The following is a 57362-nucleotide window of genomic DNA, read 5'->3' on the forward strand; positions in this document are numbered from 1 at the left end:
GGCCGGCCGTGACGCACCGCCGGGCACCGCGCTCGCCCTGACCACCGCGGCCAGCCCCCGCCCGGACCTGATCAGCGGCACCTCGACGCTGATCCGGGTGACGCTGCCCGCCGGCACCGGGGACGTACGGATCACCGAGAACGGCCGGGACATCACCGCCGCCTTCGCCGTACAGCCGGACGGCACCCTGCTGGGGACGGCCGACGGACTGCGGGCCGGCGGCAACGACCTGGCTGCCACCGCGGACGGCCGCCGGGCGAGACTGCACGTCGTCACCCACCCGATCACCGGCCCGGTCTTCTCCGGCCCGCAGCAGCACCCGTACTTCTGCGAGACCACCGCCTTCGGCCTCGCCGCCGCCCAGCAGCCCGACTGCTCCGCGCCCACGCAGGTCACGTACGCCTACCGGACCCGCGCCGGCGCCTTCGCCCCCCTCGCGGACCCCGCCACACGGCCCGCCGACCTGGCCACCGCGCAGGTCGACGGCCGCCAGGTGCCGTACGTCGTCCGGCTGGAGACCGGCACCGTCGACCGGGCCGTCTACCAGACCGCGGCGCTCTACGACGGGACCGAGCCCTCGCCCCTGCGGCGCAACACCAGTTGGAACGGCAAGCTCGTCTACACCTTCGGCGGCGGCTGCAACGGCGGCTACCACCAGGGCGACGTGACCGGCGGCGTGCTGAACGACCTGATGCTCTCGCAGGGTTACGCGGTCGCCTCGTCCACCCTCAACGTCCTGGACCAGAACTGCAGCACCATGCTGTCGGCCGAGGCGGCGATGATGGTCAAGGAGCACTTCATCGACGTCAACGGCCCGGTCCGATACACCATCGGCTGGGGCGGCTCCGGCGGAGCCATCCAGCAGTACGACATCGCCGACGCCTACCCCGGCATCCTCGACGGCATCGTGCCCGGCGTCTCCTTCACCGACCCGCTGTCCGTGGCCCGGACCGCGGCCGACTGCCGCCTGCTGGACCGGTATTTCGCCGGTCCCGGCGCCTCGTTCAGCCCGGCGCAGCGGCAGGCGGTCCTGGGCTTTCGCGCCACCGACTCCTGCACCTCCTGGGACGGCTCCTTCGCCGACCGCATCACGCCCACCGACAGCTGCAACGGCCAGATCGTCGCACCGGACTCGGGCATCCCCGCCTCGGCCGTCTGGAACCCCGTCACCAACCCCACCGGCGTGCAGTGCAGCATCCAGCAGCAGCTGGCCAACCAGCTCGGCATCGACCCGAGCACCGGCATGGCGCCCGTGCCGTACGACAACACCGGCATCCAGTACGGCCTGGCGGCCCTGAACGCCGGGACCATCACCCCCGGCCAGTTCATCGACCTCAACCGGTCCATCGGCGGCTACGACCGGCTCGGCTCGCCCACCGGCGCCCGCTCGCAGGCCCCCGTGAGCACGCTGACCACCGCCTACCGGGAGGACATCGTCCCCTCCGGCGGCCTGGGCCTGCGCACCACGCCCGTCATCGACCAGCGCACCGACCTCGACCTGGCCGGCGTCCTGAACGACATCCACACCACCGAGTGGTCCTACGCGATGCGCGCCCGCCTGCTGAAGGCCAACGGCACCGCCGCCAACCAGGTCGTCATCGAGAACCAGCCCACCCCCGACCAGACGGCCGTCGCCGACGCGTACGAACTGTCGGCGATGGACCAGTGGCTGGCGAACATCGCCGCCGACACCGGCGACAGCAGCGCGCGGCAGAAGGTGATCGCCGACCGGCCCGCCGGACTCGGGGACGGCTGCTACCTGTCCGCGGGCCGGCGCATCCTGGCCCCCCTCATCCTGCCGGCGAGTGGCCCCTGCGCCGCGCAGTACCCCGTCGCCTCCGACCCGCGCGGCGTGGCGGGCGCGCCCGTGAGCGCCGATGTCCTCAAGTGCCGGCTGCGCCCGGTCGACGCACGCTCCTATCGGGTGCCCTTCACCCCGGCCCAGTGGAACGCACTGCGCTCGGTCTTCCCGGCCGGTGTGTGCGCCTACGACCGGCCCGGCCAGGGGCAGGTGCCCCCGATGGGTTCCTGGCTCGGTTACGGCGACGGCTCGCAGGGCAGCTTCGGCCACGCCCCGGCTCCCCGTCCCCTGAGCCGGCCCGGGGCGACCGTCATCGGCGCCGTGCTGCACTGACACCGACACCCACTCCGTACGCCCCGGCCGGTCGCCGCGAGGACGTGGCGGCCGGCCGGAGGGAGCCTCCTGACCGGGTTACGCTGACCACCGGCACAGGAGGTTCCCCTTGGCGCACGACGCACTGCCCGCGTTCCAGCGCGCTCGCAGCCCCGAGCAGCGAGACGTCCGGCGCCGTACGATCCTGGACACCACCCGGGGGCTGCTGGACGGCGCCGAGGTCGCGGACATCAGCCTGCGCGAGATCGCCCGCACCGTCGGGTGCGCCAACTCCAATGTGCTGCGCTACTTCGGCACCCGCGAAGGCGTGTTCCTCGCGGTGCTCGACGCCGAATGGGAGAGCTGGATCGAGGCCGCCGCCCGGGACCTGCCCCGGCCGGGCGCACCGGGTACGACCACGGCGGCGGTGGCCGAGGCGATCGCGGACTCCCTGGTGGAGCGGCCGCGGATGTGCAAGCTGATGAGCGCCCTCAGCGGGCTGCTGCGCACCGGCGCGCCCCCCGCCGTGATGGCCGACTTCCGTACCAGCGCCGCCACCTGGAACACGGCCGCCGCCCGCCTGCTGGCCGACCGCGTCCCCGGGCTCGAACTCCCCGCCGCCTCGCAGGTCGTGGCCATGATGACCGCCTACGTGGCCGGCTGGTGGCCGCTGGCCCAGCCCGACCTGATCACCGGGGACGACCCCGTCCCCGCGGCGCCGCACGCCGGCCGGATGAGCCTGCGCGACGGCCTGAGCCTCGGCCTCGAATCGATGATCACCGGGCTGGTGGCGCTGAACCGGCACGAGCCCGCCACCGGCGGCTGAGCAGGGACAAGGCCCTCGGCGTGACCGGATCCGCGATCACGGGCGAGGGGCGCTGTCCCACTTCCACCGGGTGAGCCGCTCCCGTCCCGGCAGCTCGCCCCGGCCGGTCGCCCACAGCAGGGTCTCCCAGGGGGCGGTGTCGGTCGGAGCCGTGGGGAAGAGTCTCTTCAGTACCCGGGCGCAGATCGCCTCGGGAGCCCTCCAGCCGAGCCCGAGGCCGAGCGCCAGGTCGTCGGCGTGCGCGAACAGCTCCACCAGGCCCATGGCCGCGGACCCCTCGGGATCCGTCGTCCCGAACCCATGGAACGCGCGAGCCTCGGGCGACGCCGTCCCCACCATCGCCACGTGCAGCGCTCCGCACGCCTCCAGCACCTGCACCAGGCCCTCCGGCCCGTCCTGCCGCTCGGCGAAGATCACGTTCGCCGGCTTGTCCGGCGCGTCCCGTCGCCAGACGAAAGGCACGTCCTTGGCGGGCGGAGGCGATTGCGGGCCCAACTGGGCCGCGTACGCGAAGAGGTCGTCGGCCAGATGCTCCGCCGTCTCCCAGCAACTCCACTCCAGCGTCCCGGCGGGCCGGTCCCAGTCGGCCGCCAGCGCGGCGGGCTGCCGCAGCAGCGCGACGACCAGCCGGACGCCCTCGGCGAGATCGCCGACCGTCACCGGGCCCACGGCACGCGGCGGTTCTACGTGATCATGATCGGACATGCGCCGAGCCTACGCGGCCGCATCTCGGGCAACCACCGGTTTCCCCAGCACCTCGATCCTGTCCCGGCAGTTGCCCGACGGCCTCGCGCCGCGATTATTCGATGGCGCGTACGAAGCAGCGCTCCCACCCTGGTCCCCGTGGCAGAACCCACATACCGGATTCGAGCCCTGCACACGGACTCCACGGTCACCGTCCACCAGGCGTACGCGCCGGAGATCGGCCCGCCGGCGGCCCGGGACGGAGACCTCGACGCCGCACGGCGACTGCTGATCCCCTACTCCGCCGCGGCGGCCGGCGTACCGGCTTCGGTGGCGATCCAGCTGCTCAGCAGCCGCAGGGCCTCGGCCGTGCTGGAGCCGGGTTCCGGGTTGTAGACGCACAGCGTCTGGTCGGGGTCGCCGGGCGGCTGGAGGGACTCGTAGGCGAAGTAGAGGTCGCCGACGACGGGGTGGTGGTAGTACTTGGTGCCGTGGGTGCGGCGCAGGACGTGGTGGTCGTTCCACCACGTGGTGAACTCCGGTGACTGCAGCGTGAGTTCGCCCACCAGGTCGGCCAGCCGCCGGTCGTGCGGGTGGCGGCCCGCCTCCAGGCGCAGCATCGCGACGGTCTCGGCGGCGATCCGGGCCCAGTCCCCGACGCGTTCCCGGGCCTCCGGGTCCAGCAGCAGATAACGGGCGAGGTTGCGCTGTGTCGCCGGCATCGCCTCGAAGTCGGTCATCACCGCGCGGGCCAGCGCATTCGCGGCCAGTACGTCGGTGCGCCGGCCCATGATGAAGGCCGGGACGTGCTCCAGGGTCTGGAGCATCAGGTACAGCCCCGGGCGGACCCGCTGCGGGGCGGTCGGCGCGCGGCGGGCGGGCGTGGGCCGCGCCAGCAGGTCGATCAGGTGCTCGCGCTCGGCGAGATCGAGCTGGAGCGCGCTCGCCAGGGCCTCGACGACCTCGGGGGAGGGGGTGCCGGCCCGGCCCTGTTCGAGCCGCGTGTAGTACTCCGTGCTCACCCCGGCCAGCCGGGCCACCTCGTCGCGGCGCAACCCGGGCACCCTGCGGGCGCGGTGGTCGTCGGTCAACCCCGCCCGGTCGGGAGTGATCCGGGCGCGGCGGGAGCGCAGGAAGTCGGCGATCTCGCGGCTACGGTCCATGCCTACAGTGTGGTCCGCCGATCGGTGGCGCGATGCCCCCTGGGTGGCCCTGCCAGTACCTGCCTCGCCGGTACCCGCCTTCCCGGAACCTGCCTGTGCAGGGCCTGCTCGGGCCCCGAAAACGCAGGTCAGAGGTGGTGTTCTGGATGCGTGGCCGACAGCGGTCGACCAGCATCCCGCACCGGAACCCGCCATCGAAGGGTGTGCTCCATGTCCACGCAGTTCACGCAGTCCGCGCAGTCCGCGCAAGCCTCCGCCCAGCCGCTCACCGGCCGTGTCGCGGTCGTCACCGGTGCCTCCAGCGGCATCGGCGAGGCCACCGCCGAACACCTCGCCGGACTCGGCGCCCGCGTCGCCGTCCTGGCCCGCCGCGCCGACCGGCTGGACAGCCTGGTCGCCCGGATCACGAAGAACGGCGGCACCGCGCTGGCGATCGCCGTCGACGTCACGGACGCCGCCGCCCTGCGGTCGGCCGCCGACCGCGTCGCCGCCGAACTGGGCACGGCGGACCTGCTGTTCAACAACGCCGGCGTCATGCTCCCGGCGCCCGTCGAGGAGCTGGCCACCGACCAGTGGCAGCGCCAGATCGACCTCAACATCACCGGCCTGATGAACGCCATCGGCGCGTTCATCCCGCAACTGGTCGCCTCGGCCGGTGAACGCGGCGTGGCCGACCTCATCAACACCTCGTCGATCGCGGCACAGAACCTCTTCCCGACCTTCGCCGTGTACTCCGGCACCAAGGCGTACGTCACCCACCTCTCGCGCACGCTGCGCACCGAACTGGGCGCGAAGAACGTACGGGTCTCCGCCCTCGAACCGGGCATCGTCGGCACCGAGCTGCAGGACCACGTCACCGACGACGGCGCCCTGCAGTGGCTGGAGGGCTCGAAGGAGACGATGGACTGGCTCACCCCGCAGGACATCGCCGAAACCGTCGGCTTCATCGCCGCCCTGCCCCCGCGGGTCAACCTCCAGCAGGTCACCGTCATGCCCACCCGGCAGCCCAGCTGATCCTCCCGCGCCGCCCCGTGGCCTCGGACGAGTGGGAGGGGTCCGTCAAGCTCGCTGACGGACCCCTCCCGCTCGTCCAAGGCCGGGAATTGGTCAAACGGACGCTTTCCGGCGCCGCCCGGAAGCGTGCGTAGCGCGGCGCGCCGATCCATCGCCATGCCAGGCCGGCAGGTCCGGGCATGTGCTTCTTCAACCATGCGGCGCTCCCGTCGGGCTGGGCGGCAAGGACGGCGCCGAGTATGTCCACGCCTGCCCCTTCGGGGCCGCGGCCCGGCCGTGCTCGGGACAGGTCCGTCACCGCGCGTCGCGGAGCTGAAGAACGTATGCGGCGGTCAGCGCGACAGCCCGGTCCTCGTCATGCGACAACTCCGCGAGGGCACGTGACGCCGTCGTCCCCGGAATGCCCGCGAGTGCTTGGGTCAGCCGTCCGCGTGCCGGCGCTTCAGTGGTGTCGTGGGCGAGGCGGTCGACGAGCGTGGTCGCGAGCTGGTCGGCCGTCGCGATGTCGCTCGCCAGCACGCTCAGCGCGTCGGCTGCGTCGGTGTCGTTTCTTCCCGCCACGATCATGTCGATGAGCTCCGGGACCGCTTCGGCCACTCCACGTGGCCCGAGCGCCAGAGCCGCGTACCCGCGGACCTCGACGTCGGGGTTCGTGAGAGCGTCCCGCAGGTGCGCGGTTGCCTCACCACCGGGCATCTCGGCCAGGGACTGGACGGCGCGTTTGCGCACGGCGGCCACTGGTGACCGGAGGCCTTCCGCCAGCAGTGCCGGGCCGGCGTCGCCCGATCGCGCCAGCGCCCATCGCAGGGCTCCGGCGACGTTCGGCTCCGTCTCGCTCAGTGCCGCCTCGACCAGGGCCTCCACCGGTACCAGAACTCCGTCGGCCGAGGCGAGGGCAGCGCGCTGGCGGGCATCGGCGCTCTGCGATCCCAGCGCCTGGAGAAGCGCTACGACCTGGAGGACGTCCTCCCAGCCGGCGGGGTCCGCGTTCTCGATCCGGCGAAGCCGCGTGAGCAGCTCGGTCTCGGCCGTGATGCGGTCGCGTGTCTGACGGACGAGGTCGCCGACGAGCACCGAAGGCGTGAAACCGGGATCATCGAGCGCGCGCCCGATCTCACGCAGCGACAGGCCCAGCGATCGCAGGCTCTCGATGTGGAAGATCCGCCGGACGTCCTTCGCCGAGTACTCCCGATAACCCGAGCCGGTGCGGCCCGAAGGCCGCACCAGGCCGAGCGATTCGTAATGCCGGAGCATGCGGGCACTGACCCCGGACCGTCTCGCCACCTCACCGATCAGCACGGTTCCATCGTCCGTCCTGCGGGGCCCCGGTCAGGGCCACGACGCGCTTGGCCTCCTCGATCGCCGACTCGAATCCGGCGTCCGGGTCGCGCAGCAGCCGCTGTGTGGCGAGCGTGTGCGCACGTACGCGCGGGTCGTCAGCCGTCGTCGCGGCAGCCAGAACCGGCACGATCACCTCACCCAGCGCAACCAGCGCCTGGCTGAGACTCACCTGCGTCTCCCGCTCGCCGCGCCCGAGCTGCCTCGCCAGGACTGTGGCCAGGGCGGACTCCTCGCCTTTCGGCACGAGTACGACCGCGGCCTGCCAGGCGCTCCGCGCCACCTCGTCGTCGGCGTCGCACAACAGGGCCGGCGTGATCGCCGGCCACGCCTCCCGGTCCCCGATCTTGGACAGCGTGTGCAGCGCCTGGCTGCGTGCCTGCGCACGCTCCGAGCGGACTTCGCGCAGCAGCCTGGGGAGCGTCAGGGACACCGGGTGGCGGGTGAGCGCCCAGGTCAGCATGTCGCGGACGAAGAACTCGGGTTCGATCGCGCATCGTTCGACGAGCTTGTCGACGAAGCACCGGTCAGGCGCCGTACCGACCGCCAGAGCAGCTCGCAGTCGCACGGACGAACGACTGTCCTCCAGCCCCTGGAGCGCTCGTGCCGTGTCCCCCCTTGTCATGGTCATCGGGACCACCTCCTTGGGAAGCAGCCAAGACCTTGTCACCGTGTCAAGGTCAAACGAGGTCGAAGAGGGTCCCGAAAACCGTTCGCGCCCAAGGGACTTCGAGCCGAGCCTGGTGTGTTGATCACATCGGACAGGAAGAGTGGCCGACGGTGACGTACAACCGTGACACCTTGCCCTTCCCCGAGAACCGGGGCCCCCATCACCGAGGGCATGCGGAACTGGGATGAACGCGACCCGGCCCGCCACCCGTTCACCTGGGACCGGGACGAGGAAGCCCGCCTCCGCTCGCTGGTCCGCGAGTGGGTGCCACCTGTGCTCTCCGGTTTTGCCGGCTGGTGGCAGGGCGAACGCTGGTGCGAAAGGCACAACCCCGGACGAAACCGCGGCACGCGTCGTGGCCGCGCTGCTGGAGTGGCGGGAGTGGTTGGAGCGGACGGCCCAGCGCTTCGCCGAACTGGCGCCGCCGTCGGACGCCTCACCCGAGGATCGCAGCCGGCACCTGGAGCGGGCCTGCGTCCGGCTCGTGACGTACGCGCTGGACTCGGGAGCGGAGGGTGGCTGGTACGGGCAGGCCTCGATCTGGCCCGGGAGGACATCGTCCTTCCCGAGGTCGCCCCTGTCCAGACCACCCGCTACGCGGACGACCCGGCCGGCGCCGCCGACCTTGCCGCTCTCATCGGGGTGCTCAACCGCCGCCGATACTGAAGCCTTCCGGCGAGAGCACCGACACCTTCAGGCATCCTGGTAGCCGAGGGTGGTCGACGACATCAGCCACGAGGGCCTTCGGGTCCTGCTCCGCGAGGAGGGCGTCTCCTTTCAACGCGTGAAGACCGGCACGCCGCCGTTGGGGCCCTGAACCGCTGTCCAGTGGCAGGACGTTGAACGACAAGCTCAGGGCTGGGCAGGCTGTTCGGACACGACCGCGACTTTCCGCCCGGTCAGGCCCGAACGTTGGCCTCGGGCGTCACCGCATCCTGGCTCGGTCGCCTACGACTGTTCAGCAGGAGTACGGTGCCGGACCGCCCCAGTTCGCGCCGTTCGCGTACGCATGCCAGGTCCCCCACGCGGCGGCGGGCGGTGCGTGTGATCACGGTTCCCCCTCAAGCGTGCCCGAGCTTCGAGCATGGACCCCGGATCGCTTCATGCATAGAGCGCCGTCGGCCGGCAAGGAGGTCAGCCCCCCGTGGGGAATTTCGCCGTGCTGATCATGAAGGACATGGGGAATCAACCGGCAACGTTCGCCCCGTCCCGTGAGCGTCGTGGCCAGGGGTGACCGGCTCCGGCGTGGCCCGGTCAGAAGGGCGGAATCTGCTCGGGTACGAGGCCGGCCTGGCGGAGAAGGCCGTACAGGTCGGTCTCGCCCCAGAACTCAACGATCCGTCCTTCTCGGAGCCGGTAGGACTTGACTCCTGTCATGGTGAGATCCCTGCCGCTGCGGTCGTGGGTGTAGGTGAGCGTGAAAGCCGCGGTCACCCGGTCGCCGGCGGAGAAGAGGTCGTCCACCTGCACACGGCAGTTGGACAGTCCCGGAGTCAGCACCGCTCCCTCGGGATAGTGCCGCCCCTGGCCGTGAGTGCCCGCGCCGTGAACGAGGATGTCCTCGGCGAGGAGTTCCTGGAACTCGGCGACCTCTTTCGTCTCGAAGACCCGAAGGTAGCGGCGGACGACCTCGGCATTGCGCTTGCTGACGGCTTCGGCTGAGTCGGACATGGAAGGACCGTATCCATCGGCCGATCGGACTCGCCAGTACACGCCGCCTTGCCGCCTCGTTCGCGCACACCAGGGGAACCGGCCGTTGCTGCGCCCGGAACGACCCCGTGGCTGAGAAAGTGAGGGTCCGAGATGGTGCTGCTGTCGGCACAGGGCATGAGCGTGGCGAAGATCGCCGAGGTGACGTTCAGGGGGTGGTCGACGACATCAGCCATGACGGCCTTCGGGTCCTGCTCCGCGAGGAGGGCGTCTCCTTTCGACGCGTGAAGACCTGGAAGACCTCCCGCGACCCGGACTACGGGGCCAAGAAGGCCCGCGTCGAGCACCTCTACGCAATCGCCGACGGCGAGGTCATGCCCGAGGAGGGCGAGCCCGAAGTCATCGTCTGCATGGACGAGTTCGGGCCCCTCAACCTCCAGCCTCACCCCGGCCGGCAGTGGGTCGCACGCGGCGGGAAGCACAAGGACCCCGACCGCGAGCCCCGGCCCCGCCGCCGGGCGACATGCACCCGCCCGCACGGGGTCCGCCGCCTGTTCGCCGCTCGATAGGTCGGCCGGGTAAGGGGTCGACTGGGGTGGTCGTGCCGTGCGTGGGGTTTACGGGGGAGGATCTGGTCAGCGGGTGGCCGAGCTTGGACCGACCGGATCACTCCGTCACGGGCAGGCACTCGGTGAGCAGGGCGACGATGTCGCGCCAGGCTCGCTGCGCGTGCTGTGGGTGGTAGCCGACGCCGGGGACCGTGGGGTGGTCGACCGGTGGGTGGTGGAAGGCGTGCAAGGCACCGCCGTAGACCACGAGGCGCCAGTCGACGCCCGCGGCCTGCATCTCGGCGGAGAACGCCTCCCGTTGCGCGCGCGGCATGATCGGGTCCTCCGAACCGACCCCGGCCCACACCGGGCAGCGAATGCGCGCCGCCTCGCCCGGCCGGCCCGTGGTCAGTGCGTTGACTGTCCCGATCGCGCGCAGGTCGACGCCGTCGCGCCCGAGTTCCAGCCCGATGGCGCCCCCGGTGCCGTAGCCGACGGCGGCGATCCGATCGGGGTCGGTTCGCGGTTCGGCGCGCAGCACGTCGAGCGCCGCGTGGCCGATGCCCCGCATCCGGTCGGGGTCGGCGAGCAGCGGCATACAACGGGCCAGCATCTCCTCGGGGTCGCCCAAATACCGCCCGCCGTGGAGGTCGAACGCCAGCGCCACGTATCCCAGCTCGGCGAGCGCATCGGCCCGGCGGCGCTCGACGTCGCTCAGCCCCATGCCCTCTGGTCCCAGCAGCACCGCGGGCCGGCGGTCGACACCGGCAGGGAGCGCGAGGTGCCCGATCATCGTCAGGCCGTCGGCCGGGTACTCGACCGTGCGCGTTGTCATCGTCGTCATGAGACTGGACTGTAGAGATCGTCAAGCCCGGTCGGGCCGGGGTTCACCGCTGGCAGAACAGCGCGGGTGTCCCTCTGAAGTGCCGGCGACGCCAACCCGGCCGCCCTCGTCTCCGCCCGCGGCGACTACGGCCCGGGCAGCCCGCAGCACGGCAAGGACTTCCTCGTTCCCGCCCTGGAGATCACCCTCGGCGACGCGCTGGGCCTCGACGTCCGCACCATCACGCGCGAGCTGACGTACGCGCCGGTCATGGAGCCGCTCAAGCACCTGCTTCCGCTCCACGAGACCGCCCTTGCCGAGGCCCACGACCTGGCCCGCCGCAACACCGCGGACCTGTCCCCGGCGGCCTGAGACCACCGGAACCGGCACGCCCCGATCCAGGCTCGCGCGGCACCACGCTGCGCGAGCGGCTGGAGCAGCTGCGCCGGCAGACCGCGGCGCGCACCGGGCCGGCCGGACCCGCGCCGCGGTCCCGCCGACTGCGGGAGCTCGCCGATGACCGCATGACCTGCGAGCTGAGCAGAACCCGTAGGTGCCGTTACGTGGTTTGCGGCACGACGGCCACCGGGCAGGCGGCTTGGTGCAGCAGTGCGTGGTTGACCCGTCCGAGTTGCAGGCCGGGCAGGCCGGTGCGTTGGTGTGCGCCCACCACGAGCAGGTCGCTCGATTTCGAGGCCTCCAGAAGTGGGGTCCTGGCCCGGCCCTCGGGGGTGCTGGTGCGCACGGTGACCTTCGGGTAGTCCTTGCGCACCTGGCCCAGCGCGTCGTCGAGGAGCTGCGCGGCTGCCGCGGCGTCCGGGTCCGTGCCCTGCGGCGTCTCGGGCCGGTCTGCCTGTTCCGCGGTTCGGTGCTGCCAGGCGTGCAGGGCGTGCAGCTCCGCCTCGCGCCCTTGCGCCGCTTCGAAGGCGAATCGCACCACGGCGGAGGATTCACCGTGGCTGCCGACACCGAGGCAGACGCGGCCGAAGTCGCCGTCAATGTTCGGGTCGGCTCCCCGGACGACGACCACCGGACACGGCGCGCGCCCGACCACCGTCAGGCTGGTGGAGCCCAGAAGCATGCTGGCGATTTCGCCCTGCCCGCGGTTGCCGACCACCACTGCGTACGCCTCGGGCGCCAGGCCGACCAGTACGCCGACGGGTTCGTCGGGAACGATGTCCGCCGACGTGGCGACACCCGGGCCGATCCGGGCCGCCCGCTCGGAGGCCGTTGTCACGATTTTCTCGGCCAGGGCCCGGTGGCTTGTGGGGGTGGTGCCCGGTGGAATCGCCATCTGGATGTAGCTGTCGAACGCTGCCGCGTGCACGATGCGCACCGGCGCGTCCTGGCGCGCGGCTTCGGCAACGGCCCAGTCCAGGGCTTGCAGGCTGGGTTCGGACCCGTCGACTCCGACGATGAATGGCTTCTTCATGACCGCACCAGCCTCTCGGCCTGACGTCCGTTTCTCGCGTGCATCTCCACGGTCCCCCCGACCCGACCCACGTGCCAGGCCAGGCGAACCGTGGCCAGGGGGTCAACGGCTGCGGGCCGGGACGGCTACCGGGCAGTGCGTGTGGTGCCGGACCGCGTGCGTGACCAGGCCGCGGCCTGCGCCGAACGGGTGTGCCGGCCGTCCCTGACCGCGGCCACCACCGCGCGGGCCGGCAGATCCGGCACCTCGCGCACCACGATCACGGACCCGCCGCTGTCGGCGGTGACGCATCTCGGCCGGTGTCTGCTCCTGCCATGATCAGTGGTTACCGCCGGTAGCGGGGCGGCCGCCCGCCGGCCAAGCGGTCCGGCGTGCACGTGGCCCGTACGCGGTTCGGGCATCTGCTCGGTGTGCGGATCGCGCACCCGCACATACGGGCCGCACAACACCATCGGCTCCGCCCCGGCGTCCACTCACGTCACGTGGACCAGGGCACTGCTGTCTGCCGACGAGGTGGCCGGCGAGCATCGGCGACGAACGCCGCACGCCAGACGCACTCGATCCTGCGGTTTTGGCGTCCTTACGTGTGGCGCAGAGCACTGCGCCCCCGTGGTCGGCCGGCGGCACACTGTGGGGAAAGACGTGGGATGGGGGAGGACCATGTTGCAGGGGATGTTCCGGAGCGGGGAACTGCCGGCGGGGGAGCGGCTGGCCGCCGCGGATGAGCTCTTCGGCCGCAGTGTTCTGCCGATGAGGCTGGTCAGCCAGGCGGACGGGGTGTTCGAGGCGACGGTGCGGCATGTGGACCTCGCGTCGATGAAGGTGGTGGAACTCGCCGCGACCCCGGCGGCCATGCTGCGTACGCCGCGGCTGATCCGGCGGGCTGATCCGGAGGTGCTCTCGGTGATCCTCTCGCTGAACGGGGGCCTGGTGGTGAGCCAGTCGGGGCGGGAGACCGAGGTCGGCCGGGACCAGCTCGCGCTGTACGACAGCTCGCTTCCGTTCCGGATAGGGGTGGCGACGGGCGACGGTACGACGACGGTGGTGTCGGCGCATGTGCCGCGCGCCCAGATGGAGTTACCGCTCGCAGGGCTCGGCCGGCTGCTGGCGCGGCCGCTGCCGGCGGGGAGGGGCTCGGGCTTCGGCGGGTTGCTCACGCAGCTCCTGACCGACGTGACGGGCGAGCCGGGCGACCACCGTCCGGTCGACCTGGTCCGTATGGGGAGCATCGCCCACGACCTGCTGACCGCGGTGGTCGCCCACCACCTGGACGCCGAGACGGCGGTGCCGGACGACGCACGCCACCGCGCGCTGCTGCTGCGCATCGACTCCTTCGTCCGCAAGCAGCTCCACGACCCCACGCTGTCCCCGGCAACCATCGCCGCCGCTCATCACATCTCGGTCGGCCACCTGCACCGCTTGTTCGGGCCCCGAGGCACCACTGTCGCCGCGTGGATCCGCCGCCAGCGCCTGGAACGGGCCCGCCGCGACCTCGCCGACCCCGCGCTCCGCGAGTTGCCGGTGCACCGCATCGCGACCCGCTGGGGTTTCACCGGCCACTCGACCTTCACCCGCGCCTTCCGCGCCGCCTACGGCACCGCGCCCCAGGACTACCGCCACCAGGCCGCGGCGGCGCCCGGCCACGAATAGACCCTGGGAAGCCGCCCTCGGAAGAAAGCACGCATCGACAAGTACCGGGCACGCATCGTCAAGGCCGGTCGCGGTCACGCCCGCCTAGTCTCCCGGTCAGACGAACGGCGGACCGCGTGTCACCGCGGGGGCGGCAGCCGCATGAAGCCGGGCCGACCCGGCGCCTTGCGACCCCGCCCCTGGCGTGCACGCGGACCATCAACGGAGGGAGCTCGGCAATGCGGACGCACGAACGGATGGGGACGGCCTTCCCGCGGCCCGGTGACGAAAGCACGTCCCGGCGACCTCTCCGCACCGCTCAGGGCATCTGGTTTCCCCTGACCCGCTAATGGCCCAATCATGTGGCCGGTATGCTGCCGCGGAGCCGGGGCCGCAAGGCCCCCGCCCCCCGTCCGTGGAGTGTTGTGACCGGCAGAATATGCGCAGCGCCTTCCCGTCTGCGAGCGCAAGCGGTGTGGTCTCTGCTGTTGGTCGGCATCGGCGCGACGTCCGTGAGCTGCGTTGACCCGACCGACCCGGCTCAGGTCGAGCCTGTTGCTCTCCTGAACGATTCGCGCACCGCGGTCAACGTCTCGTGGTGCGGAGAAGACACGGGCTGCAAGGACCATGAAGTACTGGGCACTGTCGCGCCGCGAAAAAAGTCGACCTACCGGATCTCGTCCTATGAAATTGTGTTCAGGCTGGAATTCGGGGACGGCTCGGTAAAATTTCTCTGCCGAGACGATGCGGAGGGGACCACCATGCGGTCCTCCGCCGCGGTGAGCACGATCGGCCTTGCCTATCGCAACTGCTCGCAGGGCTGAGCCCCCGCGACCAGGCGTCAGCGCCTCGTGCGGGTGCGCAGGGCGAGGGCGCCGGCCAGGGCGAGGCCGCTTGTGGCGAGGACGGTGAGGGAGCCGGGGGAGCGCAGGATGCGCTTGGGGTCGGCGGCCAGGAAGGACCAGCGGGCCTGGACCGACATGACGGAGCCCGTGCTCTGCAGGGAGGCCATCGAGATCATCGACATGGCCGAGCCGATCGAACCGATGGACAGCGAGGAGCCGACCGAGCCGATCGACAGTACCGATCCCACGGAACCGATGGAGAGTACGGATCCCGCGGAACCGATCGACAGGAACGAGCGCGTCGACCACAGGGAGAACGAGGAACCGTCGGCAGCGCTGGGCAGGTAGTCCGTCATGACGATCATTGTGCCGTGCGGGCGCCCGACCGCGCGGCAATACGACTGCGAGCCTCGGATCCGCAGGGCCGCCGACCCCGTTGTCGGCGGCCCCGGTCCGCGGCGGGGCCGTACGGGAGTACGGCCCCAAGAGGGCGCTCCTCATGGGCGGACCTTTTCCGGCGTGGGTACGCCCGTCCGGGGCCCTGGCCCCACGCTCCGGCCGCCGTGCAGCAGGACCTTGACCGCGCGGTCGGGCCGCAGCAGGCTCTGCGGCGGCGCGATCAGGCCCGTGACCCGTACGAACGCCTCGGACAGCGAGGGGTCGGTCTCGGCCGCGGCGTGCAGCCGCGCCAGGTAGGCGTTGATCACCCGCACCCTTGGCGTGCGCTTTCCCGGCACTCCGGGGAAGACCAGGTCGGACGCCGTGGTGATGTCCCACGCGTCGTTGACCGCGGCTGCCGCGGCCTTGAAGTAGGTGCGCCAGTCCGGCTTTCCGCCGTCGGCCAGCACCCGGCCGAGGGCGGCGGCCTGCAACGCGGCCGACGTCATGCCCTGCCCGTAGAGCGGGTTGAACGCGCACACCGCGTCGCCCAGCACCAGCAGGCCGTCGGGGAAGTCGCGCACCTGCTCGTAGTGGTGCCGTACGTTGGCCGGGTAGCGGAAGGCCACCGGGTCGTCCAGCGGCTCGCCCGCGCGCATCGCGTCGATGACGTCGGGGAACTGGAGGGTCTCGGCGAAGTCCGTGAACTCGTCGGGGTCGGTGGGCGGATGGTCGCCCAGAAGGCCCGCCAGCGTCACGAAATGGGTGCCGTCCTCCAGGGCCACCATGCCCGCGGCCCGGGGGTTGTCGGGTGTCCAGCCGAGCAGGACCAGCCGGTCCTCGCCGAGGAAGCCCTCGGGAAAGCGGTACCTGCGGGTGGAGTACCCGACGTCCACGGCCATCCGCTCCACCGGCGCCGGCTCGTACCCCAGGTCCGTCAGCCACCTCGGCATCCGGGACGCCCGCCCGGTCGTATCGACCACCAGGTCCGCCGTCAGTGCCTGATCCTCCGCGCCCTGCGCGCCGACCCGCACTCCGGTCACCCGCCGCCGGTCCGCCGTTGCGGTCAGCTCGATGACGTCCCGGCCGTCGGCGAACTCCACCCCGGGCAGCGCGCGCACCCGGGTCCGTACCAGATCCTCCAGCAGGTGGCGGCCGCAGAACAGCATCGGCTGGCCGATGTCCATGCGGCGCAGCCGGTGGCCGTTGATGATCCAGCGGATGTTGCCGAGCAGGTCGCCCTGATGCGCTCCGGCGGCCACCGCCTCGTCGGCCAGCCCGGGCAGGAACTCCTCCAACTGCCGTACGCCGCTGGCCAGCAGCGCGTGGGTGTGCCGGCTCTGCGGGACGCCGCGCCGGTGCGCGGGGGACGTGGGCAGGACATCCCGTTCCACGAGGGTCACCGAGTCGTAGGTTCTGCTCAGCACGGCGGCCGTCAGCAGGCCCGCCATGCTGGCGCCGAGGACTACCGCACGGTTCTTCCCTTCGGGCATGGCTCATCCTCCGTGTGGGGGACGTCAGGGCACATGAGCGTCACCCCGCGTTCGCCCGCGCGACCACTTCGAGATTGCCGTCGCCCCACTCACCGGCCCGTACCGCGCCCCGGAGCCCCGCCAAATGCCCTGCCCAGCGGGGTACATGGGCGGAATGTGCAGTTCAGCCGTACGAGCGCGCGCACTGCGCCTGCACCTGTTGTCGTACGGCGCCCGGAGCGAAAACGCCCCCCGCCTGGCCGGGCGCCTGCTCCGGGCCCACGACCCTGCTGATCATGGAGTTGCGACGCTCTGTGATCACCGGGGAGACCTGCGCCCGCGCTGCCATCGTGGCTGACCGAACTGCTCTGGGAGCAAATCTCTCGCCGGCTGCAAGACAGCTCACTCAACAGAGTCCAACGCCGGGGCAATTGTGGCGAAGGCCCGGTCGGTCAATGCGGCGGGGTCCTCGGCACCGTCGCTACCGCTCCACCGTTGCAGCACGGCGTCGAAGGCGGTGAGCGCCATCCCGGCGGCCAACTGCGGGTACAGATCGGTGTCAGCGTCGAGCCCCAGGCGCTGCGCCAACTCTGCTGCCAGGTCGTCGCGCCACTGGTCCTGGTGCTCCAGGAAGCGTGCGCGCAGGGCGGTGGTGCGCAGAATCAGCTGAACCACGCGCAATGCTCTGTCGGAATGGTCGGCGCAGGCTGCCATGGAGACCCAGACGGTGTGCCGCAGGGACGCGGAAGGCTGCTCCTCGATGGGGCGAGACGCCAGCGCTGCGCGCATGCCGGTGCCCATGTCGGCCAGGAACTGGACGACCACGTCCTCCTTGGAGGCGAAGTACCGGAAGAACGTTCGCTTGGACACGCCGGCGGTGGCCGCGATCTCGTCGATGGTGACCGCGTCGAACCCCTTCAGTGCCAGTAGCTGCAGCGCCGCTTCGCTCAGCTCGTTGGAGACGAGTTGGCGTTTGCGCTGGGCCATGGTGACTTCGGGGCGGGAGCTCACCGGGCAATCCTACCGCCATGCCATCCATGGCACTTGGTAACTACTTGACACCGAGTGCCATGTACGGCAACGTGTGCCGCATGGGGAAGAATCAGCGCTGGACCACCGATCGGATCCCGGACCAGGCCGAGCGGGTGTTTGTCGTCACCGGAGCCAACAGCGGCCTCGGCCTGGCGACCACCCGGGCACTCGCCCGCAAGGGCGGGCACGTGATCCTCGCCGTACGCGACGAGGCGAAAGGCCACCGGGCCGCCGCAGAGATCACCGCTGAGCAGCCTGGCGCCGACCTTGAGGTGCGCCGCCTCGACCTGGCCGATCTCGATTCGGTCCGAGCGTTCGCCGATCAGTTGCGCGCCGATCATCCGCGGCTGGACGTGCTCGTCAACAACGCCGGCCTGATGGCGCCGCCCCGCTCACTGAGCGCCCAGGGCCACGAGTTGCAGTTCGCCTGCAACCACCTCGGCCACTTCGCGCTCACCGGTCTACTGCTCGACCTGCTGACCGACGGCAAAGACCCCCGCGTAGTCACGGTAAGCTCGACCAACCACCGGCAGGGGCACCTCTACTTCAACGACCTTTCCGGCGAGCGCACGTATTCGCCCATGCGGTTTTACAACCAGTCGAAGTTCGCCAACGCCGTCTTCGGATGGGAACTCCACCGGAGGCTGACCGCGGCCGACAGCCCGGTGCGCAGCCTGCTCGCCCACCCCGGCTACGCCTCCACCAACCTCCAAACAAGCGCGCCGGTCGGCATGGTGAAGGTGCTGTTCGGCCGCGTCCTCGCCCCGCTCGCCCAGCCCCCGGAACAGGGTGCACTGCCCCAGCTGTACGCGGCCACCGCCCCGGACGTGGAGGGCGGTGAGTTCATCGGGCCGGACGGCTTCGCCGAGCTGCGCGGCGGCCCGACGCAAGTGCAGTTGTCCACCGCGGCAGCCGATCCCCGGACCGGCCGCCGTCTGTGGGAACTGTCGGAACAACTCACCGACGTGCGGTTCCCGTTTCCGGCCACTTCCTGACGAAGAGGTTGCGCGGATGGGCGTGGGCGCCCGGCCACCTCGCCGCCTCCGGGGGCCTGGTGATCGAGCCGTGCCACGGATCGGTCCGATTACGTGCGCGCCGACAGGGTGTACCCCTCCCGTAAGAACCGGGCCTGCCTGCGCCGCCGCGAGGCTGTGGCCACCGGTCACGGCAAGCTCGCAGCCCCGCCACAACAGCCGGTCACGTCATCGGACCTTACGGAGAGTTGGCCGGCGGTCCGTCAAGTCGAAGTGTCCCCCGCATCTCATCGCGGGTCGCTGGGCCGGGATCACGAACAGTCCGGCCGAGCTCGGACGGCCAATCTGGACGGAAACGTCGCGCGAAGTCTGTGAAGTCGCTCCGCAGATACCGTGGGTCCGACGGCTTCAGCCGGATCTGCTGACGGCTGTCGGCCCACCAGACCTCGAAGTCGGCAACGGTGCCTTCCGCCGGCCAGTCGTCGCTATGTTCCGGAAGCAACAGGCCGTCAACGAAGCCCCCGACGCTCAGGCCGATATCCACGAAGATCCCGATCGTGCCAGGCCGAGGAACCTTCACGACGATGCCCTCGAAGACCTGCCCGAACCGCAGCCCCCTCCGAATCCGAGTCCACTCGGCATCGGTCACCACGAGTGCATCTTCGCACCTCGTCCGCATCGCGAGTCACCGGACTCGGGCGCCGGAGTTCCGTCACTGAATGTGCCGGGTGACACCCGCGCGGGCAGGCTGCCGGACGGTTCCGCGCAAGACTCGGATCATGAGCAGCAGTCCGTGGTCGTCCTCGACGGAACCCGGCGCGTTCTTGCGCAGTCGGCGTGCCGCCGTCACCCCTGAGGAGGCAGGCCTGTCCAGCTTCGGCCAGCGACTGGTGCCGGGCCTGCGACGAGAGGAGCTTGCCGCGGGCATCAGCGTCACCTACTACACGCGGCTCGAGCAGGGCGAGAGCCACCGGATCTCGGACTCGGTCCTCGACGCCCTCACGTGCGTGCTTGGCCTGGGGCCGGACGAGCGGGGGCGAGCACCGAATATCGCCCGCTTCACCTTCCTGGATTCAGCCGCACGCGACCTCTTTCCCGATTGGGAGGACCAGGCCCGCACCGTCACCGCTTATCTGCGTCTCGTCGCCGCCCAATACCCGGACGACCCCACCCTGCACGCCCTCGTCGGCGAACTCAGCGTGCACAGCGCCGGGCGGCTAGACCCCCGGCTTGTCGTGGGAGTCGTCGTCGATCGGGCCGGGCGAGGTGAAGTCGGGGCTGGAGAAATCCGGGCTGGAGAAGCCGGCCTCGTCCGGGACGAGGTCGTCGGTGTCCTCGGCCTCGTAGTCCGGGCCCTCGAAGGGCGGAACCTCGAAGTCCGGCGGCTGGTAGTCCGGGATCTCGGGTACGTCGTCGGGACCGGTGAAGTCCGGGCTCGAGAAGTCGGGACTCGAAAAGCCCGGGCTGGAGAAGTCGGGCCCGTCGTGCCCCCTCCGCCCGTCCTCCGCATCCCCGTCCGGCCGCGCCGATTCCTCGCTCATGTGGCTCTCCCTGCTGTCGGCGGCCCACGGGACGCGGTGGGCGTACGCCGGAGCACCGTCGTACGCGCGGCTCCCAGAGTACGGCCGAACGGCTCGCGAAACGGCGGCACTTGGCGGACCGACGGCTCACGGGAGAACGGAGGGGCGCGAGGCCACTCGCAGCAAGCGGCCGCGCGGCGCCGGCCGCGAACCGGCCACGGACCCGCACTCCCGGCGTCCACACGGTCGGCGCAGCTCATCGCACTGTTACGGATGACGGCACCAGCGGTTCCCGGCAGGTTCACGGTGCCGCGCCGGGCGGTTCCTAGCGTCGCAACCGATCCGATGATCACCCGGGTACGCGGGCGACGGACGAAGGAGCACACGCACATGGACACCACGAGACACACTCCCGTTCCGGACCAGGAACCGAGAGCGGCAGACCTCACCCGACGGACGCTCGTCGTCGCGGCCGGTGCCGCCGTCGCGGCCGCCGGGGTCGGCGCGGGCCAGGCCGAGGCGGCGACCCCGGCGCCCGGGGCCGGTTCCGGCAGCCACGACGGCGGCCCGGGTCCGTACGGCGACGGGAGCACCACCGCGCGGGGGCAGTGGCTGGCGGGCGACACCCACGTCCACGACGACCACTCCTCGGACGGCAGCCTGCCGCGGCAGACGTCCAAGCAGACGCAGCCGGGCAACCTGCCCGTCGGCGACCAGATCGGCCAGGGCGAGCGCACCGGCCTGGACTTCATGCCGCTGACCGACCACCGCACCTACGACCAGCACTGGGACCCCCAGTGGACGTCGTCGGAACTGCTGCTGATCCCCGGCGAGGAGGCCAACGGCTCCCCGCACGCGATCGTGCTCGGCGCGGTGGACGTGATCGTCGACGGCGCCAACCCGCCCGGCTCCGCGTCCTACCGGCACGTCCAGCAGTCCGTCTGGGACGCGCACGCGCAGAACGCGGTCTGGTCGCAGGCGCACCCCGACGACGGCGAGTACACCCCCGCCGCCGGCGTCAACGACAACGCCAGCGTCCAGGGCGCCGACCTGGTCGAGGTGCTGAACGTGGCCAGCGACCCGGACGCCGAGGTCGACTACGCAGAGAACCGCTGGAACGCCGGATTCCGCTTCGGGGTCTCGGCGGCCAGCGACTGCCACTTCCGCGAGCTGTGGGGCATCGCCGGACCCGGCCAGCCGACCACGCACGTCCTCGCCGCCCGCCGCTCCGTACGGGCCGTGCTCGACGGGTTCCGGGCCGGGCACACCACTGTGTCGCAGAACATCCAGGGTCCGTTCCTGACGATCGAGGCGGACGCCGACGGCGACGGCGTCTTCGAGGCGCTGGGCGGGGACGAGATCGTCCTGCCCCGCCACGGCCTGCCGAAGAAGGCCGCCCTGCGCGTCACCGTACGCGGCGGCCAGGGCATGACCGTGCACGTGTACGCCGCGCCCGGCCGGTCCGCGGGCCCCGTGGCGACGTTCACCGTGCAGCAGGCGGAAGAGGTGCACGAACTCCCGCTCGCCCTCGGCGCGGCGGATCACACCTGGTACCGGGTGGAGGCCCGCTCGCCCGGCGGCATCTCCGGCGCGAATGCGAACCCCGATCTGCCGGACCAGTTGCGCGGCGCCACCTCGCCGGTCTTCCTGTCCGTCGGCGCGCCCGCCGAGCCCCGGCCGGAGATCGCGCTGCCGGCCGCCGACCGTACGGCCGACCCGGCCCGCGCCGTGTTCGGCGAACCCGGCGGCTTCGCCGGCTTCCCGGACGTGGCCGTCGACGGCGACACCACGCACATCGTGGCCGAGGTCCACGAGAACCAGGCCACGAAGGTGGTCTACCGCAGGCTGGACGCCAAGGGCCGGCTCACCCGGACCGTCACGCTCTCCCGCGACTCCGCGACCGCCCGCTCCCCGCGCATCGCGGTGTCCGGCCGCCACGTGTGGGTGGCCTGGCAGGACGAACGCGGCCTGGAGCAGCCGCACCGGCCGGTGATCATGCTGGCCCACAGCACCGACAGCGGCCGCTCCTTCCCGGCGCCCCGTCAGCTCGGCTCCGGCCGGGGCCGTGCCGTCCACCCGGCGCTCGCGCTGGTCGACGGCGGCCACCCGCTGGTCGCCTGGGCCGAGAACAGCGGCGGCGCCTTCGACGTCTACGCACAGGTCGTGGGCGTCGACAGCGCGCCGGTGAACATCTCCGCGGCCGGCAAGACGGTCAGCGCCGGCACCGCCAACGACGCCCGCTCGCCCCGCTACCCGGCCTCCCTCTTCCCCTCGATCGGCACGGACGACCGCGGCCGGGCGGTGATCGCCTGGCAGGACGACCGCTACGACCCGGACCCGCTGTGGACCGGCCACACCCCGCCCGCGGGCCAGTCGGCGAGCGGCGGCACCGACCCGGACAACTGGCAGATCCTGGCCGCCGTACGCACCTCGCCGGGGCGCGGCTGGGGCACCCCGGTCCAGGTCAGCGCGGTCACCGACCGGGCCGACCGGCACCCCGCCCTGGCCTTCGCCGCCGACGGCACGATCGTCGCCGCCTGGGAGAGCGGCGCCCTGCAGAGCTCCGGCGCCAACCTCCAGTTGCGCGCCGCCCGCTCCTCCGACGGGGGCACGACCTGGACCCCGTACGAGCAGGTCGCCCTCGAACCCACCGCCATGAGCCAGCGTGCCGTGCTGAGCCAGAGCCCCGACGGCACGGTCCGCGCGGTCTGGTACGACTCGCGCGCCGCGGACTGGCGCTGGAAGATCTTCACCGCCACCTTCGACAGCGCGACCGGCTGGTCGCCCGCCGCCCAGGTGACCACCCGCGGGAACAACACCTGGCCCGCGCTGGACCGCGGAGTCGTGGTCTTCACCAGCGACCGCGCCGCGACGCGCCTCCAGCGGGACCGGACGCACGAGGTGTACCTGATCACCCTGCGCTGATCCTGCGGCGCCGATTCACGCGAACGCCCCGGGTGCCGCACGCGGTGTCCGTACGGAAGCGGTACTCACCCTTGTGGTCTCACGCGTGCCGATCGGGCCCGACGGTCCGGTGCGGCCGGGGGGCTACCGCCGGGGACGGGGGCCCGGGGCGTTCGGGGGACGGCGGGGGCCGAGCGGTGTCATCGGCAGGCAGGCCAGGGCCAGGGTCAGAGCCGGGGCCAGCCGGTGGGCCGCGGTGCGGCAACCGGTGGCGGGCGGGGCCGTCGGCGGTTCCAGGACGCGGGGGAGGGCGTCGGGGTGGCGTTCGGCCCGTTCGAGGTGGGCCTGTTGGCGCAGGGCCTCTTGTCGCTCCGGCGGCGGGGACGGGGGCGTGCCGAGCCGGTCCGGGGCCGGGGGCTCGTTCGGGGAGCCCGTTCGCCCGACCGGTAGTGCGGCGGCGCGACGCGTACCGGAGGACGGGGCCGGTCTGCCGCCCGCGCACCCGCCTTTCACATCGAGCCCCGCAAAAGCGCCGTGCGACGGCAGTTCCTCTGACCTCTCCGACTTTTCGGCGGCGTCATCCGGTCCAGATCTCCTTGCGTCAGGACAGCGCCCTTGGCGCGGTGTTCCGTCACGAGGTGGTACAGAGATCACGCGTGTGAATCCGTAATACGGCGAGCGGGCACATCCGGCGATACGTCTCGGCATCGCTCCGGTGGGAATCCCGGTACGGAAATGTCCGGCCCCGAATGGTGCCCACCAGCATGCTGCGCCGCTCTCGGCGCGTCAAGACCGGCCCGCCCCCCTCTTCCCGCCGCCCGCCGCCGGATCGTCGCCGTATCGATCAACCCGGCGAAGACCATTATTACGGGGCTGTGAATTCGAGTGCCGCGCGGGCCGCGGCCATGCCCTTCCCGAAGCGGCCGGATCCCGCCACGGGAAAGGCCGCGTAATTCACCAGGGGCCCGAGGCGCCGCCCGGCCGGGAGGAGGAGGCGTGCGGTCGGTCCCAGGTGGCGCACTTGGTGAGGCCCGCGTGGTGCCCGCGGGCACGCCTGGAGCGGGCTCGATCGGGCCGGCGTCCCGGCGGACATCGCGGTGCGAAACGTGGACCCGTAGGTTGTACCCGAACAGGTGATGCCGCGTGCTGTGGAGGTGGGCCATGCCCGACGAAGAACTGATGGGTGACGAGGTCTACCAGCCGGACGGCTCCGAGGTGCAGGACGACGAAGGGCTCCTGGACCCGCAGGACACCCTGCTCGACCGCGGTGTCGAGGATGCCGAGGACGAGGGCTACTCGCCGCCGGAGCGCCCGCTGGCCGTCAACCGGTACGGCGTCACCGCGCGGGAGCAACGCGAGGGCGAGTCACTGGACCAACTGCTCGCCGAGGAGGAGCCCGACGTCGAGCCGTACGCCGGGGACGGGGTCGGCGACAGCCTGGCCGACGGCGAACTCCTCGACCCCGAGGCGGGGGAGTACCGCAGCGGCCGGCTGGTCTCCCACGATCCGGCCGTCCCCCTCGCCCCCGGCGAGGAGGCCGACCTGTGGGCGACCGATGTCGGCATCTCCGGCGGCGCCGCGTCCGCCGAGGAGGCCGCGATGCACGTGGTCGCCGATCCGCAGGCCGCGGAGTACGACCAGGACTTCTGAGCGGGCAGCGGACGGTGGGCCAGCCCCTGCCGGGGAATCCGGCAGGGGCTCGCCCGTGGGGGTGTGCGCCGGCGGCCGTACGCGGAGGGCGTGGGGTGGTACGCGCGGGCGCCGGGCCGCGCCACGGGTTACGGGATGGTCGTCACCGCGCTGTAGGCGGGCGAACTGGTTCCGGACGAGCCGTCGGGGAAGGTGACCGAGGCGATCGCGCCGGTCTGATAGCTCCCGGAGCTGTACTGGTACTCGGTGTCCGCGGCGGCCTGGAGCGTCTGGTAGCTGATCCGCTCGCTGGAGGACAGCGCCGTGGTGCCCTTGAACAGCACGACCAGCATGTCGATCGAGTTCACGATGTTGGAGCAGGTCGTGTGCGCGATGCCCTCCACGCCACTGGGCCACGGGAAGGGACCGCCGTAGAAGCGGAACGGCTCGGAGGCGGTCACCGTGCAGGTGATCGCGACGTTGGGCGACACCTTGGGCGACCGGGTGACCGTGACGCCGGCTGCGCCGGTCGAGGCCTTGTACGTGCTGACGCCGGGCGGGATGACGAACGTCGTGCTCGTCGCGCCGTGCGCCGCGGTGGACGTGGTGGACGCGGCGGCCACCGGTGCGGCCGCCTGCGCGGCGGGAACGGCGACCAGGGTGCCGGCGGCCCCCAGGGCGGCCACGGTCGCGGCCGCCAGGGCGGACCGGCCGGTGAGACGTGCTCGTTTCGGCGTCACGCTGTCTCCTTGAAATGCGCGGAATGCGGAATTCCGCAGAGTGTGGGGGATTGTTGGCGCGAGGCGCGTTTCCTCCCCGGGTGCGGGCGCTCCGGAATACCGGGCCCATCGGGGAAAGCGCGTCGGCCTGTGTGTGCCGTGCGTGTCGGATCGTGCCTGCCGCACGCGGAATAGCCGGTGCTTCACAGGGCAGGGCAACCTCGGGAAAACATGGCGGAGCCGCTTTTCGGCGCATGACTCGTGGGGCGCCGAATACTCCCCCCCGGGGTATTCCGCGATGCCCACGCATGATGTGCCGCGGGCAAGTGCACCGTCAAGGCGGGGAATGGCGCGTGTCCGGAAAACGGTGACCGTAAAGCCGTGTATTCGATCTCGGGGCCCGCCGGTATCGGCCATTCCGTTCATGAAGGGCGCCGCGCCGGCGGCACGGACCGCGCGCCCGGGTGTGGGGCGGCTGTTCCGGAAGGGGAGAAGTGTGGCGCGGGTTGCCCCTGACGACTCCGCGCGGGAAGGCCGTACGGTCATTCCGGCAGAAGCACACTCAGCGGGCTTTCGTGGACACATCTGAAGTAAGCGTCCGAAAGCCGCGTCCAGGGTCGTGGCGGACGACCCTCACCTTTGCGTCACGCGCCGGACAGGGCGGGTGGGAAGGCGAGGAGCGCGGCTCCGTGCGCCGGGTCCGCCTCGACGAGAGGGCGCCGGCGAGCGACTGGGATGATCCCTGTCATGCCCGAACACATCGCACCGGCCGGGATCGACGACCTCCACCAGGTGCTCGCCGACCACCATCGCTACTGGGGGGAGCGCGACCTGCGGCCCCTCCACCTGTCGGCACTGGTCCACGAGTTCGGCGAGACCTTCCTGGCCGCCCGGGCCGAGGACGGCATCCGTGGCTACGTCATCGGTTTCGTCACCCCGACCGGCACCGGCTACGTACACCTGATCGCCACCCGCGACGACACCCGCGGCACCGGCCTCGGCCGCCGCCTGTACGCGGCCTTCGCCGACGCGGCCCACCGCCACGGCGCCGTCCGCCTGAAGGCGATCACATCCCCGGGCAACGCCGGTTCGATCGCCTTCCACCGCAGCCTCGGTTTCGACGCGGCGGTCGTGCCGGACTACAACGGCCCGGGCCGGGACATGGTCGTCTTCCGGCGCGCTCTGCCCTTCGACTGAGCGAACGGCCGGGACCCGCGCAAGGGGCGTGAAACACCACTGAAAATCATGTGATGCGGTGTCAGTGGGACCGCATATCCTGCACGGACGATCACGCGGGACCAGGGGAGGGCGCGGCATGTTCGGCAAGCTGTTGGGCAGGGGTGGTGCGGAGAGACCGGCGGCGGACCCGCACGCCCTTCCCGTCCAGCGCAGGCAGAAGAACGGAATGTACACGCTGCGCGCGCTCGGGGACGCGCGGGTGCTCGCGCTGACGGACGCGGTACGGGCGGACGACTGGGAGGCGTCGAAGCCGGCGAGTTCGGTCCGGCCCGCGAGGCCGCGGTCCAGGCGCTCGCCGCCCACGCCCGAGCCCCCCCGCTACGAGCAGCTCAGCAACTGCCTGCGCGAACTCGCCCGCCTGCAGGCCGAGCAGCAGGGCCCCGACGGTCTCGCCGACGCCCTCGCCGTCCTCGACGACGCCGCCCTGGTCGCCGACGAGGCCCGCGCTGCCGGATACGAGGCCCGCGGCCTGCTCGGCGACCCGGCACCGGAGGACGACCGCGCCGGCGAATGGGCCGAGTGCGTCCGTCTCGCATGCGTCGTGGAGGGCATCTACCTCGAGCGCCCCATCCCCGCCCTTACCCGCCTCGACGCGGCGGTCACCCACCTGATCTCCCAGGGGCACACCGACGAGACCGCGCCGCTCACCTCGTTGGCGTCCCGACTGCGGGACGAGCGGTAGGACGACGCGGTCCGCTGCCCGCGAAGCCGGCGCCCCGGTGCGGGGCGTGCCACCATCCCGGGCAGCGGGCGGGCCACCGGCCGGACGCCGTAACGGCTGGCTTGCGGTGCGGGTCGGTCTGCCGCGGCCACGTGCCGTGGTAGACCGTTCCCCCGCCCACCGCACACCTCAGACGGAAGGGCCCTCGGAGTACTCGCAGGAGCCGCCCATGATGACGATCGAAGCGATGGCCCCGGTCTCTGTCCGCCCCAGCCAGGCGACGTTGGGTCCTTCGGTGGCGGGAAGCGCCACCAGATCCGCTTGGTGGGCCTCGTCGCTCGAGAACTCGAAGTGGCCGCCGCCAAGGGTCGTCGTGGCCCGGGGCCGCCGCTCGCCGTCCCGGTCCTGCTGCCAGAACGCGAGGAAGGGAGCGGCCAGCGCCGGCCAGGCGGAGGCGTCGGCGAAGCTCCCGGTGTTCGTCTCGGTGCTGAACCCGATCCGGTCACCGGGCCGGACCTTCTCGACGTCGTCCCCGACGGCCAGGCCCATCTCCCAGGCCACCACCGGTTCGTCGCTGACGCACAGCCGCGTCGCGCCGACCTCCCGGCCGTCGTACTGCTCGCCGAAGAACTCGTACGGCCCCTCGATCCAGGCCGCCTCCACCCGGTGGACGCCCGGCGGAATGCGCTCCACCAGCTCCCGCCCGGCCGGTATCCGCAGCGGCAACTCGTACTCGTCCGGCCATGGCGTGTCCACGATTAATCGGCCGCTCGGCACCCGGATCGTGGTCACTTCCGTCACCTCGACGACACGGTGGAAGACCGCCTCGTCCTTGCCTGCACATCTGCCGAGCGGCGTCCCCGGGGTGAAAACCACGTCCAGGAACCAGCGTTCAAGGGGCCCGGCCACCAGCCGGGCATCCGTCGTAAAACCCATGAGCCGACCCTAGGAGACCCCACTGACAACGAGGCCCCGGCCCTGCGCCCGGCCGCCCCTGCCCGCTCAGTCCACGGCGCCTCCTGGACGGCCGGCGCCCGTGTGGTGGAAGAGGAGGTTGAGGAGGAAGGCGGCGAGGGTCGCGCTGGTGATGGCGCTGCCGCCGACGACCTGGGCCCAGGTGGGGAAGGCGTGGTAGACGCCCGGGGCGACCACGGGCACCATGCCGACGCCGAGGGCGACGGCCACCGTCATCAGGTCGTCGGAGCTGTGGAGGCCGGTCTTCAGCAGGGTGCGGACGCCCACGGCGGTGACCGTGCCGAACATCACCAGGGCGGCCGCGCCGATCACCGGGCCGGGGAGGGACGCCACCACCTGGCCCATCTTCGGTATCAGGCCGAGCAGGACGAGCAGGGCGCCGGCGACCGCGGTGACGTACCGGGTCCGTACCCGCGTCATGCCGACCAGGCCGACGTTCTGGGCGAAGACCGTGTCGAGGAAACCGTTCATCACGCCTCCGAGCACGCCGGAGACGCCGTCGGCGGCCAGCCCGCGGGCCAGGTCGGCGGGGGTGACGCGGCGGCCGGTCATCTCGCCGACCGCGAGCATGTCGGCGGTGGACTCGGTGAAGGTCACCAGCATCACGACGCACATGGACGTCACCGCGGCGACCGGGAACTTCGGCGCACCGAAGTGGAAGGGCGCGGTGACGCCGAACCAGTCGGCTCCGCCCACCGACGAGAAGTCCGTCAGCCCCATCGGGATCGCGATCAGCGTGCCCACGACCAGCCCGAGCAGCACCCCGATCTGCGCCAGGAAGCCGCTCGTGAAGCGGTGCACGAGCACGATCAGCAGCACCACACCGGCGGCCAGCGCGAGGTGCGAGGGACGGGCGTAGTCCTTCGCGGTGCTGTCCTGACCGGCGATCAGGCCGGTGGCCACGCCGATCAGCGACAGCCCGATGACGGTGATGACCGACCCGGTGACCAGCGGCGGGAAGAAGCGCGCGGCGCGGGCGAACGGCACCGCCGCGATCAGCCCGAACACCCCGGCGGCGATCATCGAGCCGTAGACGGCCTGCAATCCGTACTGGCCCGCGATGAGGATCATCGGGGTGACCGCGGTGAAGGTCGCGCCGGCCACCACCGGCAGCCGCACGCCCAGCAGCCGCGCGATGCCCAGCGACTGGAGCAGGGTGATCAGTCCGGCGACGAGCAGGTCGGCGTTGACGAGCAGGCCGATCGTCGAGCCGCTCAGGTGGGCCGCGGCGCCGAAGACCAGGGGGACGGTGACGCAGCCGGTGTACATGACCAGCACGTGCTGGAGGCCGAGCAGCCCCAGCCGCCCGGCCCGCGGCATCGGTTCGCCGGCGGCCGGGGGCGGGGCCGGCGCGGGCGAGTTCCTGGCGGGCTCCTCGGCGACAGGCTCGGCGGATGGTCCGGACGGTTCCGATACGGCGGTCACGGCGGCGGCCTCCTGAGCGGGGAGGGGCGGCGCCGGACTTGCCCGGCGCACGTCAACTTTTTGTCGCACCACTGTGGGCCGCGGTGATTTCACCGGTATTTCGGTTGTTCTTCCGGCCAGTTGCGCACGGCTACGGGACAACTCCGGTGCGACACCGCGCGCTCAGCGGCCGTGAGGCATTACGCTGGCGGCCGTGGGGGTCAGGCGCGCACTGCTCGACGTGGATCCGCTGCGGTCCTCACCGGCGTTCCGCCGACTGTGGGCAGGGCAGGCACTGTCCTGGTTCGGCAGCCAAATGGCCCTGGTCGCCGTCATGTTCCAGGTCTGGGACAGCACGCACAGCACCCTGTGGACCGGCGCCGTCGGCCTCGCGCAGGCCCTTCCGCTCACGGCGTTCGGGCTGTACGCCGGATCGCTCATCGACCGCGTCGACCGGCGCACCTTCTACCTGATCGCGACCTGCGGCCAGGCGGTGTGCTCGCTGCTGCTCGCCGTGCAGGGCTTCGCCGGACACCTGCCCGCACCGGGAGTGCTCGCGCTCGTCGCGGCGCAGTCCTGCTTCGTGGCCGGCAGCGGACCGGCGGCCCGCGCCTTCATCCCGCGCCTGCTGCCCAAGCAGCAGCTCGCCGCCGGCCTGGCGCTGAACCGTATCTCCTTCCAGGGCACCCTCCTCGCGGGACCGGCCCTCGGCGGTGTCCTGGTGAGCGGAGCCGGCGTCGGCGGCTGCTACCTTGTGGACGCCCTCACCTTCACCGCGGCCATGTACGGCGCGCTCGGCCTGCCCCGGATGGCGCCCGACGGCGACCGGGCCAGGAGCGCTCCGGGCGGCGTACGGGAGGGGCTGGCCTTCCTGCTGCGCACGCCGGTCATCCGCGGCGCTCTGCTCACCGACCTGGCGGCCACCGTGCTCTCGTTTCCGGTGAGCCTGTTTCCGCTGGTCAACGCCGAACGCTTCGGCGGCGGCCCGCGAACCCTCGGGTTGTTCCTGACGGCCATCGCCGTCGGCGGTGTCGCCGCGTCCCTGCTGTCCGGGGCGTTCACCCGGCTGGACCGCCCTGGCCTGGTCATGATCGGCGGATCCGTGACCTGGGGCGCGGCGATCGCCCTCTTCGGCCTGTCCACCGACCCCTGGGCCGCGCTGGCCTGCCTCGTGCTGGCCGGCGCCGCCGACACCGTCTCGGTGGTGTCCCGCGGCACCGTGGTCCAGACGAGCACCCCCGACGACCTGCGCGGCCGGGTCAGTGCCGCCGAACAGATCGTCGGGCAGGCCGGCCCGGACCTGGGCAACATGCTCGCCGGCTCCACCGCGAACGCCACGTCGGGCGGCACGGCCCTGATCGGCGGCGGACTGCTCTGCGTCGGCGCCGTCCTGCTCGTCGCGGTCCTCACTCCGGGACTGCGTGGGGCCGCCGACCTGCCTGTTTCCGCGGCGGCCGTGGGGGAGTCGGCCGGCTCGTGAGCGCTACTGGGCCGCCGCCGCGCCACCGCCGCGCGTGCCAGCCGTACGGGCGGGCGGGGTGTGAGAGGGCAATAAGCGTTGGTGTCAGGTTCGGAGGGTGCGGAGGGTGCGTAGGCCGGTGCGGATTTCGTTGACCAGGGTTTCGGGTTGTTCGAGGGCCGCGAAGTGTCCGCCGTTGTCGGCCTCGGTGTAGTGGATCAGGTTGCTGTAGGTGTCTTCGATCCAGCTTCGTGGCAGGCGTGGGATGTCCTTGGGGAAGACGGTTGCCGCGACCGGGAGTGTCAGTTTCGGGCCGGCGAAAGTGGCGGATCGGTTCTCCCAGTAGATGCGGGCGGACGATGCCGCGCTGTTGGTGAACCAGTAGAGGGATATCGCGTCGAGCATGTCGTCCATGGCGAGGGTGTCCTCGGCGAGTCCGTGGTTGTCGGTCTTGGACTGGAATTTCTCGTAGATCCAGGCTGCCTGGCCGGCGGGGGAGTCCGCCAGGGCGAATCCGATGGTCTCCGGCTTGGTGCCCTGGAGGTGGTTCGACCCGCCGAGTTCGCCGGTGTAGAGGGCGAGGCTCTCCACGGCGTGGCGCTGTTCGGGGGACAAGGTGTCGGGTATCTGTGCGGGGAAGGCGTACTGGGTGTTGAGATGGATTCCGGCAAGCCCCTGGGGTTGCATGGCTCCGAGGGCGGTGGTGACGACGGCACCCCAGTCGCCGCCTTGTGCGGCCCATCTGGTGTAGCCGAGGCGTTTCATCAGTTCCACCCACGCGTTTGCGATGCGCGATACGGTCCACCCGGTCTGCGTGGGCTTCTGGGAGAACCCGAATCCGGGGAGCGACGGGATGACGACGTCGAATGAGTCGGCGGCGTCTCCTCTGAACGCCACCGGATCGGTCAGCGGGCCGATCAGCTTCAGGAACTCGATGATGGAGCCCGGCCATCCGTGGGTGAGTATCAGCGGCAGCGCGTGGGGATTTCTGGACCGGACGTGGATGAAGTGGATGTCCAGCCCGTCGATCCGGGTGAGGAATTGGGGGAAGCCATTGAGCCCGGACTCCAGGCGCCGCCAGTCGTAGCCGCGCTCCCAGTACTCGACCAGGGATCTGGCGTTCTCCACGCGGACCCCTTGCGACCAGTTGTCCACCGTTTCCGGATCCGGCCACCGGGTTGCGGCCAGTCGCCGCTTCAGGTCGTCGATCTGCGAGTCCGGGATCGAGACGGTGAACGGGCGGATGCGGGTCGAGGTCGGTGGTGTCGGTGTGGTCATTGCTCTCTTCTCCTGAGCTTGGAGGCACGGCGCAACCCTTCGTTGCACACCGGTGTGCAATCTACTTCACTGCACACTGGTGTGCAACAATGGTGTCGTGCCCACCGAGTCCCCCCGCGCGCGCTCGACGAACGAGACACGCGATCGCATCCTCGACGTCGCCCTCGACGTGCTCGGAGACAACCCCGACGCCGGTATGGGCGACATCGCCTCCGCCGCCGGCGTCGTCCGCCGCACGGTCTACGGCCACTTCCCCTCGCGCCTGGACCTGGTCCGCACCCTCACGGAACGGGCCGTCACCGAGATGACAGCCGTGCTCACCGAAGCCGACACCCCCGACGCGGAAGCCGGCGCGACGTGGGTCGAATTCGTCGCCCGCCTCTGGCCGGTGGCACACCGGTACCGAGTGCTGCTGGCGCTGCGCCGCGGCGAGTACGGCGAGGCGATCCACAGCCTGCTCGGGCCGCTCGACGAACTCCTCGCCGACCTCGTGCAACGGGGCCAGGACAGCGACGTGTTCGCACAGCACCTGCCGGCGGGCATTCTCAGCCAGCTCGCCTACGGCGTCGTGTTCGCCATCGCGGACAGCGACCTGTCGAACGGGCCCCCCGGCGCCCGAGCAGCGACGATCACGAGCCTGCTGATGCTGGGAGTTCCCGAGACGCGCGCAATCGCCCTGATGGACGACCAGCCCTGACCCGCAGCATTCGAGTATCCCCGCTCATGCCCGTACGTCGACCAGCACCTTCCCCATCGTCTCGCGCGCCGCCATCGCCGCGTGCGCCGCGCCCACCTCGGCCAGCGGCACGACGCGGTCGATCCGGGCGGTCAGCAGGCCGGCGGCGGCCAGGGCGAAGAGCCGGTCCGCGGTGCGGGCGAACAGTGAGGGCGCCTCCAGGACGCGGCGCATCCACAGCCCGTACACGCCCACGGACCGGTCGGTCAGCTCGTCCACCGCCACCGAGTCGGACACCTTGCCGCGTCCGCCCACCGACACCAGGCGCCCGAAGGGTGCCACAGCGGCCAGGCCCGCCGTGAGCCCCGCGCCGCCGACCGAATCGAGGTAGAGGTCGACGCCGCCCGGCACCGCCTCGGCCAGTTCCCTGGGCTCGGCGACCGCCGCCTGCGCGCCCAGCGACCGGACGAACTCCCGCTTCCGGGCCGTCGACGCCACTCCGGTCACCGTGCGGGCGCCCAGCGCGAGGGCGAGTTGGACGGCGAGGTGCCCCACGCCCCCGGCGGCGGCCGCGACTCCCACACTGTCGCCGGGCCGCAGCCGCCCGGCGGTGACCAGGGCGCAGTAGGCGGTGCAGCCCTGTTCCAGCAGGCCCACCGCCTGGGCGTCGTCGATGCCGTCGGGCACCTCGACCGTGTACGCGTCGCGTACCGCCGCGACCTGTGCGTAACCGCCGCCCTGGCGCAGCAGCGCGACGACCCGCCGCCCGTCGCCGCGCCGCCGCCCGACCACGTCGGCGCCGAGGACGGCGGGCAGCGCGGGCGGGGCGTAGACGCCCTCGCGGATCTCCAGGTCGGCGAAGTTGAGCCCCGCGTAGGTGACGTCGACCAGCGACTCCCCTTCGCCCGCGCGGGGTTCCGGCACGGTCTCGGGCCGCAGCTCCTCCGGGCCGCCGAAATGCCGCAGCACCACCGCCCGCATCGTCGCGCCTTCCGCCATCGTCGTCGATCTCCCTTCCGTGCCAACGGCCGTACGGACATGCGGGCGGCGCCGGGCCTCTGCCGGCTCAGTCCTCCAGGTAGTCCTCGGGCGCCGAGCCCTCGCGGACCGTGTCGAGGGTGAAGCAGTGCAGTCCGCCGCCGAACAGCCGGCGGTGCCGGTGGCGCACCGGGACCACGGTGAACCCGCGCTTCTCCAGCGTCTGGATCAGCTCCGGGCAGGCCGCGTTGACCATGACCGTGTCCGGCGACAGGGACAGCACGTTGAGGTCGATGTAGCGGCTGGTGAGGACCAGGTCGTCGTCGTCGTAGTCGGGGAAGTTGTTGTCCTGCGGCTCCGGCGGGAAGATCATGTCCCAGCGCCGCAGTGCCTTCGGCAGCTTCTCGGCGACATCCGTCGAGCGCACCAGAAGCAGCCCGGGCCGCAGCGCGAGGACCGAGCTGTCGATGTGGCTGTCGGCCAGCCGGTGCAGCCGGTGCACGCGGAACCGTCCGGCCAGGTGCCGTTCCAGCCAGTCGAAGCCCAGCGCGTGGTTGGCGTTGGAGACGTTGACGAACACGTCCCGGCCCAGCCGCAGGCACTGCGCGCCGTCGATCATCATCTCGAACCCGGTGTCGTACGGGGACGGCTGCGGGTCGGTGACCTGCTCGATGAGCGATCCGGGCTTGGCGGCGTCGGCCACGTACGACAGGTCGAACGAGGCGTCGGTCATCAGCGGGCGCGGCATCACTGTCCAGCGCGCCCCGCGGCGGAAGTACTCCGCGTAGACCGGTTTGAGGAACTGCGTCTCGAAGTAGCGGGAGCGCACCAGCGGGGGCGTCTCGATGATCTCGTCGCCGAACACGATGCTGTTGTCGCGGACGTTGAGCGGCGGGATCACGGTGGCGTCGAAGACGGGGGTACGGATCTCGCCGGTGGCGGCGTCCAGCGGCAGCGGCCGGTGCACGGTGATGTTCAGCTGGGTGAAGATCTCCGCCATCTGCTCGACGTCCTCGCGCAGTTCCTCGACGTACCGCTGCTTGATCGGGGAGCGCTTCTTCGTGTCGTCGGCGCCGCGGGTGGCGTGCCGGGGGTAGTAGATGCGGCTGTACGGCGTCTCGTCGTGGAAGAACAGGTCGAAGGACAACTCCCGCTCGTGGGAGGTGTAGTTGTCGGCGGATCCGAGGACCACTTCGCGCAGCGGGGACCAACTGTCGTAGCTGTTCAGGAGCATGGTGCGGCCTTCCCTCGGCGTTCGGTTGCGGGTGGAGGGGGAGCGGTGGCGGGGCCTGGAGGGGGAGTGGTGGCGGGGGCCCGGGGCGCGGGCCGGTCAGACGGGGGCGCCGGCGAGCAGCGGCGCCACTTCGCGCTGCCGCTCCCGGGCGCCGGCCACGTCCTCGGCGATGACGCAGTACATGACCGCCGCGGCCGCCGGCCCGAAGTGGTTGACCAGCACCACGCCGGTCCCGGTCGCCGGGTCGAAGCCGAGGCCGGCGGCGGCGAGCGCGGCGGCAGCGGCCGGGAAGGACGGCGCGGGACACTCGCCGCCGAGGAGGACGCGCCCCGGCCGCAGTGCCGGCCCGACCAGCCGGGCGCCCATCACGGTGTGCAGGTGGGTGGAGCCGGTGATACGGCCGTTGGCCTCGCAGAAGCGGATCTCGCCCGCCGCGGTGCGATACGCGTCGGCGCTGATCGTGCCGCGGTAGCCCAGCGCCCGGTACGCCTCGCACAACCGCCGGCCCTCCGCGATCAACTCGGCCACGGCATCAGGCGGTTGGGTGGCCAGGGCCGGCACGATCTCGCCGACCACCACCGGGTCCATCAGCATCTCCCCGGTGCCGACGAGGTCGACGCCGTGGTCGGCGACGTCGAACTCCGCGTACACCGGCGTCGCGGCCGGGTAGTACCGCTCCACCACCAGCCGGTGCCGGCCGCCCTCGGTCAGCCACGGCCAGCGGTCCGCGACGTACGCCTCCACCGCCGGGTCGCCGGACAGCACCACGACGCGGGGCGCGCCCGCGGGTTCGACACCGGGCCCGGGCGCCAGGATCTCGTTGCCGAGCCCGCCGCCGCTGAACTCCTGCTTGAGGATCGCGCAGTGGCCCTCGCCGAGCAGGGCGCCGATGGCCCGGGCCGCCTCGCCCGGGTCGGTGACGACCGTGCCGGGCGCGGCGAGCACGCCCGCCCCGGCGGCCACCGCCCGGAACGCCGCCTTGCTGTTGACCAGGGCGCTGCCGCCCTGGGCGTGGAAGGCGTGGCCGGGCAGGGCCGTCTCGGCACCGATCCGGCGGGCGAGACCGGCCACGGCGGTGTCCGCGTAGACCGGCAGGATGCGCAGCCCGGACGGCGCCGGCCCCAATGCCTTTCCCAGCGCCTTCCGCAGCGCGTCGAGCAGCCGGTCGTCGGCCAGCCGGTCCGGGGTGAGCAGGCCGTCGCCCAGGCGGCCGGGCGGCGGGACGAGGACGGTGAGCGAGTCGCGGGGCGTGCCGGTCAGGCCCGCGACGTAGTCGGCGAAGGAGTCCTCGGGCGCGGTGGGCAGGACCAGGACGTCGCCCTCCCGGGCCCACCACAGCATCCGGTGGGCCCCGTACCCGGCCGCCTCGCGCGCCTGCGGGGACAGGCCCGCGAGGTCGCCGACCATCTCCTCGGTGCGGCTGTTGCCGATCAGCAGCGTCCTCACACCGACTCCCGGGGCGCGGGCGGCACCGTACTCGCGTCCGGGGAACCGGCGTAGAAGCCGCCCTCATCGGCGGCGGACTCCGCGTTCCGGCACGGCACCAGGAAGCTGCGCTCGTAGACCAGCACCACCTCGCCGGTGGACTTGGTGCCGGTCGTCCGGCAGGACACGATCCCCTCGCCGGGGCGGCTGCGGGACAGCCGCTTGGCCAGGACCTCGCTGTGCGCGTAGAGGGTGTCGCCGGCGAACACCGGGGCGGGCAGCCGGATGTGGTCCCAGCCGAGGTTGGCCACGGTCCGGCCGCTGGTGCTGCGCGCGGTCATTCCGCCGACGATGCTGAGCGTCACCAGGCTGGACACGATCGGGCGCCCCCAGGGCAGGGTCGCGGCGTAGGCCGCGTCGATGTGCAGCGGGGCGTCGTTCATGGACAGCATGCTCATCAGCACGTTGTCCATCTCGGTGATCGTCCGGCCGGGCCGGTGCTCGATCACGTCGCCCACGGTGAACTCCTCGTAGTGGAATCCCACCACTTCCCGGTACCGCTGCTCCCCGATCCGCTCGAATCCGGTCGGCGTGGAGCGCCGGGTGTGGTTCGTGCCCGGCTCGTTCGTATCTGCCTGGTCCATGTGCTGCGCGTCCTCTCACGGAAGTCCCGGTACGTGTCCGGCCCGGCGTCCGGCAGGGTGTTCGGCCCGGCGCCCGGCCCGGCCGGCGGGTCAGACGGTGGTCAGCACGTTCTTGACGTGGGCGGCGAATTCGTCGATCTTCTCCGTGGTCAGATCGGCGCGGAGCATGATGCGCAGCCCGGCCTGGCCGCGCGGCACGATGGGGAAGAAGACCGCCGAGCTGTAGAAGCCGCGCTCGAACAGCTCGGCGGACAGTCGTACGGCGTCGTCCGCCTCGCCGACGGTGATCCGGCGCACCGGAAGTCCGTTGCCGGCGAAGGGCGTCGGGAAGACCTCGTCGAAGTGGTCGATGTTCTCCTGCAAGCGCCGCTGGAGTTCGGCCAGTTCGGGCGTGCGGTGGAGCGCGGCGCTGGCCAGCGAGGCGCCCACCAGCGGCAGCGACATGTTCTGCGACCAGCCGACCGGCCCGGCGTGCCGGTGCAGGAACTCGAACATCGCCCGGTTGCCGAGCATCGCGATGCCGCCGCCCGTGCCGAACCCCTTGCCCAGGCTCGCGACGATGACGGTCCGGTCGTTCATCTCGAGCTGCGAGCGGACGAAGCCCTCGCCGTGCTCGCCCATGATGGACAGCGAGTGCGAGTCGTCGATGTAGAGGAACAGCCCGTACCGCTCCTGGAGGTCCTTGAGCCCGGCGAGCGCCGCCGCCCCGCCCATCGAGTACGCGCCGTCGGCCACGTACGCAACCCGCGGGTACTTGCGGCAGATCTCCTCCAGGTACTCCAGGTCGTTGTGGTCGCAGGTCAGGACCAGCGTCTCCTCCGCGCACACGGGCTTCACGTAGGACATGCAGAAGTGGCAGAAGCGGTCGAAGACCATCACGAGCGGCTCACCGTCGGTGAGGTGCCCCGAGGCGATGAGCGGCAGGATCCCGGCGGTCAGTGCGGTGCAGGAGGTGCCCGGCAGGATGTGCGCGCCGAACAGCTCGCCGAGCTCCTCCTCCATCTGCACCAGCAGGTTGTGGCGGATCCGGGTGGTCGACACCACCAGCCAGGTCGCCTGCGCCTCCTGGAGGGCGTCGATCGCGCCCTGGATGATCGCCGGGTGGTGGTTGAGCCCCAGGTATCCGACGGAGCACATGTTGACGAACTCGTGCCCGGTCTCGCGGACGACCAGCCGGTTGTTGGCGTCGGGGGTGTCGACGTGGACGCCGATCAGGCCGGCGTCGGACGCAGCGCGCCAGGCAGGGTCGGCCAGTTCGAGCATCGTGCTGTTGTTGCGGTGCCGGCGCGGGCCGGTGACATCGAGCGGGAGACTCTGGGTCATGGTCGCGTAACTCCCTCGCGGGGGGCGCCCAGGGCGCACCGGTGGGTTGGTGGTGGCAGGTGCGGGCGTGCGGGCCGGGTTGGTGCGGGGTTGGTTTGGGGGCGGGGCTTTTCCGCACAGCGGTGGGCGGATTCGGGCGGCGCGCGAATTTACGGGCGCCGGGATTCGCCGGCCGGCGGCCGTCAGCAGGCCAGGCGGGACTCGAACCCGGCGGGGCGGCGGTGACGTTCGGCGGTACGACCCCACGTGCGGCCGTCCTGCGTCGCTGAGATCCTCCGGAAGCCTGTGCCCTGATCCGGCCGAAGATCTAGCCGAACTCGTCGATCAGTTGCTGCGACGCCTCGAAGAAGGGCGCGCCGACCATGACCCCGTCGACCATCGCGGCCGAATTGCCGCTCTCCCGGCCGGCGGCGACGACCCTGCGGGCGCGGTCCAGGGCGTCGGGCTCGGGGGAGAACGCCTCGTTGATGACAGGCACTTGGCGCGGGTGCACGGCGACCTTGCCGCTGAACCCGAAGTCCCGCGCCGCGGCGGCCTCGCGGCGCAGGCCCTCCGCGTCCAGCGCCTCGAAGTACGGGGCGTCCATGACCTCGATGCCGGCCGCGCGGGCGCTGTTGACCACCGCGGCCCGCGCGTACGCCAGCGCTTCCCAGGTCAGCCGCGCCCCCACGGCGAAGGCGTAGTCGGCGGACCCGAAGACCACGGCCCGCAGCCGTGGCGAGGCGGCGGCGATGGCGGACGCGTTCTCCAGCCCGCGCGGGGTCTCGACGACGGCGAAGAAGTCCGTGTCGGGGCAGGTCGGGGCCAGCGCGTTCTCGACGATCTCGACGTCCCGGGCGGATTCCGCCTTCGGGATGAGGACCAGCGCGGGCTTGACCGGGTAGTTCCGCAGCGCGAGCAGGTCCCGTAATCCGTCCGGTTCGCTGACGGTGTTGATACGTACGGCAAGGCGGGCGGGGCCGTCGGCGGCGTCGGCGAAGAACCCGGCGGCCAGACGGCGGGCCTCCTCCTTGCGCTGCGGAGGCACGGAGTCCTCCAGGTCCACCATGGCGATGTCCGCGCCGGACCGATGGCAGTTCGCATAGCGGCTCACCGCGGTCGCCGGCGTGGACAGCAGCGAGCGGCAGTACCGAGAAAACTTCATGGGGGTCTCCCGACGAAGGCGCGACGCTCTCGGACAGCAGGCGGCGGCCGACGCTCGGGCCCGGCGCTCCGCTGCTCCATGTCTACCGGGGTTCGCGATGTTCGGATTGCCGCGCGGCCCGCTGAACAACAACCTCGAACAACCGCAAAACAACCGGCGCCGCACCGGCGTGGAGCGAGCGATCGGGCCGCCCGCCCCGCCGGAATGGCGGATTCCGCGATTCCGCCCGTCACCGACCCGTGGGTAACGTGTCCGGACGCCCCCCGAGTCCTACCGGGGCCGCACGGACGTCGTCACGGACGTCAGCCGAAATTCCGAACGCCGAAACGCCGAACGCCGAACGCCGCACGCATCCGTATGCCCAAGCATCCGTCGGGGGTCCTCGGTGTCGCCGGCCCACAGGACGGCCGCCGGGAAAGGGGTTCCGGTGCCACGTCAGGAAAGGCCTCTGGAAAGCGGAAACACCCATCTGCTGCGGTTCGCCGCCGATCTGCGCCTGCTGCGGGAGAAGGCGGGCAGCCCCACCTACCGGCAACTCGCCCTGCGCGCCCACGCCTCCGCCGCCAGCCTCTCGGTGGCCGCGAGCGGCCGCAAACTGCCGACGCTCGCCGTGACCATGGCCTACGTCGAAGGCTGCGGCGGTGACACCGGCGCGTGGCGCCAGCGCTGGCACGACGTGGCCGCGGCAGTCGCCGTACGGGGTGAGTTCCCCGGCGGCCCCGGCCCCGGATCCTGGTACGGAGCGGGGGAGCGGCACGCCCTCCCGTACCTCGGCGCCGCGTCCTTCCGGCCCGACGACGCGCAATGGTTCTTCGGGCGGGACGCGCTGGTCACCGACCTGCTGGAGCGACTGCGCCAGCGCCGCGTCGTCACCGTCACCGGCCCCTCGGGCAGCGGCAAGACCTCGCTGCTGAACGCCGGTCTGCTGGCCCGGCTGCGGGCCCGGGGCCACCACGGGCCGATCGTGATGCTCACCCCCGGCCCGCATCCGATGCGGGACGCCGGCCGCGTGCTCGCCCGGCTGAGCGCCGGCCGCCCCTCGGGACCCGGCGAGCCGATCGTCGTGATCGACCAGTTCGAGGAGTTGTTCACGCTGTGCGGCTCCCCGGCCGAACGCACCGACTTCCTCGCCGCGATCGGCTCCGCCGCGGCAGCCTGCGCACCGGACGGCCGCCTGGTGATCTGCACGCGTGCCGACGTCCACGACCGCTTCCTCGATCCGGCACTGCCGTCCGCCGCCTTGTTCGACGACCCCCTGATCGTCGGGCCGATGCCGCCCGAGGCACTCCATCAGGCCGTCACCGCGCCGGGCGCCCGCGCCGGATGCCGGCCCGAGGACGCGCTGACCGCCGTCCTCGTCGCGGCGTCGGCGGGCCAGCCCGGGGCCCTGCCGCTGGTGTCGGCCGCGCTGCGCGAGGCCTGGCCGTACCGCACCGGCGGCACTCTCGCCCTGTCCGCCCTGCGCGCCGCCGGCGGGATCGACGCCGTGATCTCCCGCGGCGCCGAGGCCGCCTGGGCGCAGATGCCCGACGAGCTCAAAGGCCGTGCCCGCACCGTCCTCTTACGCATGGCCGCCCGCGAGTCCGACGCGGCCGGACCGCTCCCGCTCACCGACCTCGACGACGACCCGCCGACCCGGACCGTACTGGAAACCCTGGCCCGCGCCCGCGTGGTGACCCTCGACCGGGACCGCGTGGCCTGGGCCCACGCCTCCGTACCCCGGGCGTGGACCCGGCTGGCCCGGTGGGCGGACGCCGACCCCGAGGGCCTGCGCGTCCACCGCCGCCTGACCGACGCGGCCCGTACCTGGCACACCCACGGCCGCCCGGCGGAGCGCCTCTACCGGGGCGCGGAACTCGCCGAGGCCCGCGCGCTGTGTGCCCGCGACGACCACGAACCCACCGTACGGGAACAGGAGTTCCTGCACGCCGCCGCAGCGGCCGAGGCCGCCCGGGACCACGCGGCCGCCGCCGACCGGGCCCGCCTGCGCGGGCAGCAGCGGCTCACCATGGGCCTGGCGGCTTTCTCCGCGACGCTGGCGGCGGCCCTGGCCGCCGTCGTCACCGCGACCCCGCCGCTGAGCACGCTTCTCAGACTCGGGCCGCGGGCGATCCGGCGTACGTGAGCGCCGTACGCGACCACTCCCTCCATAAAACGTGCCGGAATGGAAACTATGCCGATCCGGCAAGAATTTGCTAACGTGGTCCGCATGGCACCGGCGGACGTCCCGAACCTCGGGCTGCGTGAGCGCAAGAAGCGGCAGACCCGTGTCGCACTGAGTCAGGCCACCATCCGGCTGTGCGTCACGCGCGGCTGGGACAACGTGACGGTGGAGGACATCGCCGCCGCGGCCGACGTGTCGGTCCGCACCTTCCGCAACTACTTCTCCGGCAAGGCCGAGGCCATCGCGGCCAGCCATCTGGAGCGTATGTGGTGCGTCGCCGACGAACTGCGCGCCCGGCCGGCCGGCGAACCGCTGTGGGAGGCGGTCACTCACGCCGTTCACAGCCAGTTCGCGCCGACCGACGCGTCCACCGGTCAGTCGGCGAACGATCAGCGCTGGCGGGACGGGCTGCGGCTGATGCTGGCCGAGCCCGCGCTCCAGGGCGAGATCGTCAAGGCGAGCGCGGCCGCGCAGCACGAACTGGCCAGGGCGGTCGCCGAGCGGACCGGCACCGACGCGGATCACGACGTCTACCCGAAGCTGGTCGCCGCGGTGATCAACGCGGGCAGCTCGGTGGCCGTGGAGCACTGCCTCAAGGCCGAGTCCCCGATCCCGCTGCTGCCGGTGCTGGCGGAGGTGTTCGACCGGCTCGCCGCGGGGCTTCCCGTTCCGTAAGCCCCCGCGGCACTACTTGACTCCACCCGGCCCGCGGCCGGGCGATTTGCCCTGCTTCATTACTTTCTTTCCGGAGGAGTACGTGCACATGACCGCCGATGTCGTCATCGCGGGAGGCGGCCCGAACGGGCTGATGCTCGCCTGCGAACTGAGCCTGGCCGGCGTCCGGCCGCTTGTCCTGGAACGCCTGCCGGAACCGAGCACCGAGCCCAAGGCCAATGGCCTGGTCGGGCAAGTGGTCCGCATGGTCGACCATCGCGGACTGTACGAACGCCTGGCCGGCACCCCGGGGCCGCCGCGCCCGAACTCCGCGTACTTCATGTTCGGCGCGATGCCGCTGGACCTGAGCCTGCTGCCGGACAGCCCGGTCCACAACCTGGCCGTACCGCAGCGCCGCATCGTCCAGGTACTGGAGGAACGCGCGGCCGAACTCGGTGTGGAGATCCGGCGCGGACACCAGGTCACCGGCCTGTCGCAGGACGAGGACGCCGTCACCGTAGAGGTGTCCACGGACGAGGGGGAGTACCGGCTGCGGGCCCGCTACGCCGTCGGCGCCGACGGAGCGCACAGCGTCACCCGCAAGGTGTCCGGAATCGGCTTTCCCGGCGTCAGTTACGACCGGAGGACCATGCGGACGGCGCACGTCACGCTCCCCACGGACGCGGTGGACCCCGCCACCGGAGCGCTGATCGTGCCCGGATACGGCCCCGTCAAGCCGTTCCTGCCGCACCGCACCGAGCGCGGCGGATTCGCGTACGCCCCCCTGCCCGGCCACCCGCCGCTGATCAACACCACCGAATGGGACCAGCCGCCCACCGAAGAGGCCATGAGCCTGGACGAGTTGCGCGCCAGCGTACGCCGTGTCCTCGGCGCCGACCTGCCGCTCCACCCGCCCGCCGGCGAAGGCCCGCACGTGCTGCGCCGGTTGACCGGCGGCAACACACGCGTCGCCGAACGCTTCCGCGACCGCCGGGTGTTCCTGGTGGGCGACGCCGCCCACGTCTACTCCGCGGGCGGCGGCCCCGGCCTCAACCTCGGCCTCCAGGACGCCGTCAACCTCGGCTGGAAGCTCGCCGCCGAGATACGCGGCGGCGCCCCGGCCGGACTGCTCGACACCTACGAGACCGAGCGCCGGCAGGCCGCCCGCCGCATGGTCGTCAACGCCCAGGCCCAGGCCGCGCTGATGGCCCCCGGCACCGATATCACCGCGCTGCGCGAACTGTTCACCGAACTCCTCGCCCAGCAGCCCATCGTTCAGCACCTCGCCGACCTCACCGCGGGCACAGATGTCCGCTACGACATGGGCATCCCCGAACCCCACCCGGCCGTCGGCCGTTTCGCCCCCGAACTCACCCTGGAGACCGCCGAGGGCCGGACCCGCCTGGCCGAACTCGTCCGCAGCGCCCGCCCCCTCCTGCTCGACCTGACCGACGACGCCTCGGCCGCCGAGGCGCTGGCCACGCACCGCGACGACCTGACCGTCGTCACCGCGCGCCCCTCCGCCTCCGGCCCCACGGCCCTCCTGCTCCGCCCGGACTCCTATGTGGCCTGGGCATCCTCCTCCCGCACCCTGAACCCGGCCGAACAGAATGCCCTCCGGGCCGCCGCCGGACGGTGGTTCGGCCCACCGCGACGCGCCGCCGCGCCCGAACCCGCCACGGCCCCGCAATGATCCCGCCGTACGCCCCTGGTCCGGCGGCCGGCTTCCGACCGGTGCTAGCGTGCCCGCGCGGCCAGTGAATCGGAGGCTCATCGGTGGACGAGGTGATGTTCGAGCAGGACCTGGTGCGGGCGCTGCTGCGGGATCAGCATCCGGATCTCGCGGACCTCGAACTGCGGGACGTCGACGGAGGCTGGGACAACCAGCAGTTTCGCCTCGGAGAGGACCTGGCCGTACGCCTGCCCCGCACCGAGCGGGCGCCGGCGCTGCTGCACACGGAACAGACCTGGCTGCCCGTGCTGGCCGAGCACCTTCCGCTGCCGACGCCCACTCCGGTACGCATCGGCAAACCCTCGAACCTGTTCCAGCACACCTGGACCATCGCGCGCTGGGTCGAGGGTTCACCGGCCGACCACGCGCCGATCACCCGCATCGAGGCGGTCGAGACCCTTGCCGGGTTCCTGCGGGCCCTGCACCACCAAGCCCCGCCTGACGCCCCGGCCAACCCTTCCCGCGGTATCCCCCTGGCCGGATTGCCGCAGGCCGACGGCTGGTTCGAGGTCATCGCCGACCACGCGGACGCCGACGCCGCGTGGGAAGTATGGGAAAAGGCCGTCGCGGCGCCCGCCTGGCCCGGCCCGCCGCTCTGGCTGCACGGCGACCTCCATCCGGCCAACGTCGTCGTCCAGGACGGGACGCTCGCCGGAGTGATCGACTTCGGCGAGATGTGCGCGGGCGATCCCGCCACCGACCTCTCCGCCGCCTGGATCCTGCTCCCCACCGGCGCGGCGACCCCCTTCTTCGACGCCTACGGCCACGCCGACGAAGCCACCCTCGCCCGCGCCCGCGGCTGGGCCGTCCTGCGCGCCCTGACCCTGATCGCCATCGGCCGCAACGGCCGACTCGGCCTGCCCGGCGGCAAACCGACCTGGGAACCGGCCGGCTACGCCACACTCGAACGGGCCCTGTCGCCGAACTGACCGCGCGGCGGCAACCGACCGAAGTCAGCGCGGTCCGAAGGACTCCTCAGGCCGCCGTCAGCGCCGCCAGGGCGCGGTCCATCGCGGCGTAGAACTCTTCCGGTGTCAGCGGCAGCCGGGACTTGATGTCCCGGCTCCACTGGTCGGCGAGGACCTCGGCGGAGCCCGCCTCGACACCGTCGAGCGCCGCGGCGGCCAGGTCCGACGGCGCGATCTTGTCCACGGGCCAGCCCGCGGCCATGTCGGTGTCGGCCAGACCGAGGTGCACCGCCGTCACGAGCGTGCCCTGCTCGGCGAGCTCCAGGCGGACGCCGTTGGTCATCGCCCAGGCGGCGGCCTTGGCCAGGTGGTAGGCGCCTGCGCCCTTGGCCCCGAACCACGACATGGCGGAGAGGACGTTGACGATCGCGCCCCCGCCGTTCCTGGCGAGCGCCGGCGCGAACTCCCGGATCATTCCGAGGTGGCCGAACATATTGGTCTCCATCTCGTGCCGCACCGCGTCCAGCGAACCGGTCACCAGGTCGGTTCCCGTCTGGATCCCCGCGTTGTTGACGAGCAGCGAGACGTCCGGGGCTGCCTCGGCGGCAGCCCTCACAGATGCGGGATCGGCGATGTCGAGGGGCAGCGCCACAACCCCGGGCAGGTCCACGGACTCCGGCCGGCGGGCCGTCGCGTACACCTTGCGGGCGCCCCGTTCGAGCAGGCACTGGGCGAAGGCGCGGCCCAGGCCACGGTTGGCTCCGGTGACAAGGGCAACTGAGTTGTTGATATCCATGTCCGGTACGCTAAAACCTGACGTTAACGTCAAAGGCAAGTGCTGGTCGTCAGGACCGGAGTGAGAGGCATCACCATGACCGTCACGGAGACCGCGGCCGACCGGCTCGTCCGCATCGGCGAGGTGGCGCGGGCCGCCGGTGTCTCGGCACGCGCCGTGCGCTACTACGAGCAGCAGGGGCTGCTCATCTCGGAGCGCAGTCCATCCGGCCAGCGCCTCTACCGGCAGGACGCCATCCCCCTGGTGCGCTTCTTCCAGCAGATGTTCGCCGCCGGCCTGACCAGCCGAAGGATCGCGGAACTCCTTCCGTGCTGGGACTCCGGGCACACCGACGCCGAGCAACGAGCCATGCTGCGCGCCGAGCGCGACCGTATCCAGGCCAAGGTCGACGACCTGCAGGCCGCCCTGGACCGCCTCGACGAGGTCATCGCGATCACGGACACGCACCCGTAGGAGAGGCCGGTCGGACGTCGTACCAGCGATCTGCGCACGCACCGGGTTCTCACCCGGTTGCAGTAGAAGATTCGCGTGCCCCGCATTGGGTTGGGCCGATCACGTGTCCGTCCCGATCGCGTAGGGGCGGACAAGGCGTACGCCTCCCACAAGAACCGCGCCTACCTGCGCCGCCGTGGGATCCGCTGCACCATCCCGGACAAGGTCGATCAGGCACGCAACCGCCAGAAGCTCGCCTCCCGTGGCGGCCGGCCACCACGATTGGACGCGGTCGACCACCGCGAGCGCCACGCAGGTCGAGTGCGGGATCAACCGCCTCAAGCGCCACCGGGCCGTGGCCACCCGCTACGACAAGCTCGCGGTCCGCCATGAGGCGACCGTCCTCGTCGCGGCCCTCAACGAGTGGCTGGGATCAGCATGCGTCACTAGAGCTCGTAGTCCTGGGCCAGTTCCTCCCAGTGAATGCCGCGAAGTGCAAGATCGGCGTCCTCGCCCGCTGGTACCACCGGTGTCGGCTGGAACCAGGCGACAGTGAGGGCAGAACCATCCATTGCCGGGTCGAGCGCCGCGGAGTGGAAGACACCGACGCAAGCCACGGAAGGCAGCACCTCAACGGGACCGAAGGCGCCGGCCGTCTCCTCCGGGTACTCACGGGAGGGCGGAACGAGATGGACCGGCCTGGTGGAAAACGCATGCTCGGCCTGCCGCTGGAGCGAACTGACCTTCCAGTCGTTGATGCGCTTGCACGGGTAACCCTCCAGCATCCCCCCGCAGGTCGAGGACATCCGTAGCTCGGTGAGCGCGATGGAACGACCGGACTAGAGGAGTATGCGACTGAGTGGCATGCCCACACCCTATGCACAAGATTCACTTCCGATACACGACCTAGGACTGCTGAGCGACCGGCACGCGAATCGCCGGAAGCGTCAGCACAACGGTGGCCGCGGTGAGTTGCCACAGCGCCCCGAAGCCCAGCACTCCGGAGGCGCCGAGGAGTACGGACAGCGGCCCGGCGGCGGCCAGGCCGAGCGGGCCGAGGGCGAACGCTCCGAAGGCGCCGTAGGCGCTGACCCGGGCGCGTGCGTCGGGTGGGACGTGTGCCTGCGTGGCAGTCGTGTAGAGGGTGCCGCAGATCGCCGATCCGACACCCGCGGCCAGGGCGGCGGCGCAGACCCACGCCAGCGGCCGGCCGGTGGCCAGGGCGGCCGAGGGCAATGACCAGCCGAACGTGGCCGCGGTCGCCACGAACACCGGCCGGCGCGGCCTGCGTCCCAGCATGACGACGCCCCCGGCCACCGCGCCGGCCCCGTACAGAGCCATCACCACGCCCCAGGAGGCCGCACCGCCGAAGCGACGACCGGCGACGACGGGGCCGAGCACCAGGAACGGCGCCCAGACGAAGAGATTGAACAGGCCGACGTGCACGGAGGTGACCCACAGCCAGGTCCGGGACCGGAATTCCGCCCAGCCCTCCCGGAGATCGACGACGAAGGAGGAGGGGGAGCGGCCGCTCGGTGGCTCAGCCGCGGCGGTCAGCGCGAGCAGCGCGAGGACGCTGACCGCATAGCTGAGGGCGTCCAGCGCGAGTACCGGGGACGCGCCGATGGTGGCTGTCAGAAAGCCGGCGAGCACCGGCCCCGCTATGGTCGCCGCCGAACGGGCCACGCCGAGCAGGGCGTTGGCGTCGCCGAGCGAGTCGCCGCGGACGATGCGCGGGACGAGCGCGTCCAGCGCGGGTGTGAACAGGGCCTCCGCCGCGCCCCAGACGGCGACCAGCGCGACAAGTGCCCACAACTGTGGTGCCCCGCCGAGGAGATCGAGGGCAAGCCCGGCCTGGGTGAGGCAGCGTACGGAGTCGGCCGCCAGCATGACCCGACGGCTGCCGAGCCGGTCGCTGACCACTCCGCCGGCGAGCAGCACCAGGACGAGCGGCAGGATCCGGGCCGCGAGGACACAGCCAAGTTCGGTGCCCCCGCCACCGGTGTCCAGAACGGCGAACGTCACGGCGAGCGAGGCCATCGACGATCCGAGCAGCGAGGTGGCGTAGCCGGTGAAGAAGCGGCGGAAGTCGCGTGCACGCAGCAGCGACAGACGCGGGTCCAGTGACATGAGCGCAGCGTGCGGGGCGCGAGCAGCGGCTCGCCAGACCTGCGCGAAATAAAGCTGAGCTGACTAGAGTCAACTTAGACTGGTCACGACCGGACGGTGGGAGTGATTTACTGCGGTTGGATTTTCAGAACGGTGGGAGGGATGACGCAGTGACCCGTCCGGTCGAGTACGCCGTCGCCGTTGACCGATACCTGACCGCCGCCGGCCTGGCCGAAGGCTCGCGCCGGATCTACCGGGTCGCACTCACCACATGGGCCTGGGCGTTGGTCGACCGTCGGCCGCCGCTGGGTCACGAGCGCCGCAACGCCGCCCCACCGGTCGCGCCGCTCGCGCTGCTCGACGCCCCGGACGCCGGGGCCCGCCTGCGGGACGCGTTCGCCGTACGATCCCAAGCCGTCGGTCCGCGTACCGCCAATCGCGAACTGTCCGCCCTGGTCGGCGCGGTGAGGTGGTGGCGGGCGCAAGGCTGGCTGGCGAGCGATCCCACGTACGGGCTGCGGCCCCTGCCGGTGACGAAGCCCGCGGCCTCGGCGTCACCGCTGGGCGCCGAACAGGTCCGTGCCGTCCTGGAGTTGGCGGCCCCGCTGCGCGAGCAGGCGCTCTGGCATCTCCTGCACGAGAGCGGTGCGGCGATCGAGCGCGTTCTCGCCCTCGATGTCGACGACCTCGATCTTCCGCGTCGCCGTACCCGTGCGCGCAGGGACCCGGCACTGCGCTGGGCCCAGGGCTCGGCCCGCCTGCTGCCACTGCTGACCCTCGGCCGTATCGACGGCCCGTTGTTCGCGACGAGTCGCGGCCGGCTGTCGTACCGGCGCGCAGCGGAGACCTTCACCGCCGCCACCCGCCCGCTCGATCCCGCCGGACGCGGTTGGACGCTACGCCAGTTGCACACGGGGGCGGGTCTGCGGTGAAACCTCTCGGTGTGCCGGGGCCGGCCGAGGGCCCCGGCACACCGAGCTTTCAGGGACGGCTCAGCAGGTTGAGCGTGTTCGTCGCGTCGTCCACGAAGTAGACGCCGTCGGGGCGCTCGGCCACCGCGAGCCCGAACAGGGCGCCCGCGCCGGGCGGAGTGCCGCTCGTGTCCAGGGTGCGTACGGCCACCTGGGCGCCCTTGGGCGTGGTCTCCACGATGTTGCCGTCACCGCCATTGACGGTCAGGATGTTGCCGTTCGGGGCGATCGCCAGCCCCAGCGGGCCGTTGAGGTTCTGGTCGCTGGTCACCTCGGTGCCGGTGCCGGCACTGGTGTGCCGGTCGAGCGCGTCCGGGATGGCGGTGATCCGGTTGTCGACGGTGTCCGCCACGTACAGCGTGCTGCCGCGCAGGCCGACGCCCGTCGGACCGACGACGAGGGCGGCCGGGTCGGTTCTCTCCGCGAAGCCCGAACCGATCTCGGTCGTCGCGACCCGGGTGGGCGGGCGTTTGCCGTTGCTCTTCAGGGTGATCCGCAGGACGGTGCCCTGGCGCACGATGTCGCCGCCACCGGCGACCGTGCCGTTGAGCACGTTGGTGACGAACAGGTCGGTGCGGTCGTCGTGGGTCGTCGCCGTCATGTCCCAGGGACCATTGATGCCGTCGCCGCTCAGCGTCTCCCGTACCCTGCCGCGGTTGTCCAGTACGAGCAGGCACCCGGCCTGCGCCGTGGCGGACGTGCCGTCCGCGGTGGGCAGGCTGCCCACGACCACCCAGCCGCCCGGCAGGATGGACAGCGCCGTGGTCAGCCCGACGCCGCCCGGGCACGGCCCCGGCAGCTTCTTCGGGTCGATTTCGGCGAACAGGCTCGTCTTCCCCTTGGGGCTGACCTGGACCAGCGTGGTGCCGGTGCCCTGCTCGTTGGCGGCGTTGTTGAAGTTGCTGACCAGCACGTTGCCCCGGGTCAGACGGCCGGCGCTGTCCTTGACCAGGGCCGTGCCGTACGGGTTCTGGTCGCCGTTGGCGGGGACCGTCGACGCCACCGTCGACACGGTGTGCAGCGGCCCGAGGAAGGGTCTGCCGCTGCCGTCGCCACCGGCCGGCGCGGCGGCCGCGACCTGGCCCGCGGCCATCAGCGCCGTCGCCGCGGTGACCGCCACCGCCGCGAGACGCGAACCGAGATGAAGCCTCATGAGTGTCGTACCTCCTCGGCGCCGCCCGACCGGTTTCGCGGCCTCGTCGACGCCTGTTGACAGAGAGTTGTCACTCATTGCCTAACGTAATGTCCTGCCGGTCGCCTGGCGGGCGGTCCGGATGCGGGATGCGGTTCGCCGCGTTGCCTCAGCGCGCCGGCTTTTCCTGTGTGCGCTCACCCGAATGGGTTGCGGACGGAGGGCCCGGGGCGGGCCGGGCTGGGCCGGCGTGTTCGGCTGGGCGCGGTGCATCTCTGTGGGCCGACCGTGTGCCGACCGGCGGCTGAGACCTTCGTACGCCCTCGTGCGGGTGTCCTGACGGTTGATCAACTCCCTTGACAGTCCAGCCCTTTGCTGGTGGTGACTCTGGTTGTGGGGTGTTTGATGGAACGCGTACACTCCCGAGTGTTCGCAGTGTTCGCTTTGGATTGAACAGTGCGTGTGGTGGAACGGTGTCGGCTGCCTGGGGCGGCCCTGTCGGGAAAGCGGTTGGTGACCATGTCCAGTAATGTGCAGCGAGCCCCGGGGCAGGGTGCCGCCGTGCCCGCGGGTGCTCCCGGGGGTGCGCCTGGTGGTGCGGGTGGTCCCGGTGGTGGGGGTGAGCCGTATGCGCGTCGGTGGGTGATGCTGCCGGTGTTGTTGGCGGCGATGTTCATGGTGCAGTTCGATCTGTTTGTGGTGAATGTGGCGGCTCCGTCGTTGGAGCATGACATTCATGCGGGTCAGGCTGCGTTGGAGTTGATTGTTGCGGGCTACGGGTTCACCTATGCGTCCGGTCTGGTGACCGGTGGGCGGTTGGGGGACATCGTGGGTTCGCGGGTGATGTTCTTGTGGGGGACGTTGTCGTTCACGGCGGCGTCGCTGTTGTGTGGTCTGGCGCAGTCGCCGGGGCAGTTGGTGGCGGCCCGGTTGGTGCAGGGGTTGACGGGTGCGGCGATGGTGCCGCAGGTGCTGGCGTTGATCATGGGTGTGTTCCCGCCGCAGGAGCGGTCGAAGGCGATGGGCTGGTTCGGTGTGGCGCTGGGGACCGGTGGTGTGGCGGGTCAGGTTTTGGGGGGTGCGCTGCTGCAGGGGGATGTGCTGGGCCTGGGGTGGCGGGTGATCTTCCTGGTGAACGTGCCGATCGGTGTGGTCGCGGTCGCTTTGGGGTGGCGTCTTTTGCCGCAGCCGCCGTCGCAGGGCCGTCCGAAGCTGGATCCGGTCGGTGCGATCGGCGTGTCGGGTTCGCTGGCGCTGGCGCTGATTCCTTTGGTGATCGGGCGCACCGAGCACTGGCCGGTGTGGGCGTGGATCATGCTGGGTGCGTCGGTGCCGGCGATGGCTGCTTCGCTTCGGTGGGAGTCGGTGCTGGCTTCGCGTGGTGGTCAGCCGCTGCTGGATCTGACGCTGTTCAGGAACAAGGTCTTCGCGCGTGGTCTGATCGTGTGTGTGGGGGTGTTCGCGGCGTTCTACAGTTTCATGTTCTCCCTGACGCTGGTGCTGCAGGGGGGTCTGGGGCTGTCGCCGTTGCATGCGGGGTACACGTTCGCGCCGCTGGCGGTGGCGTTCGCGGGGGCGTCGCTGTTCGGTCCGCGCAAGGTCGCCGTGTACGGGGCGCGTCTGGTCTCGGCGGGGATCGTCATTGCCGGGGTGGGGATGGCGATCACGCTGGTGGTGCTGCAGGCCTCGGGTGATTCCACGAGTTGGGCGCGGCTGATCGGTCCGATGGTGCTGATCGGTCTGGGCAACGGTCTTGCGGTGCCGGTGCTGGCCGGTGTGGTCCTGGCCGGTGCGCGCACGGCGGCGGCCGGTGCCGCGGCGGGTGTGCTGACGACCTCGCAGCAGTTCTCCTCGGCGGCGGGTGTGGCGGGGATCGGCACGGTCTTCTTCACGGCGCTGGGTTCCCACCACGACGTGGCCGCGTTCGCGCATTCCCTGGAGTGGGTGCTGGGTATCGGCCTGGTCCTGATCGTGATCGCTCTGGTGGCCAGTGCGATGCTGCCCAGCCCGCCCCGCCCGGGCAAGGCGCCCAAGCCCGCGGCCAACTGACCGACCCGCACGAACCGGCCCGGCCGCTCGCCGGCCGGCCCGGTCCGGCCCGCGGTCGGCCTGCCGGTCCGCTGGCAGGCCGGTGGCCCGCCTGATCGCCGGCCCGGTTCGGCCCGCGGTCGGCCTGCCGGTCCGCTGGCAGGCCGGGTGACCTGCCGGCCCGTGGTCCCGCTGCACCGGCCCTGTGACCGGAGGACCCGCCGCAGGCCGGCCGGCCCGCTGATCGGCTGATCGGCTTGCTGGGGTGCCGGCCGGGTGACCGGCCGGTGGCCCGGCGGGCCGTCGGCCAGTTGGTTCGCTGACTGGTCTGCGGCCGGGAGCCGGTCGGCTGGGCCAGCGGTCCTGTCGAGGGATACCCGGCCCCTGGCCGGGTCCCCTGCTGGGGCCTGGGGCCGGTCGGGTCCCGTGCAGAGGGTCTGGGCCCGGGGGCCGGCGGTCGGCGACGCGGACCGGACTCGGCCCGGACTGGGACCGGGCTGCGGTCCGCAAGGAGCCGGAACCGGTCGGGACCTGTGCAGGGCCGGGCTCGTTCGGGGAGTCGGGGGCCTTGCTGGTGGGGAACGCAAGCGGCCCGGGTCTGGGTGTCGGCAGACGGAAGCAGGGCACCCGGGCCCGGGACCTGACTGGGGACCTGACTGGGACACGGCCTGGGACCGGACTGCGGATTTCGGGGTTCGGGCCCCGGCGCCCGGTCCCCGGTTCCTGGCCTCGGTCCTCGGTTCCTGGGCGGGGTCCTGGGCTCTGCTTCCGGGGGCCTGGTGCGGGAGTGGTTGCGGGTCCGAACGGCTGGGGCCCCGGTCGTGGGCCGGGCTCGGAAGACGGGTCCCGGGATCTGGTTTTGGCTCTGGTTCTGGCTGGGTGATGAGCCGGGGCCTGGTGTGGGGCTTGACGGGGTGTGGGCTTGATCCGGCTCCGGCCGGGTCCGGCTCGGGGTCCGGCCGGGTCGGGTTCGGGGTTGGGCAGCGGCTGGGGCCGGCGATGGAGCCGGTTCCTGGAGCCGGGCCTGGGCGTGGTGCCGGTCCCGGCCGGCTCGGGTGCCTGGGGCTGGACTTGCGGCTCCTGGGCCGGGGCACAGGATCCGGGCCCTGCGTACGGGACCAGTACGCGGGTCCGGTGTCCGGGTTCGGTGCAAGGGCTTGACCGGGTGTGGCCTTGACCGGGCCGCGGTCCCGGGACGCAGTTCCCGGGCCGTGGTTCCGGTTCCGGGCCGTGGTTGCGGGCTGTGGTTGCGGGGCGGCGGACTGCGCCCCGCAGCGGGCGGTCCGGGTGCCGGGTCCTGGCGTACCGGCCAGGGCGGCCCGGGTCGGGTTGGGCCGGGTTGGACTGGGCTGGGTTGGCTGGGAGGTGAGTGCGGGGGCGGGTGCTGGACCTGGTGCTGGACCTGGTGCCGTTCGGGTGCCGGGGCTGGCCGTGCCGGGTGCTGGACGGCCGTGCGGCTGTCCGGCGGTCGGGCCGGCTGTCCGTGCTGGTCGTTCGGGCCGTTCGTTCGTGCTGACTGTTTGTTCTGTTTGATGCTGATTGTCTTGTGTGTGGTGCCGGTTGGTGTGGGCCGGTTGTGAGTCTGCCGTTCCTGTCCGCTGTGTCGCGGTTGTCCTCGTCTTCCCCCGGGGTGGCCGTGTGGCGGGCACCCCGTCCGGCAGCCTGTCGTGTCGTCCGTTGTTGTGGCGGTCGGCGTGGTGGGCGGCCGGGCGGGGTGGCAGGCGGGTCCCCGGTGCGCCGGCCGGTTCGGAATGCCTTGTGCAGGAGCCCGGCCTGGCCCGGCCCGCCCTGGCCCGCCCCGGCCTGGCCCGCCCTGGCCTGGGTGGGGTGGGGTGGGGCTTGTCGGGGTTGCGGTCGGGTGGTGGCTGCGGGGGGGGGGGCTTGCCGGTTCTTGGGGCGGGCCTGTTCGGCGGGTTGGGCCCGGGCCCGGGCCCGGGCCCGGGTGTGGGTGTGATCGCGTGATCGCCCGGTGGGGCGGTGCGGCGTGCTGGGTGATGGGCGTGGCGGGGTCCTGGGGCTGCTTTGGGGGTTCTGGTTCCTGGGCCTGGTGCCGGGCCTTGGTGCTGGTGCTGGGGCGGGGGTGGTTGGGGTTGTGCCGGGGTGGTTCCCGGTGGTGTGGCTCGCTGCTCTGTTTCCCCCGGCGGAGTGGCGGTGGTGGGGCCGTGTGTGGTGCGCGGCCCCACCGTTTTTGTGTCGGGCGTGCCGTGGTCCGTGGGTCGGGGGTGGGTTCGGGGGCTGTACAGGGGTGCGGGGGTGCCGGGCTGCTGGCGCCTGGTGGCGGCCTGTGTCGGCGACGGCTGAAAAGTGATCCAGAACCTGAAAGTTGACCCCCCTTCAAGGGGCTGGCTCGTTGAGTCAGGCCGGGAGGAGTGGTGATCAGCGTGGAGGACTGGGCGGAGATCCGCCGGCTTCACCGGGCCGAACAGATGCCGGTGCGGGCGATCGCGAGGTCATCGCCCACCTGGGGACACTGGACTTCGTCGTTGGCAAGGAGAACGTCGTTTTCCTGGGGCCGCCCGGCACCGGCAAGACCCGCCTCGCCATCGGGCTCGGTATCCGGGCCCGCCAGGCCTGGCCACCGGGTGGCCTTCGCCACCGCCGCCCAATGGGTGGCCCGCCTCGCCGAGGCCCACCAAGCAGGCAGGTTCAGCGACGAGCTGACCCGGCTGGGCCGGATCCCGCTGATCATCGTGGACGAGGTCGGATACATCCCCTTCGAACCCGAGGCGGCGAACCTCTTCTTCCAGTTCGTCTCGGGCCGCTACGAACGCGCGTCCGTGATCGTGACCAGCAACAAGCCCTTCGGGCGTTGGGGCGAGGTCTTCGGTGACGACACCGTCGCCGCCGCCGTGATCGACCGCTTTGTCCACCACGCCGAAGTCATCTCACTCAAAGGCGACAGCTACCGCATGCGCGGCCGCGACCTCGGACGGGTTCCTGCCGCCAACGCCGGGGAATGACCAACATCAACTGACGCAGTGGGGATCACTTTTCACCCGTCGGAAGTGGCCGGGGGCTGGGGGTGGTTTCGGAAGGCCCGGGGTGGGTGGCTGGGCCTGGTGCCGGCCGTTGTGGTCCGTTGTCTTGTCGGAGCGTGGACAGCGTGCTCCGTTGGTGCCGGGCAGTGTCGTGTCCGGGGGTTGTGCCGGACGGATACGGGTTCTGCGCTGCCTTTGGTGTGGATTTGCGCCTGCCTGATGTGTTCCGTCTGGTGGTTGTCTCGTGCTGCCGCTGCCGCTGCCGCTGCCGCTGCCGCTGCCGCTGGTGCTGGTGCTGGTGGGTCGGCCGGCCGGGGCCGGGGCCGGGGGATGGGGTCGGGGTGCGGGGGTGGGGGTGGGGGTGGGGGAATGGTTGGTGGGTGTGTGGGGTTGGCTGGTTTGGTGGCTGGTTTGATGCCTGCATCCGCCATGGGGCGGTCCCGTTTACACTGTTCGGGAGCCGACGATCCGGCGGGTGGGCCCGCTGTGCGGGTTCTGGCCGGGGCGGGCACCGTGTGTGCCGGGTCCGGGTGGCCCGGTGGAACCGACTCCGGGAGGGCGGCATGACGACAATTCACACCGGGACGGGCCGTGTCGCACCCAGTCATACGCATCCGCGGGATGTGCCGTTGATCGCGGCGTTGGCGGCTTTGGCGGATCCGGTGCGGCTGGCGATGGTCCGTGAGCTGGGTGGTGTGGAGGACTGGGAGCTGACGTGCGGTTCCTTCGATGTGCCGGTGGGCAAGGCCGCGCGCAGTCATCATTTCACGGTGTTGCGTGAGGCGGGTGTGATCGAGCAGCGTGATGAGGGTCCGTGCCGGGTGAACCGTTTGCGGCGTCCGGAGTTCGACGAGCGTTTCCCCGGGCTCCTCGATCTGGCGCTGCGTCCGGATTTCAGTCCCGCGGCCTTCTCCCGCGCCTGACCCGCTGACCCTCGCACGTCCCGCCCGCCCTTCCTCCGGGCCGGCGCCGGCCCGCCCCTTGCGACTCCTGCCCTTCCTGTGCCTGCCTGTGCCTTCCTGGGTCCCGGCCTGTGGGGAGACCGTGTGGCGGGGGTGTCGCGGGCCGCGGGTGATCGACCGTTTGGCCGGCCGTACCGAGGTGTCCTCCGTTCTGGCCGGCGGCTGGTTGCGCACCGGTGGGTGACGCGGGCTGCTGGGCCGGGGGCATCGGCACCGGATGCCGGTGTGGTCGCGGGGCCCGCCGGCGGTAGAGGCGCTGGCCGCAGGCCCGGGCACGCGGGGCCGGGCCGGGCCGGCGAGTGTGTGCGGAATCCCGGTGGTGGTGTCGATGCCGGTCCCGGTCCGGCGCGGTTCCCCGGTCGTCGGCCACGGTGCGGCGAAGCGCGCGAGGTCGTCTGGTGTCGCCGTGGCGGGGGCTTCGGTGGGGGTGCCGGTCAGGGTGACCGACAACGGCGGGCCGTCCTCCGGTTCGGACAGCACCTGTCCGGATCGTGGGCGCTGGCCGGCCTGCTCGTAGCTGCAGCCGGTCGTGACGGTATCGAGCCGGGCGGTCGCGACGAGCGGGCCGGTGTTCTTGAGGTGGACCGCATCGGGTTCGCCCTGCCCCGGCCCTGCCTCACCCCTGCCCCGGTCCGGGGGCCCTGCCGCGGTCCGGGGGATCGCGGCGGCGGCGTGATCGCCGGTGGCGCGGAC

47 protein-coding genes and 6 pseudogenes are annotated in these 57362 nt (G+C 71.9%); 27 read left to right on the top strand and 26 right to left on the bottom strand.

Annotated elements, in window-relative coordinates; translation table 11 throughout:
• Both ITX44_RS17840 and ITX44_RS17845 read left to right on the top strand, forming a co-directional pair.
• On the top strand, window positions 1–2134 hold a 2134-nt coding region (locus tag ITX44_RS17840; protein ID WP_205358263.1), incomplete at its 5' end, for a DUF6351 family protein.
• Window positions 2135–2243: 109 nt separating this feature from the next.
• Window positions 2244–2939: a TetR/AcrR family transcriptional regulator gene (locus ITX44_RS17845; protein WP_205358264.1), complete on the top strand. Its 696-nt coding sequence runs from the start codon at window positions 2244–2246 to the stop codon at window positions 2937–2939.
• 36 nt (window positions 2940–2975) lie between these two features.
• Here ITX44_RS17845 and ITX44_RS17850 read toward each other — a convergent pair whose 3' ends face one another.
• Window positions 2976–3644, bottom strand: a complete 669-nt coding sequence (locus ITX44_RS17850; protein WP_205358265.1) for a hypothetical protein — start codon at window positions 3642–3644, stop codon at window positions 2976–2978.
• Window positions 3645–3919: 275 nt separating this feature from the next.
• The gene (locus ITX44_RS17855) at window positions 3920–4786 is read right to left on the bottom strand and encodes a helix-turn-helix transcriptional regulator (RefSeq protein WP_205358266.1); all 867 of its coding nucleotides are present in this window, start codon (window positions 4784–4786) and stop codon (window positions 3920–3922) included.
• A gap of 210 nt (window positions 4787–4996) precedes the next feature.
• Between ITX44_RS17855 and ITX44_RS17860 the strand changes: the two genes are divergently transcribed.
• Window positions 4997–5800: an SDR family oxidoreductase gene (locus tag ITX44_RS17860; protein WP_205358267.1), complete on the top strand. Its 804-nt coding sequence runs from the start codon at window positions 4997–4999 to the stop codon at window positions 5798–5800.
• Window positions 5801–6094: 294 nt separating this feature from the next.
• Here the strand turns inward: ITX44_RS17860 and ITX44_RS17865 are convergent, their stop codons facing one another.
• The 3 genes from ITX44_RS17865 to ITX44_RS17875 all read right to left on the bottom strand — a co-directional run bounded on the left by ITX44_RS17865 (window position 6095) and on the right by ITX44_RS17875 (window position 9479).
• Window positions 6095–7099 carry a MerR family transcriptional regulator gene (locus tag ITX44_RS17865; RefSeq protein WP_205358268.1) on the bottom strand — a complete coding sequence of 335 codons (1005 nt, stop codon included), beginning with the start codon at window positions 7097–7099 and terminating at the stop codon, window positions 6095–6097.
• On the bottom strand, window positions 7086–7769 hold the full coding sequence (locus ITX44_RS17870) for a HEAT repeat domain-containing protein (protein ID WP_205358269.1): 684 nt from the start codon (window positions 7767–7769) through the stop codon (window positions 7086–7088). The genes ITX44_RS17865 and ITX44_RS17870 overlap by 14 nt, the downstream gene beginning before the upstream one ends.
• Before the next feature lie 1293 nt (window positions 7770–9062).
• Window positions 9063–9479, bottom strand: a complete 417-nt coding sequence (locus ITX44_RS17875) for an ester cyclase (RefSeq protein ID WP_205358270.1) — start codon at window positions 9477–9479, stop codon at window positions 9063–9065.
• A gap of 194 nt (window positions 9480–9673) precedes the next feature.
• Between ITX44_RS17875 and ITX44_RS41085 the strand changes: the two are divergent.
• Window positions 9674–10021, top strand: a pseudogene (locus ITX44_RS41085) (IS630 family transposase); the annotation flags it as partial.
• 103 nt (window positions 10022–10124) lie between these two features.
• Here ITX44_RS41085 and ITX44_RS17885 read toward each other — a convergent pair.
• Entirely contained in the window at window positions 10125–10850 is a 726-nt protein-coding gene (locus ITX44_RS17885; protein ID WP_205358271.1) for a dienelactone hydrolase family protein, read from the bottom strand.
• A gap of 538 nt (window positions 10851–11388) precedes the next feature.
• Window positions 11389–12261, bottom strand: coding sequence for a universal stress protein (locus ITX44_RS17890; RefSeq protein ID WP_205358272.1), 873 nt, complete (start codon window positions 12259–12261; stop codon window positions 11389–11391).
• 156 nt (window positions 12262–12417) lie between these two features.
• Between ITX44_RS17890 and ITX44_RS17895 the strand changes: the two genes are divergently transcribed.
• The 3 genes from ITX44_RS17895 (at window position 12418) to ITX44_RS17905 (ending at window position 14714) form a co-directional block, all read left to right on the top strand.
• On the top strand, window positions 12418–12579 hold the full coding sequence (locus ITX44_RS17895; RefSeq protein ID WP_205358273.1) for a hypothetical protein: 162 nt from the start codon (window positions 12418–12420) through the stop codon (window positions 12577–12579).
• A gap of 354 nt (window positions 12580–12933) precedes the next feature.
• The gene (locus tag ITX44_RS17900; RefSeq protein ID WP_236060957.1) at window positions 12934–13911 is read left to right on the top strand and encodes a helix-turn-helix domain-containing protein; all 978 of its coding nucleotides are present in this window, start codon (window positions 12934–12936) and stop codon (window positions 13909–13911) included.
• Between the two features lie 404 nt (window positions 13912–14315).
• Entirely contained in the window at window positions 14316–14714 is a 399-nt protein-coding gene (locus ITX44_RS17905) for a hypothetical protein (protein ID WP_205358275.1), read from the top strand.
• A gap of 17 nt (window positions 14715–14731) precedes the next feature.
• On the opposite strand, the gene ITX44_RS17910 is transcribed toward ITX44_RS17905, so the two are convergent.
• The 3 genes from ITX44_RS17910 to ITX44_RS17920 form a co-directional block, all read right to left on the bottom strand.
• The gene (locus tag ITX44_RS17910; RefSeq protein WP_205358276.1) at window positions 14732–15091 is read right to left on the bottom strand and encodes a hypothetical protein; all 360 of its coding nucleotides are present in this window, start codon (window positions 15089–15091) and stop codon (window positions 14732–14734) included.
• Between the two features lie 141 nt (window positions 15092–15232).
• The gene (locus tag ITX44_RS17915; protein WP_205358277.1) at window positions 15233–16606 is read right to left on the bottom strand and encodes an FAD-dependent oxidoreductase; all 1374 of its coding nucleotides are present in this window, start codon (window positions 16604–16606) and stop codon (window positions 15233–15235) included.
• Window positions 16607–16987: 381 nt separating this feature from the next.
• Complete coding sequence (locus tag ITX44_RS17920) at window positions 16988–17572, bottom strand: TetR family transcriptional regulator (protein WP_205358528.1); 585 nt, start codon at window positions 17570–17572, stop codon at window positions 16988–16990.
• 104 nt (window positions 17573–17676) lie between these two features.
• Between ITX44_RS17920 and ITX44_RS17925 the strand changes: the two genes are divergently transcribed.
• Window positions 17677–18612 (top strand): oxidoreductase, encoded by a 936-nt coding sequence (locus tag ITX44_RS17925; protein WP_205358278.1) that lies wholly within the window; start codon window positions 17677–17679, stop codon window positions 18610–18612.
• Between the two features lie 217 nt (window positions 18613–18829).
• Here ITX44_RS17925 and ITX44_RS17930 read toward each other — a convergent pair whose 3' ends face one another.
• Window positions 18830–19243, bottom strand: coding sequence for a hypothetical protein (locus tag ITX44_RS17930; RefSeq protein ID WP_205358279.1), 414 nt, complete (start codon window positions 19241–19243; stop codon window positions 18830–18832).
• Window positions 19244–19370: 127 nt separating this feature from the next.
• Between ITX44_RS17930 and ITX44_RS41090 the strand changes: the two are divergent.
• Window positions 19371–19790, top strand: a pseudogene (locus tag ITX44_RS41090) (helix-turn-helix domain-containing protein); the annotation flags it as partial.
• Between the two features lie 18 nt (window positions 19791–19808).
• On the opposite strand, the gene ITX44_RS41095 reads toward ITX44_RS41090, so the two are convergent.
• Entirely contained in the window at window positions 19809–20132 is a 324-nt protein-coding gene (locus tag ITX44_RS41095) for a hypothetical protein (RefSeq protein WP_236061097.1), read from the bottom strand.
• A 369-nt stretch (window positions 20133–20501) separates the two neighbouring features.
• Here ITX44_RS41095 and ITX44_RS17935 point away from each other — a divergent pair, with 369 nt between their 5' ends.
• Together ITX44_RS17935 and ITX44_RS17940 are read left to right on the top strand one after the other, a co-directional pair.
• Window positions 20502–23036 carry a CehA/McbA family metallohydrolase gene (locus ITX44_RS17935; protein WP_236060994.1) on the top strand — a complete coding sequence of 845 codons (2535 nt, stop codon included), beginning with the start codon at window positions 20502–20504 and terminating at the stop codon, window positions 23034–23036.
• 1140 nt (window positions 23037–24176) lie between these two features.
• Window positions 24177–24665, top strand: coding sequence for a DUF5709 domain-containing protein (locus tag ITX44_RS17940; protein WP_205358281.1), 489 nt, complete (start codon window positions 24177–24179; stop codon window positions 24663–24665).
• 128 nt (window positions 24666–24793) lie between these two features.
• Here ITX44_RS17940 and ITX44_RS17945 read toward each other — a convergent pair whose 3' ends face one another.
• Window positions 24794–25384: a hypothetical protein gene (locus ITX44_RS17945; protein ID WP_205358282.1), complete on the bottom strand. Its 591-nt coding sequence runs from the start codon at window positions 25382–25384 to the stop codon at window positions 24794–24796.
• A 726-nt stretch (window positions 25385–26110) separates the two neighbouring features.
• Between ITX44_RS17945 and ITX44_RS17950 the strand changes: the two genes are divergently transcribed.
• The 3 genes and pseudogenes from ITX44_RS17950 to ITX44_RS17960 all read left to right on the top strand — a co-directional run.
• A complete protein-coding gene (locus ITX44_RS17950; RefSeq protein ID WP_236060961.1) occupies window positions 26111–26560 on the top strand; it encodes a GNAT family N-acetyltransferase in 450 nt (149 codons plus the stop codon).
• Window positions 26561–26678: 118 nt separating this feature from the next.
• Window positions 26679–26858, top strand: a pseudogene (locus tag ITX44_RS17955) (hypothetical protein); the annotation flags it as partial.
• A pseudogene (locus tag ITX44_RS17960) lies at window positions 26849–27284 on the top strand (hypothetical protein); the annotation flags it as partial. The pseudogenes ITX44_RS17955 and ITX44_RS17960, both read left to right, overlap by 10 nt.
• 168 nt (window positions 27285–27452) lie before the next feature.
• Here the strand turns inward: ITX44_RS17960 and ITX44_RS17965 are convergent.
• Both ITX44_RS17965 and ITX44_RS17970 read right to left on the bottom strand, forming a co-directional pair.
• Window positions 27453–28199, bottom strand: a complete 747-nt coding sequence (locus ITX44_RS17965) for a DUF4241 domain-containing protein (protein WP_205358284.1) — start codon at window positions 28197–28199, stop codon at window positions 27453–27455.
• A 66-nt stretch (window positions 28200–28265) separates the two neighbouring features.
• A complete protein-coding gene (locus tag ITX44_RS17970; protein WP_307795336.1) occupies window positions 28266–29663 on the bottom strand; it encodes a nucleobase:cation symporter-2 family protein in 1398 nt (465 codons plus the stop codon).
• 193 nt (window positions 29664–29856) lie between these two features.
• On the opposite strand from ITX44_RS17970, the gene ITX44_RS17975 reads away from it, so the two are divergent.
• Window positions 29857–31122: an MFS transporter gene (locus ITX44_RS17975; protein ID WP_205358285.1), complete on the top strand. Its 1266-nt coding sequence runs from the start codon at window positions 29857–29859 to the stop codon at window positions 31120–31122.
• 84 nt (window positions 31123–31206) lie between these two features.
• Here the strand turns inward: ITX44_RS17975 and ITX44_RS17980 are convergent, their stop codons facing one another.
• On the bottom strand, window positions 31207–32379 hold the full coding sequence (locus ITX44_RS17980) for an epoxide hydrolase family protein (protein WP_205358286.1): 1173 nt from the start codon (window positions 32377–32379) through the stop codon (window positions 31207–31209).
• A 97-nt stretch (window positions 32380–32476) separates the two neighbouring features.
• Between ITX44_RS17980 and ITX44_RS17985 the strand changes: the two genes are divergently transcribed.
• Window positions 32477–33076, top strand: a complete 600-nt coding sequence (locus ITX44_RS17985; RefSeq protein WP_205358287.1) for a TetR/AcrR family transcriptional regulator — start codon at window positions 32477–32479, stop codon at window positions 33074–33076.
• 24 nt (window positions 33077–33100) lie between these two features.
• On the opposite strand, the gene ITX44_RS17990 is transcribed toward ITX44_RS17985, so the two are convergent.
• The 6 genes from ITX44_RS17990 to ITX44_RS18015 form a co-directional block, all read right to left on the bottom strand.
• The gene (locus ITX44_RS17990; protein WP_236060966.1) at window positions 33101–34054 is read right to left on the bottom strand and encodes a quinone oxidoreductase family protein; all 954 of its coding nucleotides are present in this window, start codon (window positions 34052–34054) and stop codon (window positions 33101–33103) included.
• Between the two features lie 67 nt (window positions 34055–34121).
• Window positions 34122–35267 (bottom strand): glycine amidinotransferase, encoded by a 1146-nt coding sequence (locus tag ITX44_RS17995; protein ID WP_205358288.1) that lies wholly within the window; start codon window positions 35265–35267, stop codon window positions 34122–34124.
• 96 nt (window positions 35268–35363) lie between these two features.
• The gene (locus tag ITX44_RS18000; RefSeq protein ID WP_205358289.1) at window positions 35364–36713 is read right to left on the bottom strand and encodes a preATP grasp domain-containing protein; all 1350 of its coding nucleotides are present in this window, start codon (window positions 36711–36713) and stop codon (window positions 35364–35366) included.
• A complete protein-coding gene (locus ITX44_RS18005; protein ID WP_205358290.1) occupies window positions 36710–37336 on the bottom strand; it encodes a MaoC family dehydratase in 627 nt (208 codons plus the stop codon). The genes ITX44_RS18000 and ITX44_RS18005 overlap by 4 nt, the downstream gene beginning before the upstream one ends.
• 90 nt (window positions 37337–37426) lie before the next feature.
• The gene (locus ITX44_RS18010; RefSeq protein WP_205358291.1) at window positions 37427–38659 is read right to left on the bottom strand and encodes an 8-amino-7-oxononanoate synthase family protein; all 1233 of its coding nucleotides are present in this window, start codon (window positions 38657–38659) and stop codon (window positions 37427–37429) included.
• A gap of 307 nt (window positions 38660–38966) precedes the next feature.
• Window positions 38967–39803: an HpcH/HpaI aldolase/citrate lyase family protein gene (locus ITX44_RS18015; RefSeq protein WP_205358292.1), complete on the bottom strand. Its 837-nt coding sequence runs from the start codon at window positions 39801–39803 to the stop codon at window positions 38967–38969.
• A gap of 427 nt (window positions 39804–40230) precedes the next feature.
• Here ITX44_RS18015 and ITX44_RS18020 point away from each other — a divergent pair, with 427 nt between their 5' ends.
• The 4 genes from ITX44_RS18020 to ITX44_RS18035 all read left to right on the top strand — a co-directional run bounded on the left by ITX44_RS18020 (window position 40231) and on the right by ITX44_RS18035 (window position 45282).
• Window positions 40231–41928 (top strand): nSTAND1 domain-containing NTPase, encoded by a 1698-nt coding sequence (locus ITX44_RS18020; protein ID WP_205358293.1) that lies wholly within the window; start codon window positions 40231–40233, stop codon window positions 41926–41928.
• An 84-nt stretch (window positions 41929–42012) separates the two neighbouring features.
• Entirely contained in the window at window positions 42013–42642 is a 630-nt protein-coding gene (locus ITX44_RS18025; protein ID WP_205358294.1) for an acyl-CoA-like ligand-binding transcription factor, read from the top strand.
• An 88-nt stretch (window positions 42643–42730) separates the two neighbouring features.
• Window positions 42731–44314 (top strand): FAD-dependent oxidoreductase, encoded by a 1584-nt coding sequence (locus tag ITX44_RS18030; protein WP_205358295.1) that lies wholly within the window; start codon window positions 42731–42733, stop codon window positions 44312–44314.
• A gap of 95 nt (window positions 44315–44409) precedes the next feature.
• A complete protein-coding gene (locus ITX44_RS18035) occupies window positions 44410–45282 on the top strand; it encodes an aminoglycoside phosphotransferase family protein (RefSeq protein ID WP_205358531.1) in 873 nt (290 codons plus the stop codon).
• A gap of 46 nt (window positions 45283–45328) precedes the next feature.
• On the opposite strand, the gene ITX44_RS18040 is transcribed toward ITX44_RS18035, so the two are convergent.
• The gene (locus tag ITX44_RS18040) at window positions 45329–46057 is read right to left on the bottom strand and encodes an SDR family oxidoreductase (RefSeq protein ID WP_205358296.1); all 729 of its coding nucleotides are present in this window, start codon (window positions 46055–46057) and stop codon (window positions 45329–45331) included.
• 75 nt (window positions 46058–46132) lie between these two features.
• Between ITX44_RS18040 and ITX44_RS18045 the strand changes: the two genes are divergently transcribed.
• Window positions 46133–46510: a MerR family transcriptional regulator gene (locus ITX44_RS18045; protein WP_205358297.1), complete on the top strand. Its 378-nt coding sequence runs from the start codon at window positions 46133–46135 to the stop codon at window positions 46508–46510.
• 66 nt (window positions 46511–46576) lie between these two features.
• A pseudogene (locus tag ITX44_RS43210) lies at window positions 46577–46919 on the top strand (transposase); the annotation flags it as partial.
• A gap of 16 nt (window positions 46920–46935) precedes the next feature.
• Here ITX44_RS43210 and ITX44_RS18055 read toward each other — a convergent pair.
• Both ITX44_RS18055 and ITX44_RS18060 read right to left on the bottom strand, forming a co-directional pair.
• A complete protein-coding gene (locus ITX44_RS18055) occupies window positions 46936–47295 on the bottom strand; it encodes a hypothetical protein (RefSeq protein ID WP_205358298.1) in 360 nt (119 codons plus the stop codon).
• A gap of 100 nt (window positions 47296–47395) precedes the next feature.
• A complete protein-coding gene (locus ITX44_RS18060) occupies window positions 47396–48619 on the bottom strand; it encodes an MFS transporter (RefSeq protein WP_205358299.1) in 1224 nt (407 codons plus the stop codon).
• Between the two features lie 149 nt (window positions 48620–48768).
• Between ITX44_RS18060 and ITX44_RS18065 the strand changes: the two genes are divergently transcribed.
• Window positions 48769–49530, top strand: coding sequence for a site-specific integrase (locus ITX44_RS18065; protein WP_205358300.1), 762 nt, complete (start codon window positions 48769–48771; stop codon window positions 49528–49530).
• A gap of 49 nt (window positions 49531–49579) precedes the next feature.
• On the opposite strand, the gene ITX44_RS18070 is transcribed toward ITX44_RS18065, so the two are convergent.
• The gene (locus tag ITX44_RS18070; RefSeq protein ID WP_236060967.1) at window positions 49580–50722 is read right to left on the bottom strand and encodes an NHL repeat-containing protein; all 1143 of its coding nucleotides are present in this window, start codon (window positions 50720–50722) and stop codon (window positions 49580–49582) included.
• Window positions 50723–51346: 624 nt separating this feature from the next.
• On the opposite strand from ITX44_RS18070, the gene ITX44_RS18075 reads away from it, so the two are divergent.
• The 4 genes and pseudogenes from ITX44_RS18075 (at window position 51347) to ITX44_RS18085 (ending at window position 56630) form a co-directional block, all read left to right on the top strand.
• A complete protein-coding gene (locus ITX44_RS18075) occupies window positions 51347–52750 on the top strand; it encodes an MFS transporter (protein ID WP_236061003.1) in 1404 nt (467 codons plus the stop codon).
• Between the two features lie 2329 nt (window positions 52751–55079).
• Window positions 55080–55235 (top strand): annotated as a pseudogene (locus ITX44_RS42640) (hypothetical protein); the annotation flags it as partial.
• A gap of 76 nt (window positions 55236–55311) precedes the next feature.
• Window positions 55312–55689 carry an ATP-binding protein gene (locus tag ITX44_RS18080; protein WP_307795337.1) on the top strand — a complete coding sequence of 126 codons (378 nt, stop codon included), beginning with the start codon at window positions 55312–55314 and terminating at the stop codon, window positions 55687–55689.
• Window positions 55690–56270: 581 nt separating this feature from the next.
• Window positions 56271–56630, top strand: a complete 360-nt coding sequence (locus ITX44_RS18085) for an ArsR/SmtB family transcription factor (RefSeq protein ID WP_205358302.1) — start codon at window positions 56271–56273, stop codon at window positions 56628–56630.
• Window positions 56631–57362 lie beyond the last annotated feature (732 nt).

This window comes from Actinacidiphila acididurans (assembly GCF_016918855.1).
In the GTDB taxonomy this organism is placed as follows: Bacteria; Actinomycetota; Actinomycetes; order Streptomycetales; family Streptomycetaceae; genus Actinacidiphila; species Actinacidiphila acididurans.

Coding starts and splice junctions, on each gene's coding strand:
- ITX44_RS17925 (WP_205358278.1), top strand. CDS start 17,677: ATGGGGAAGAATCAGCGCTGGACCACCGATCGGATCCCGGACCAGGCC.
- ITX44_RS17980 (WP_205358286.1), bottom strand. CDS start 32,379: ATGACCACACCGACACCACCGACCTCGACCCGCATCCGCCCGTTCACC.
- ITX44_RS17860 (WP_205358267.1), top strand. CDS start 4,997: ATGTCCACGCAGTTCACGCAGTCCGCGCAGTCCGCGCAAGCCTCCGCC.
- ITX44_RS17855 (WP_205358266.1), bottom strand. CDS start 4,786: ATGGACCGTAGCCGCGAGATCGCCGACTTCCTGCGCTCCCGCCGCGCC.
- ITX44_RS18045 (WP_205358297.1), top strand. CDS start 46,133: ATGACCGTCACGGAGACCGCGGCCGACCGGCTCGTCCGCATCGGCGAG.
- ITX44_RS18085 (WP_205358302.1), top strand. CDS start 56,271: ATGACGACAATTCACACCGGGACGGGCCGTGTCGCACCCAGTCATACG.
- ITX44_RS18040 (WP_205358296.1), bottom strand. CDS start 46,057: ATGGATATCAACAACTCAGTTGCCCTTGTCACCGGAGCCAACCGTGGC.
- ITX44_RS18075 (WP_236061003.1), top strand. CDS start 51,347: ATGCTGCCGGTGTTGTTGGCGGCGATGTTCATGGTGCAGTTCGATCTG.
- ITX44_RS18070 (WP_236060967.1), bottom strand. CDS start 50,722: ATGAGGCTTCATCTCGGTTCGCGTCTCGCGGCGGTGGCGGTCACCGCG.
- ITX44_RS18025 (WP_205358294.1), top strand. CDS start 42,013: ATGGCACCGGCGGACGTCCCGAACCTCGGGCTGCGTGAGCGCAAGAAG.
- ITX44_RS18015 (WP_205358292.1), bottom strand. CDS start 39,803: ATGAAGTTTTCTCGGTACTGCCGCTCGCTGCTGTCCACGCCGGCGACC.
- ITX44_RS17910 (WP_205358276.1), bottom strand. CDS start 15,091: ATGACGGACTACCTGCCCAGCGCTGCCGACGGTTCCTCGTTCTCCCTG.
- ITX44_RS17890 (WP_205358272.1), bottom strand. CDS start 12,261: ATGAAGAAGCCATTCATCGTCGGAGTCGACGGGTCCGAACCCAGCCTG.
- ITX44_RS17875 (WP_205358270.1), bottom strand. CDS start 9,479: ATGTCCGACTCAGCCGAAGCCGTCAGCAAGCGCAATGCCGAGGTCGTC.
- ITX44_RS17965 (WP_205358284.1), bottom strand. CDS start 28,199: ATGGGTTTTACGACGGATGCCCGGCTGGTGGCCGGGCCCCTTGAACGC.
- ITX44_RS17920 (WP_205358528.1), bottom strand. CDS start 17,572: ATGGCCCAGCGCAAACGCCAACTCGTCTCCAACGAGCTGAGCGAAGCG.
- ITX44_RS18010 (WP_205358291.1), bottom strand. CDS start 38,659: ATGACCCAGAGTCTCCCGCTCGATGTCACCGGCCCGCGCCGGCACCGC.
- ITX44_RS17885 (WP_205358271.1), bottom strand. CDS start 10,850: ATGACGACGATGACAACGCGCACGGTCGAGTACCCGGCCGACGGCCTG.
- ITX44_RS18060 (WP_205358299.1), bottom strand. CDS start 48,619: ATGTCACTGGACCCGCGTCTGTCGCTGCTGCGTGCACGCGACTTCCGC.
- ITX44_RS17900 (WP_236060957.1), top strand. CDS start 12,934: ATGTTCCGGAGCGGGGAACTGCCGGCGGGGGAGCGGCTGGCCGCCGCG.
- ITX44_RS17950 (WP_236060961.1), top strand. CDS start 26,111: ATGCCCGAACACATCGCACCGGCCGGGATCGACGACCTCCACCAGGTG.
- ITX44_RS17940 (WP_205358281.1), top strand. CDS start 24,177: ATGCCCGACGAAGAACTGATGGGTGACGAGGTCTACCAGCCGGACGGC.
- ITX44_RS17990 (WP_236060966.1), bottom strand. CDS start 34,054: ATGGCGGAAGGCGCGACGATGCGGGCGGTGGTGCTGCGGCATTTCGGC.
- ITX44_RS18035 (WP_205358531.1), top strand. CDS start 44,410: ATGTTCGAGCAGGACCTGGTGCGGGCGCTGCTGCGGGATCAGCATCCG.
- ITX44_RS18030 (WP_205358295.1), top strand. CDS start 42,731: ATGACCGCCGATGTCGTCATCGCGGGAGGCGGCCCGAACGGGCTGATG.
- ITX44_RS17870 (WP_205358269.1), bottom strand. CDS start 7,769: ATGACCATGACAAGGGGGGACACGGCACGAGCGCTCCAGGGGCTGGAG.
- ITX44_RS17850 (WP_205358265.1), bottom strand. CDS start 3,644: ATGTCCGATCATGATCACGTAGAACCGCCGCGTGCCGTGGGCCCGGTG.
- ITX44_RS17935 (WP_236060994.1), top strand. CDS start 20,502: ATGGACACCACGAGACACACTCCCGTTCCGGACCAGGAACCGAGAGCG.
- ITX44_RS17995 (WP_205358288.1), bottom strand. CDS start 35,267: ATGCTCCTGAACAGCTACGACAGTTGGTCCCCGCTGCGCGAAGTGGTC.
- ITX44_RS18055 (WP_205358298.1), bottom strand. CDS start 47,295: ATGTCCTCGACCTGCGGGGGGATGCTGGAGGGTTACCCGTGCAAGCGC.
- ITX44_RS18005 (WP_205358290.1), bottom strand. CDS start 37,336: ATGGACCAGGCAGATACGAACGAGCCGGGCACGAACCACACCCGGCGC.
- ITX44_RS17915 (WP_205358277.1), bottom strand. CDS start 16,606: ATGCCCGAAGGGAAGAACCGTGCGGTAGTCCTCGGCGCCAGCATGGCG.
- ITX44_RS41095 (WP_236061097.1), bottom strand. CDS start 20,132: ATGAGCGAGGAATCGGCGCGGCCGGACGGGGATGCGGAGGACGGGCGG.